The following is a 49,787-nucleotide window of genomic DNA, read 5'->3' as shown; positions in this document are numbered from 1 at the left end:
GGACGCCCAGAGCGCAGGAGCACGAGAGCGGCGAGCGGCCACACGTCGGCACAGCAACAGGGCAGGAAAGGGGCGAGACCGGGGCGCAGGTGACGCGGGATGGAACGGCAGACGCGAGGGAGAGACGCCGCACGGGCGCTGAGGACGGAGCGCACCGCTGAGCAGCGACGGGCCGAACCGGACCAACCGGTTCGGCATGGGTGAAACATCCGCGCCGACCTTGCACGTGGGAGTGGAGAGGCAATACGGTTCACAGATGGTTAATTATCTGGGGGATTGGCGTGTTCTCAACGCTGGCGAATGGGTCACGCTCTATAAAAAATCAGTGCATTACGACAAGCCTGGCGACCCTGGGCGTCCTACCGACTTCGCCGCCGGGGAAGAAGGCTATGACACTGGCCGGTGGAACGTATACATGACGCCAAAGGATCCCGATAGCGCTCTCCTTCGCCGCGGGGATGAACGCTATGTGGACCCGACGTACAAGGGCGACTATCAGATCGACGAGGACAGCATCAGCCTGACCGAATAACGAGATATCGGCTACTACAACCGAATGCCGAAGATTCCGCCATGCGGAGTCTTCGGCATTTTTACGCACTGCCTCGATCCGAAAACAATTTCCTCAAGAATGTCAATTAACTTTGCCGATATCTAGGGAATATCTCTGATATATGCTAGAATAGTATTACGGAAGGAGGTGGTAAAAATGGACTACCTAACACTATTGATAGCAGCACATGACGCTGTCCAGATAATTATTTGGTCGTGCGTCGCGTGGGCATGGTTGAGACGCCAAAAACGCCCCAGATGACTAACCCAGGGCGTTGGTGGTGTAACTAAGTTGGCGCTTTGACTATACCACCATTGCCCGCCTTGGGGGTGGGTGTCTCCTCGGAACACCCACCCCCGGTCTCCGGACCGCCTTGCACTGACAGAAGTCTCTCGTAGAGTCTCATCAGGTATTGAACGGGGAGGCTCACCGATGGCTAAAAAGGTGGCGAAGTACCAGGAAGCTCGCCTGTGGGAGGGCGCGGGAGTCGACAGGCAGTCTCGTCCGGTGAAACCGGGCGACATAGTAGATCGCCCTGCCCGGGGCGACCTGACATGCCTCTACTGCCCGGTGCCGCTGTCCTCGGTCACCGCTTCTGTCAATCAGAAGGGGACAGAGATCCCCGCGCACTTGCGTCTCTCCCGGAAGCAGACACACGCTGTCGACTGTCCGCTGAACTTCCGCACGCTCATGGAGGGTGTCCGGGCGACAGAAAGAGTCGAGATCGACGCCCGTGACAAAAAGTACTTCCTCCGGCTGCCCGGGGAACCCGTCGAGCGTGCCGTGGAACGCACCACAGACACGGTGCGGAAGCGCACGAACGCTCCGTCATGGGCTGCGACGTTCGCCAGCGCCGTGCGGATCGTCAAGTTCATGCGGCAGTTCGATGACGACGAGGCCTTCGCGAACCAGCTCCGCATCGAGTACAGAAACGGGAAGGGTGAGGTCGACCTCGTCTTCTGGCGTGACTTCTGCTTCGAGGTATCAGATGAGGCCGCTCTTCGCCGTTACTACCGTCGTCTTTCGGAAGTCACCTACCAGACGCAAATTTCGCCTGTGGCGATGATCTTTGAGGCTGAACAAGAGCCGCTCTCGACAGTGAACGGCGCAAAGCACCGTGTCACGTCACGCACGAATGTGAAGGTCCGGTGGCGCGGCCGTGGTGACGAGCGTGAACTGGTCGTGGCCGCATATTCGGCGGACAAGCTCGCTAATATCCACGCTGGCGATCGGTTCCTCGTGCTTGCCCACGGGAGGGATTGGCCACGCGACTTCGACAACCGTGTGGAGATCCGACTCGACGTCGACCAGTCCTGGCAGATCGCCAAGCTCTGAGCTGACAGCTATGCGCTGGCCTTCTCCACGATGCGGCGGGCTTCCACGACGGTCTCCCGGACGACGCGGGCGTCGAACCGACCGATGCGGTTGATTCGGTTCTTCTTGCCGTTGCGCAGTTCGCTGGCGAACGTGCGAGCAGCCCCGTTGCTCGGGCCGTTGTAGACAACGGTCCAGGTGCGGCCGTCGTTGATGACGAGGATCTCGATAACCTGCGCCTCTGTCGTGGGGCGTGCGGCGGTGACGATCGGGAGTCCGAGCTCGGCGCCGGTGGCAGTGGCGCTCGAGGTGAGGTCCTCGAGCAGCCACCCGGCGGTCTTGGCGCTGACCTTCTGCAGGTTCGGAAGCTGCCGGGCGGCCTGATCGGCGCTGATCGGCATGTAGGTGGCTGTGCGATCTGAGGCGTAGAAGTCGTCCTCGACGGCAGTGCTGTGCTGCCAGGTGCCGGTGTTGGGCAGGTAGACAAAGATCCGGTGCTCGCCGGCCGTCTCATGGGCGGCGATCCACACCAGGTTCTCGTCGCTGTCGCGGACTACGTAGAACTGGGTCATCGGTTCGTCTCCTCTGCTTCATTGTGCGCCACGGAGTACGGATTCGGGTAGGTCTTCTCCGTCAGCGGACGGCCCCCGATGCTGGTGAGCCGGTTGAGGCCGGCCGGTGTCGGGATCTCGCTCGAGCGGTCGAGCATGCGTTGGTGGGCTGCCGCTCGTTCGGCGTAGGGGTGTGTGCGGTCGCGCTCGAGCTCGTAGTCGACGTGGTTCTCGTCCTTGACGGCCTGGCTGAGCTCGGAGTGGAACTGGATCTCGACGGGGCGCTCGTCGCCGTGCTGCACGAGGACGTGGATGCCCTTGTACGCGTTGCCGGCGACGTAGGAGTGCTCAGCGGACACCACGGCGTACCCGCGCGCCTCGAGGGCGGCGATCGTGGTGGCCGCGGTGCCGGCGAGGTCATCGTGCCGCGGGGTGACGGCGGTGTAGCGGAGCAAATCGGTCAGCTTGTCCGAGACTCCCACCAGGCCACCAGCACTCTGCGCAGCTGCCGTGACGGCCGCGCGGCTGCGGATCTTCCGGGCGAGCGAGGCGGGGCTCTTCACCCGGAACTCGAGCCCGTGCGGCCGGGCGCCGGCAGGGATCGCGTCGACGACGTCAGTGGTGGTGTGCTGCTCGGCGGCACGGGTCTCGGCGAGCACGGCGATCGTCTCGGTGGCGATCGCCGGCGCGTAGTCCCGCCAGACGGCCTCTGCGCCGTCGTCTGCCGCGTTGCCTGCCCAGTCGACCACGGGGAGCGGTTTCACCTGTTCGGGCGCGAGATCGGCTGTGGTGAGCTGCTGGAGGCGTCGCCGGTCCCGGCAGCGCCGGCCTCCCTCCGCGCAGGACTGACACACGGGGTTACTCCCCCTCGAGCAGCTGCTGGGAGCGTTCGTACTTCGCCAGCAGTCGTCGGCGTGTGGGCTCGTCGAGCTGCGCGAGACGTTCGGGGTCGGTGTTGTCTTCGATGTCGGCGCCCTTGACCGCTCGGGCACCGGCTCGAGCACGCACGCGGGCGAAGTACTCCTCGGGTGACTCCCCCGCGCGCTTGGTGACGGCGTCGACGTCATCGACGACGTCGACGGGGATGCCGCGATCGAGGAGATCCGCTCGGGTGAGCTCGGTGTCCTCGAGGACGTCATGCAGGAGCGCTGCCGCGACCACACCCGCCGAGGCATCTGGGTTCCGCCGGCGGACTCTCTTGGCGACGCGGACAGGGTGCTCGATGTAGGCGCGGCCGGCCTTGTCGACCTGCCCAGCGTGCGCCTCGCGGGCGATCGTCAACGCCACCGCGATCAGCTGCTCCTGTCTCATGCGTCCAAAGTAGCACGTTCCTAACGCAACTTACAGACTCTGTATCTTCCGAACTTCGTAACTCTGTTGCTTCCGAACTCCGGGTGTAGTACATTCGTCAACGTCAGATCGAAACCGGAAGGACGCACCATGCCAACTCCACGGAAAGCTGCCGCTGCGGCAACACCAACGGCGCCCTGGATCGTCGCGATCGCGATGCAGAAGGGCGGCGTCGGCAAGACCACGACCACGATGGGACTCGCCGCAGTGCTGTCCGAGACATGCCGAGTCCTCGTCGTCGACATCGACCCTCAGGGCTCGGTCACGTTCTGGGCCGAGCGAGCCGGGGACAACCTGCCCTTCGACTTCGCCGCGGACCTCGACCCCAACAACCTCGCCCGGCTGCGGGAACTCCCGTACGACGTCATCATCGTCGACACCCCGGGCTCGCTCGAGTCGACCCACATCCTCACGCCCGTTCTGGACGAGGCCGACTTCGTCATCGCTCCGACCGAGGCCGAGGCGCTCTCGATCGATCCGCTGCGCAAGACCATCGAGACACTCATCGTCCCGCGCGGCCTGGACTACCGGGTGCTGATCAACAAGTACGACCCGAGAACACCCCAGGATCTCGAAGACATCCAGGAGCTCGTCGACCAGATCGGCCTGCGCCGGTTCCAGAACGCGGTCCGCCGATACAAGTCGCACTCCAAGGCTCCGATCGACGGGTTGGTCGTGACGCAGTACCGAGCGTCCCGCAACGACCTCAAGGCCAGCGAGGACTTCCGCCGCATCGCAATGGAGCTCCTCTCAATCCGCGCCATGTCACCCCGAACCGTGCAGGAGGACCACTGATGCCTCGGAAGAAGCTCACCGCACTGCTGGACAGCTCGGCAGCCGACGAAACAACCGAACCGCAACCGGCGGCGGATACGGCCCCGACGGACGCTCCTGCCACCGCCGCGACCACGCCTGAGACACCCGAGCCGGCGGCTGAGAAGCCGGCCGCGGCAACCGCGCTGTTCGAGGAGCTCACTCGCAAGGAGTGCCGGTTCCGGGACGAGCAGCTCGAGGACCTGTCTCGCTACGCCCGCCGGCTGCAGCGCACACGCCTGGCTCCGGGACCGCGCATCACCGACAACACGCTGATCCGCGTCGCCGTCGACCTGCTGATGTCGCGCGCCGACGAGCTGCAGGGCTCCACTGAGGCTGAGCTCCGCGCCTCCCTCGGCCTCACCGACTGACTCTGTAAGTCTGTAAGTCCGGACCTCTGTAGCTCTGGAACTCTGGAAGGAATGCGCGATGGACAACAGCTTCCGTCCCCGCGGTTGGACCCCGAAAGAGGTCCCCACGATCTGGCTCGACCACACCACCGGCCAGGGCGTCACCCGAGAAGGCACCACGGTCCGGCCGAAGGTCGGCGGTAACCGGAAGAACCCCAACCTCACGGACTTGCTCGACACCGCGGCCAGCTTCGGCGCCGAGCGGATCATGCTCACCGGCAAGCGCCCGGAGCCAGCGCCCGGTATCCGGCACTGGCTGTTCGTGCAGACCCCCAACTGGATTCCCGGCTCCCACTGGGTTGCCGGCGGACCGCCCACGGGCCGGTTCGAGCATGCGGTCACGGGCCAGAAGATCGAGGTCCGCACCGTGGAGGAGTGGTTCGGCGACGTTCCGCTCACGCCGGCGCAGGCCCGCATGGCGTGGAACACGCTCGAGGAGATCGTCGCCGGCGTCGACGACCGTGCACGGCTGATGCTCTCGCCGGCGGCGACGGGCACGAACCTCTGGGCGTGGTCGCTCCCGAAGAACGTCAACCCGATCCCGGTGTCCCCGGACATGGCGGAGGAGATCCGCGGGAGCGCGGGGCAGCACCACTACGACCACATGGTCGCCGGGCCGAGCATGAGCCAGCATGACGACTGCGTGCCGCTGATCGATCCGAAGAAGACGAAGAAGATCCAGACCTTTGCCCACGTCGACGGCCGGTTCATGTATGCCTCTCTCGGCCGCGAGCTTGGTATCGGCCCGGGCCTTCGTTTAAAGCGCTCCGCTGCATACGACCTCCTCGAGAACGACCCCTACGCTCGCGCACGGTTCTTCGTCCGCTTCACGGTGCCCAACGACTGGAACCACGTCGGGCTACTCGGCATGCAGCACCGCAAGGTCGAGGACGGCTGGTACTACCCGAACCGTCCCGGCGCGACGGGGGAGACCTGGGCCGATGCGGCCGAGGTGTTCGTTGCGCTGAACGCGGGATGGCTCGTCGAACCCCTCGAAGCGATCCAGTTCACCCGCGCCCGCCCCCTGGACACGTTCTACGAGCGGATCAAGCGCGCACGCGACCGTGTGCAGGGCAACCCAGATCTCCCGCCGCTGCTGCGTCGCGCTCTCGCCGGGGCGCTGCGCGCGATCCTGCTGCAGACCGTCGGTAACTTCAACTCCGCGGGACGTGCGCAAACCCGGGTCGCGGAGAGCGCGTTCGATGTGCCGGCGGAGTACCAATCGACGATGGTCCGGCAGGGGAAGCTGTTCCTGTACCAGATCCCCAGCACCGTCAGCGAGCGGGCGCGGATGTTCTTCCACCCCGAGTTCTCCGCGCAGATCTGGGGCCGAGGCCGCGCTGCGGTGCTCTCCAGCGCATCCGGGCTCGGGCTCAAGACCGCAGGAGCTCTCGCGGTCCCTGGCCACACACTCATCGGCATCAACGGTGACGCGATCTACACGACCGAGGTCCCCTCGTGGAGCCTCCCGACCGAGCACGGCGGCGGCGATGACGGGAAGACGGGACGCCTGCGACTGCAGGGCATGCTCTCGGGCTCATTCCTCACGCCGGAGACCCGCAACTCCCGTGACGCGCTAGCGAGGCGTGCCGACGCTGCCGGCCCCGCCGCGGCGTGGGCGAACGGTGCCGACGTCGCGGCCGAGGACGTGCCGTCATGAGCGACGCGACGTCGCGGCGGGACAGCACCGCGCAGGAGCTCGTGCAGGAGCTCCGCGGTCGCGGCCTCAGCGTGGCGGAGATCGCCGGCGAGCTGCAGCGATCGCCACGCATGATCCGCAAGGTGCTCAACGGGGAGACCAGCGGCTCGGTCTACCGCGCATCACTGCTCGAGCTCGCCCGCACCGGGCAGACCAACACGATCCCGCCACGTCGCCGTGGCCGTTCCGGGCAGCTCGTCCGCGTCCGCAACAAGGCCGGCGCCGCAGAGGCCACCGTGGTGCCCCAGGACACCGGTGGCCGGTACACCCAGGACCGGCAGGGTGGCCGACTGCGGACGACGACGTACCTCGGCGGTGGTGGCCGCCAGCATGACCTGCAGATCCCGAAGGGCCGCACCGCGAAGGGCCGCCAGCAGGCGAACACGGAGATCCTGCAGCGTGTCCGGGGCGCCGCCCGCGGTCAGGCCCGCGACACCCAGCAGATGATCAAGGCCCGCGTCACCTACGCCAACGGGCGGGTGATGGAGGTCAAGGAGTACAACGCCTCGACGATGCTCAAGCGCATCAACGAGCACGGCGGGGACGCCCTGTCCTGGCTCCGTGACGAGAACGGCAAGCGGTACACCAACCTCGACGTCTCAGAGCAGCCGATCACCGGGATCACGATGACGGTCTACGGCAAGAGCAAGACGCAGGAGTACGACCGGCAGAAGGCCCGCGGCCGACAGCGGCGCACACAGTCCGGGTGGCGCCCGAACTACTGACGACCGACGCAGAGAACGGTCCGTACGGCGATGGGGGATCGCGTACGGGCCGTTCATGCATCCGGGGTACTGGGACCCGGCGCGGCCCCGCGGCTCCACTTACCCGTCGCAGGTGCTTGAGGCCCCGGCAGCGCTCGGGATACCGGGGGTACCGGGGGTACTCGCAACAAGATTCCCGCGCATAAGACTTATTTTGTTGCGTTCACGCGTATAATTGCAGCATGTCTATCACCGCGGAGCGTCGACTGGCGAGCCTTGCCGCTGCTCAGTGGGGCATGCTCACCGCGGCGCAGGCGAACGCTGCGGGCATCGCGCGGAGCACGCTGGTCCGCCGCGTGCAGGCCGGGACGCTTCTGCGGGTCAGGCCGGGCGTCTACCGGCTGCCCGGTACCCCCGCGGAGCGTCTGGAGGACATCCGCGCGGCGTGGCTCGCCAGCGATCCCGCGACCCTCGCCCGCGACCGGCTGGCCACGCCGGATGTCGTCGTCGGTGGCGCAGCCGCAGCCTGGAGTCACGAGATCGGCGACCTCTACCCCGCCCCGTACCTGCTGTACACCAGCAAGCGCCGCCAGAGCACGCACGACGATGTCCGCTACAGCCGCCGCAGCCTCCCGGCGTCCGACGTGACGATCCTCGACGGCCTCCCCGTCACCACTCGTGAGCGCACGATCGCCGACCTCCTCAACGAGGGCGACCTGTCCCTCGTCGCCGATGCCCTCAGAGACGCCGAGCGCGCCGACAACGACCTCGACGTCCCGGCCCTCATCGACCACCTCGGCGCCCACGCGAAGCGACTCGGCTACGACGACGGCCGCGAGCTGTACGTGGCGCTGCGCAGCCTCGCCGGCGTCGATGCGGCACGCCTGAGAGACATCGTGGAGAGCACCGACCTCACGGAGCGCATCAGCGCGGTGTTCGGCGAGCAACTGCAGACGCTTCTCGCTCCGGTCTACGGCCGCATGGGCGCCGAGATCGCCGAGATGCTCAGACCTACCCGGGAGTACATGGACAAGCGGATGCGACAGATGCCGGCACTGCAACCTCCGCTGGTGACGCTTCCCGATTCGGTGCTGCCCAAGATCGGCCTCACGCCCGCCACGCAGGCGATGCTCCGGGATCTCGCGGAGCGCAGCGCCAAGCTCACCGAAAACTCGCTGCCGAACATCGGCCTCACGCCCGCCACGCAGGCGATGCTCCGGGATCTCGCGGAGCGCAGCGCCAAGCTCACCGAGCAGATTCAAGGACCGGTGGAGGCTCTGCCCGCGGCCACTGATGATCTCGCCGACACCACCCACGACGAGGACAAGGGCAACGAGTGACCAAGTCAGAGGACTACGCGACTCCCGAGGCCACCTGGCAGGCCATCGGAGCCGCGGCGAAGAGCGGTGCTGCAGCTGTCGGCATGCCGGTCGTGACGCTGCGACAGCTGCTGCTGTTCGACCGGCTTCTGTCCCGGGTGTTCGACGGCGATGAACGGTTCGTGCTCAAGGGCGGGACGCGGATGCTTGCGTTCATCCCCCGTGCCCGCGCCACAGTCGACATCGACCTCGAGACTGCCGCGGTCAGCATCGACGATGCGGTCAAGGCGCTCGACGAACTCCTAGACCGCGACATCGGCGATCGACTCCGGTTCGTCCGGGTCGCGCGTTCCGCCGGACCGGGGAGCGCCGACCAGCCGAACGTGACGATGGTGAAACTCACCTACGAGGCTGTGGGGACACGTCAGAGCGTCAAGCTCGACCTCGCCATCCACGACCGCGCCGGAGCGGCGACGGTTCGCGCTGATCCGGGGTTCCGTGTGCCCCTGGGTCGTGCAGTGCCGGCGCCCGAGTACGTGATGGTCGCGATCGAGCAGCAGATCGCTGACAAGGTCGCCGCGATGATGGAACGCAGCCACGGCGGTGACGGCCGTTCGTCCCGGGCGAAGGATCTCGTTGACCTGGCGCTCATCGCGCAGAACCTGCCGTGCGACGCCGGGCTGCTGCGTGACGCCCTCGAGGTGCAGATCACCACTCGCGGGCTCGACCCGTTCGTCGAGGTCGACGCGTCGGACTCGATCCAGCGCACCTTCGCGACGGTGGCGAAGAAAGCTCCGGATCTCCGCATCACCTGGCAGGACGCCGTGGCCCTGACGAACCGGATGGTGGGCCCGGTCCTCACCGGCGCCATCGCAGCCGGCCGGTGGGACCCGCAATGGGGCGCCTGGAGGTAGCCGGACACGAGCGGCACGACGCTCATGGATGCCTCGAGGCGACGGTGGCGATCTGAACGGATTTGGCCGGGGTGCTCTTCCCTGACTCTTCACCGTGGATAGGATTGGCCGGGCCGTGCCCCCCCCCAGGGCTAAGGGCCGGCCAACCCCTACCCCCGTCTCGACTCAGTACCTCCGGAACTTACAGACTTCCGGGGTCTGGTACTTCGGTTCTCCGGCAGTTCCGTACTGCCAGAGATCGGCACTTCGGTGGTCTGTGACTTCGGCTCTCTGGCAGTTCCGGGCCTCCGAACTCCGGGCGTCTGGAACTCCCCACCTTCGGATCTCCGGCACTTCCGATGTCCGGCATCCAGGCTGCTGCGCGTTGCACCGCTCGCTCAGCCAACGTCGGGCAGTGCCGCCCGGCGGCTCGCTCAGCGGGTGCCGGTGATGCCGGCGGGCACGTACGGCAGCGACCGGTGATGCCGGGAGCTCGGGGTGCCGGCGGAGCGGGCTGCGGTGATGGCGGCGGCGAGCTCGTCCTCGTCAGCGGCGTCGACGCGGGCCTGGGCCGCCTCGAGCTCGCGCTGCCACTCCGGCACGGCCGACGAGCGACGGCGTCGGGCCACAGCGTCGGCCGGCGTCGCGTCGTCGACATCGCCAGCGACCGGTGTGGTTGCGCCGGTCGGGGGAGTACTCGCAGCGTCCTCGGCGGCGTGGAGGGCCTGCAGCCGGACCCACCCGTCGCGGAACGTCTCATCGGTGGCCCAGAGCTGCTCGAGGTCGCGCTGCCCGTTGAACTCCGGGGGAGTGGGGGGTACCGACCCGTTCGATGTCGGACGGCGGAACGCACGAGCGAGCCGAGCCCGGAGCCACCCGAGGCCGTCACGGAACCGGTAGTGAGGTTCCCACCGCAGGACTCGTTCCAGCAGCTCGTCGACGGTGTACGAGGCGTCGATGCCGAAGTCGTCGAGGATGCGCACCAGGCCCAGCACGGAGCGTCCCTGCGTGAACCGACCGACCACGGAGCCGTCCGGGCGCACCGTAGCGGCGTCCAGGGCCGCGACGAGCCGCCGGAACGCCGGCGGGCGCTCACTCAGCGGGCGCATCGGCGCTCGTGTGCTCTTCGGCCGTGTGGGAGATCCCTGCTGTCCCGGTCGCGCAGCGGCTGTCCGCCGCGAACGCGGCTTGTTGGGTATCTCTGTAACGGGAAAAGAGCTTCTAGTTGAGGTTTCGGGATGTAGGTGGAAGGTGCCGCCCCCGCGACCAGGTCGACGAGTCGCCGCTGCAGCGGCCAGGTGCCCCGGCACGATCAGTGCCGCTTCGTTGCCCACAGCCTTCTGGTAAAGCCCACGAGCACGGAACATCGCCTGCTCACGAGTCGACAGCGGCCGACCGACCCGCACGATTGCGTAGAGGCCCAGCTCGGCGAGGATCGCGGTCACCTGCTGCACACGCTTCATCGCCGCCTGCACCCGGCGACGGCCAGCATCGGTCGACACGTCGACGTCGTCGAGCAGGCCGGCCTTCATCGCGATCGTCTGCCGTGACGCGGTCACCCCGCGCCCCGTGGCGTTGTCACCGAACGACGCCAGCGCGTGCACGATCGCCCAGAACGGCTCGTCGGCCACCCACTTGCGCACCCACGCCTTCCGCAGCGCACGACCCCGTTCGGAGTCGACTGCCGCAGCGGCTGCAGCGAGGTACTGCCGGCGGGACGACCATGCCGGCAGCGCCGCGTACGCACCCTCGGGCGCGGGCAGCGTTGACGAGCGTCGGCCCACGCGGGCGCGCTCAGTCCAGTCGGTACCCCACGACTTCGGTGCCTTGAGCGCGACCCGTCGACGATGCCCGCGGGCATCGTCGAGGAATCGCCAGGCGACCCGATCCGAGTGAACGGTGGGTGCGACGGTTGCGGGTACATCAGCAGACGACCCGCGTAGGTCCGGGGCAGCGGGGGGTACCGAAGTACCGGACCCCGGGAGTTGGGAAGTTACAGACTTCCGAACTTCCGGCGGCGAGTCGTGGCTAAACGTACTTGTAGGGCTTACGATGGGATCACCCCCGGGACCTCCATTCCGGCGGGTACGACGAAGGTCCGGCGATCAACCGGTGCTTCGAAGGAACGAACTCGGAACCTGTAAGTCGGCAAACTGGGCAGGTTCAGAGCCAAAAACGTGGGCCCCTCGCTTCGGCGGGGGGCCTTTTGGTTTAGGCCTCGTCGATAGGCAGCTCCCCGTCGTCGACCGAGACCGGGTACGGCCACCACACGGGCACGCCCCGGGAGTCCAGCTCCAAGTGCGAGATCATCTCGTCCACGAACGCGGAGTCGGCAACGCCGACTCGCTCCGCGATACTCGTGACCCGGTCCTTCGAGTCCTGCTCGATGAGCCAGCTCGAACGGACCGGGTTGAGAATCGCCTTGCGACGCTTCCGGGGCTTGGACATGAGGCAAGGCTAGACGTACATGTACGCTTCGCTGCGGCTCATCGCACGCGGCGTGTCGGCTCACGCGACGTCCTGGGGGAGGCGCATGTCGATGCGGTCGTCGCCGGGCAGGGAGATCGTGCCGGGCTCGCCGGACTCGTAGTCGCGGTAGGACAGCTCGACGTAGCCGTCCTCGGCGTCGTCGTAGCCGGCGAACTCGAGGACGCCCCAGACGCCGTCCTCGACCTCGACGAGGGCGCCCTCAGTCTGGAGGTACCCGCTGCTGTCGAGGAGCTCTTCCACGCTCGAGGTGCTGGGCTCGGTGTAGCCCTCGAACGGCTGGAGCTGCTCGTCGGGTTCCTCGGCCTCGATCTGGATCTGCTCGAGCTCCTTGGCCGCGGGGGTCTCGTAGACGCCGGCCATCTTCCGGACCGGCATCGCGTCGGCGATCGTCGCCTTCGCGATCCGCGCCTCCATGTAGTCGATGAAGTCGGCGCCGTTCTTGATGACCTTGCCGTGGTCGTCGAACTCGGGGGAGTCGTCCGGGTCGATGATCCGCTTGGTGTCCCATAGGTTCACCCGCGGCCGGAGGTTCTCGACGAGCTGGAGGTCGGTCTCGAACGCCCACTCGGAGGGCTGCTCCGGGTCGGTCTGTTCCGGGTCCGGAGTCCAGTAGGTCTGCAGCTCGACGGGGGTACCGGCCTTGTTGCGGGCCATGCCGCGGCCCTTGGCGTTCACGGGCACGGTGGTTCCGGTGACGAACGACTGCCACATCATCTTCGCGCCCTCGGGGGAGAGCTTGCCGAGGCTGACGCGGAAGCCGAAGTTGTCGCGCATGTCACCGGTGAGGAACTCCGCGTCGGGGCGCTGCAGGCCGATCAGGAGGTGGATGCGGAGCTTGCGGCCGAGGCTGACGATGTCGGAGAACTCGGTGAGGGTGGCCGGGGTACTGGCGGCTCCCTTGGGCTTCACGAACCCGGAGCGGTACCAGGCGAGGAGGGCGTTGCGGAAGGTCTTGAACTCGTCGACGACGAACAGGACCGGCTCGAAGTCGTTCAGGCGCACGCGGCGGCTCTCGTATGCCTCCATCCGTTCCTGCATCAGCTCGTAGACCGCGTGCACAACGCGGGCCTGGTGGTCGATGCGGCCGGCGATGAGTTCGACGTTGGGGTACTCGCGCAGACCGAGCAGCTCGATGCGCTTGCCGTCGATGCCCCAGATCCGCCAGCCGTGTGCGGCGAGGTACATGACGATGCCGAGGATCACGACGGTCTTGCCCTTGCCGGTCTCACCGGTGACCATCCCGTGGGCCTGGTCCTTCGGCTTCCAGACGATGACTTCGCCGTCTTCGTCCTTCCCGATCGGGACGGCCATCTGGTCGTAGCCGGCCTTTGGGTCCACGTTGTCGGGGGCGACGGACGGGTTCGGGATCAGCGACTCCAGCTTGGGCCGCAGCTCGAAGCGGACGAAGTCGCGTTGGAGATCCCAGAACGCCCGCCACCGGCCGGCGAGCACGGCACTGGTGGCGCTCTCGATGTGGGTGCGGACGCCCTCCCGAGTCAGTCGCGGGGACACCTCGAACTTGACGGTGATCTCCTTCGGGTCACCGGTCTCGTCGGTCTTCGTCGTGACCTGCGCGTCCGAGCCGAACGTCTTCGCCATCTGGGTCCGGACCCGCTCGACCTTCTCGTCCGCCTCACGGTCGGTGGCCGAGTCGTGCTCGACCAGCCAGACCAGGCCACGGCGCTCGTGGTGCTTCGCGACGCGGTAGCTAACACCGAACCGGGCGGCCGCACGCCGACGGAGCTCGCTGATGAGCTCCAGGGTGCTGCTGTCGACTGCGGAGGCGGTGTTGTAGGACAGGCGGAGCTTCCGGGGCGTGCCGACCCATGAGCCCTTCCAGGTAGCAGCGCGCACCCGGGTCCGGTCCGGTTCTGGCCAGCCGAGTACCGGGGCGACGCTGACGAGGAACAGGTCGACCAGCGCGGTTCGGCGGGCCGTCCTGATGTGCAACGCGACGGTGCCGGCGATCGCCAGTACCGCCCCGATCCCAATGCCCACGGCGTATCCCGTGGCGGACATGGCCGCTGCGATGCCCCCGCTGACGAGGGCGAGCGCGGCGATCACCACGGAGGTACCGAGCCAACCGTGCCGCCGCGGGAGCATGTCGATGCCGGCGGTGCGGCTCATGCGCGGACCCCCTGAGAGGCCGCGAGACGGCGAAGGCGAGCGCGGACGCGGGCGCGAACGTAGGCGCGGATGATGAACGCCGCGAGGGTCCCGATGAGGATGAGCGCACCGACGCCGATCACGATGCGGATCAGGTCGAGACCGGCACCGCTGCCGATCGGGATGATGACGCCCTTGGTGACGAGGATGTGCTTGCCGATGAGCCAGGCCTGCACCTTGGGAACCGTGGACGCGAGGATGCCGGGGCCGAAGAGGACGAGCGCTCCGAGACCAACCATCCACGCCACGAAGCTGTCGTCGGAGTTGTTGCTGTTCTGCATGAGTGATCCCTTCGCCAGGAGCCAGCGGCTCTCACTGGTAGAGGGGTGACCTCGCCGGACGGGACCGGGACAAATTGGTTCGAAGTCAGGGGATCTCGGGCGCGGCGTACTTCCGCGACGCCCACGTGATCGGAGTCGCGTACGTGCCGCTGACGGTCTCGTACTGCCCACCGGTCGGCGCCGACGTCGCCGCATCGCTGAACCCGTGCACACACCAGGTGACCGTGTGGCCGACAGCGATGGCGGTGTGCCCGTCGAGCCCCGAGCAGCCGGGGGAGGAGAGCGTGTTCGACGTCGGCAGCGGGTCCGAACCGGGGTGGGTCGCGATCGTGAACGGGCTGAGGTCCGAGGCGGAGACGTCCGCGGTCGCGCGCGTCGCCGTCCCGGCGTCGTCGACGATGCCGAGCACGGTCATCGACACCGGCATCGTCCACACGGTGTCGTAGCCGGCCAGAGCGCTGCGTTCCTTGAGGATGGCGGCGGACTGGTGGGCCGGCAGCTTGGTGAGCTCGTGCATGGTGACGCGGGCGTAGACGGTGTCGCCGTTCGCGGTGTCGATCGTGAGGGTGGCGGGGAGGTTGACGGAGAGTTGCGCGCCGATGGTGCTGAGACGCGTGTTGAGCAGCTGCTGCAGCTGCTGGTCATCGTCTTCGGTGGTCGCGGATGCCGCGGTGGTGGGTGTGGCGGTGGTCTGCTCGGCGGATGGCTGCCGCACGATGACGATGACGGCGATCAGGATCGCGGCGAGCAGGGCTGCAGTGATGGCGAGGGGCTTGCGCATGGTGGGGTCCTCGCTCAGGCGGCGTACGCGGTGCGGGCGGCGACACCGATCCGGTTCCGGACGCGTGCGAGCCGTTTGCGGACGCCTTCGCTCGTGATGCCGAGGTCGGTCGCGATCGCGGTGTGGCTCTCCTCGCCCAGGTAGGCGCGGTCGAGCAGCGCGACCTCGTCGGTGGTGACGACGTGGGTGTCGACGGCCCAGGTGAGTAGGTTCGCGAGCTCGGACTCGGGGGAGGGTTCGGGTTTGGTCCAGGCGCCGGCGACGTGCTCGAGGACTTCGTCGGTGACGCAGGTGGTGACGCCGGCGACGAGGCGGTCGTTGGCGGACGGCTTCGGTGCGATGACGCTGAGTGTGCCCATCGTGAGGTTCGCCATGACTCGGGCGCGCAGGTGCAGCTTGTACCGGCGGATGCTCTCCCATGCTGCGCCGATGGCGATGTCGACGCGGTCGTTCCGGCTGAGCTCGTCGAGGGCGTGCACGCGGTGCGCCATGTTGCGCGCTGCCGGGATCAGGAGCTGCAGGAGGACTCGCTCGGCGGTCTGGTCGCCGTGGTGGGCGAGGCAGAGCAGTTCGTGCAGAAGCTCGTCGCGGTCTTCGTCGACGACGCGGCGAGCCTGCTCGAGCATCGCGGCGGCGGTCATGATCCCGAAGCTGCCGAAGGCGTGTACACGGCCCGAGATCTCGTCTTCCCACTCACGGCGCAGCTTGTTGTCGAGCGAGAACGCGCGGTTGGTGATGGTGCCCATGAGAACCCCCGAGGTGAGACGAAGTGGTCTCGAACGACGGTCCTCACGCGGGAGGTACTGCCGGGGGTACCAGTTGCTCGCCGGAACGGTCGCGGTAGCGGTTCGCGGCTGGTCCCTCTCCGACCCGCATGGCTGTGCGGATCGGCGGAGGAGCGGGCGGCCAGAAATTTCCTTGACGAATTTGTCCCGGTCGGCCCGATCGGGGGCACCCCCTTACAGGTGAGAGGCCATTTCCGGTCTCGCCATCGACGAAGGGACCGTGCGATGCCCACGCACGACGACGCAGCGCCGCAGCTGCCCGACGGGTTGCTCGATGAGCTGAACCAGCACGCCCGCGTGCTCTCCACCTACGACCAGGCGCAGGACGTCGCCCTCGACCTGCACGAGAAGCCGTTCAGCCCGGAGACCCGATCGCGGGCGCTGCGGTACCTGCAGTCGCCGGAGTACCAGCGCGCCGTGCGGACGAGCCAGTACCTCAAGGCGCGGAGTGCCTGATGCGGTTCTTCACGAAGAAGACCGACACGGCGCCGACCGATCCGACGTCGCCCGACGCGATGTCGACCGACACGGCACCGGCCGCTCCGGCGCAGGCAGCGAAGTGGACCAACGGGTCCCACCTCGGCTCCAAGGGCGCCACCATCCTCGTCGTCGCGCTCATCGCATGTGGCCCGGCCGCACTCGTCGTCGGACTGCACGCCAGCAGCTCGAGCGCCGCCGCCCCGCAGACGGAACACACCACGCAGGCCTCACCGCTGCAGCAGTCCGCCGGCTCGTTCGCCGAGGGGTACGTCGGCGCGTGGCTCAGCGCCTCGCAGGACGACTCGGCTGCACTGGAGGACTACACGACGGTCAACGTGCCGCAGCTGCCCAAGAACGGGTTCGCTTACCGGGACATCGCCATCGCGTCCGTCACCACCGACGACGCCGCCAACCTCATCCAGGTCGTCGTCGCGGCGAACGTGAAGGACAGCACGGTCGACGCTGCGAAGGGCGACCAGTGGCCCCGCCGCTACTACCAGGTGGTCGTCTCCTCGACCCGCGACAAGCTCGCCGCGATCGGCCTGCCTGCTCAGGTCACCGGTCCGCAGCACAGCACCGACGCTCCGTCGACTGCGTACGGCCAGTCGATCGCCTCGAGCTCATCCGCAGGCAAGACCGTGACCGCGTTCTTCGCCGCTTACCTCACCGGCCAGGGCGAGACGGAGCCGTACACGGCGCCGTCGACGTCGATCCCGCCGATCAAACCGGCACCGTTCAGCGACCTGACGGTCGGGTCCATCGAAGGAGTGGCTCAACCCGACGAGCACCCGGCCGACGGCGCCACCGTCCAGGTCTACGTCACACTCACCGCCTCGACCTCGCTCGAGCAGACCTCCACGTCGACCTACACACTCACCCTCCGCGCCCGCGCGGACCGGTGGGAGGTCGCCGCGATCGGCGCCCCACCCGCCCTGACCGGCTCCACCGAGCCGACCTCGCACCCCACCAGCACACCTTCGAAGGGAAACTGACATGTCTGTTCTGCCCACCGTGATCTCCGCGGTCCACACCCCCCTCATCAACGCCTCCGCGCGGATCTCCGTCGCAGCAAGCTCCGCGGACACGCACGTGCTCGCCAGCGGCCTGATCCCGACGCTCAACAGCCAGGGCGACCAGATCCAGACCCTGATCAGCACCGTGGCGGGTCTGGCCGTCACGATCATGCTGCTCATGCGCTCGCACAAGGCGGGCTGGAGCTTCGCCGCCGTCCTCGGATCGATCGCGGTCGGCGCGTTCGTCCTGTTCGCCGTCCACGGCGGAATGTCCTGGGCAGCCGACCAGACCAACCAGCAGCTCACCGGCGGCAATAGCTGATGAGCACCGCGGACCAGGAGCACCGGACCGTCGTCCGGTTCTTCACCCGCGTCCGCCGAGTCCCGATCCTGCTCGGCAAGCTCAACGGTTGGAAGATCCCCGGCGGCCCCTACACGCTCACGCAGATGGGCATCGGCAGCGTCGTGCTCGTCGTGGGGTGGAACTCCAAGCCGCTCTGGGGTCCCCTCACCGGGTTGACGCCGCTCCTGCAGCTCGGATTCCTCCTCGCCTTCTCGGCCGGCGCTACATGGGCCGCCGGGAAGATCCCGCAGAGCAACCGGAAACTGCCCGACCTGGTGCAGGACGCGTACGGAGCGTTCACCGTGCCCGCATCTGGCCGGTACAAGGGCGCACTGATCCGGCTTCCCCGACCCCAACAAGTCGAGGGCGTCGTCCTCATGCAGTGGGACGACGAACCGGTCACGGCCGCCGCTCTGACCGCCCCCGCCGAGGCACCTGCTCGGACCGTCAGACAGCGCACGATCGCCCCGGCCCCGGCCGAAGTTCCTGCGCCGGAACCTGAGCAGCAGTTCCCCGACAACGTCATCCCGATCCGCCGCCGCCGCTACGCGACCGGCGTCGAGCGCCTGCTCGAGCAGGCCCGGAAGGAAACGCACTCATGACCACGAACCACACGACTCGGTCACAGACGCCGGACTCGCTCGGTGAGATCGGACTGGGAAAAGGCACCAGCGTGAAGGTCGTCTACCGGCACGCCCCCCGCGACCTTCCGCTGTTCACCGTTCAGCCGGCACCATGCGGCGGCTACGCGGCGCTGCGTGGCACGCCTCTCGACCTCAACCCCACACCCGTCTACGTCGACCTCGAAACAACCCAGAACGGGGAGGTGCGCTGATGGCGCTGCGCCTGCCCGCGGTCGCGATGACCCAGCACCTGATGTGGACCCGCTCGGGAACGGTGTGGGCGACCTGGCGGCTCAACGGGCTCCCCAAGGGCCTCGGCAACACCGAGACGTACCAGCTGTCCCGGCTGCGCCACCAGGATCTCTTCCAGTCGATCCTCGGTGAGTCACTGCTGCTCGGCTTCACCGCCGACCTCGACCCGGAGATCGTGGTCAACAGCATGCTCGCTGGCGTCGCGGTCGAGCAGCACCCGCTCTGGGCGCAGGAGGCACTCCTGACCCTGGACTACCTCGAGGAGCGCCCACTCGGCCGGCGCGAGTTCTGGCTCTGCGTCCCGCTCCGGTTCGCCGGCATCAAGCAGCGCAGCGCCCAGGCATGGCGCAGTTTTGAGACCAGCACCCGCGACACCCTGTCCATGCCGCAGCGACCGCCGTCGCCGGCGGAGATCGAGGCGGCCCTCCAGGCTGCCGGTCACATCGAAGAGCAGATCCCGGTGGCGTTCGAACCGCACCGAGCGAGCGTGGCGGAGCAGGTGTGGATCGCTGTGCACGCGCAGAGCCGAGGACTTGCGGTCGACCAGCCAGCTCCGGTCGCGTCCGGCCGGAGCCTCGGCGGCGTCGCCGAGCGCTACGGCAACGGCGCCGGCAGCGGCTTCGTCCCGCCGGCGGTGTTCCCGAACCCCATCCTCGACGAGGGCGGTCAGACCGAGCTGCCGAACAAGCTCGCGAAGTTCGACCCGCTCAAGCGCCGCTTCCTCAAGGTGCAGAACCCCCGCGAGGACACCACCTCGTACCAGGTGTTGATGGCACTGGCCGGCACCCCGAAGGGTGGCTGGGAAGTGCCCGCTGTCGACTACATCGGCCGCATCGACGAGCTCGGCGTCGACGCCGACTGGGCCATTCGACTCAACGTCGTCTCCGCAGGCACCGCGCTGCACCGCAACAAGCGCGCCGAAGCGAACCTCGACGACCAGATGGACCAGCAGGAGGGCACCGCGGCGATCACCGGTTCCGGTGGCGCACTCGACCTCATCGCGTCGGACCTGCAGGCGTACCACCAGGAGCTCAACCGGTCGGACAAGGAGGTCGAGGTGCAGGCTTCGATGATCCTCGCCGTCGGTGCGCCCACGCCGGAGGAAGCCCGCGACCGTGCCGAGTTCCTCCGCCGCGACTTCAAGCGGATCGACTTCATCTTCGACATCCCGCTCGGCGCGCAGGAGGCGCTCTGGTGGGGGATGCAGCCGGGTACCCCGACCACCCGGCAGGTCCGGGAGTTCACGGAGATCGCCCCTGGTGCGCACTTCGGCGCGCTCGCACCTTTGCTGTCGACCGACCTCGGTGACGACAAGGGCATCCTCATCGCCGAGAACATCACCGGCGGCATGGGCCGGCCGGTGCTCCTCGACCTGGAGGGGCAGATCCTCGCCGACTCGGCCGCGTCGATCGGCTGCGTCGGTGAGCCCGGCGCAGGAAAGAGCACGTTCATCAAGCTGGTCCTCGGCGCTACCCACGACCGGGGCGGCAAGATCCTCGCGATCGACCGCACCGAGGAACGGGAGTACGCGCTCTTCGCCGCGTCACTCGACCCCGAGCACACCGTCCTGGTCGACCTGACCGAACCGGAGGTGTCGCTCGACCCGCTGCGCCTGCTGGGCGTTCGCGAGGGCAGCGCCACCGTGCAGACGCTGCTCTCGGCACTGCTCGGCTACTCGGCACAGTCCGACGAGGGCGCCACGATCGCGTCCGTTCTCGACCCCGACTACGCCGAGAAGAACAACCTCACCTCGATGCGGCAGGTGCACGCGCACCTCGAGCTGCTCGGCAAGGACGACGAGAGCGCCCGCACCATCGCCAAGCGCATGAAGCTCTACGCCGGCAAGCAGATGGGCCGGGTCCTGTTCGACGACTCCATGCCGCCGCTGGATCTCGGCAAACGAGCCATCATGTTCCTCACCCACGGCGTCGCGCTGCCCACCGAGAGCGAACTCGCCAACAAGCACCTCTTCGACCGGGTGCCACTGGAGAAGCTGTTCGGCCGCGCCATGTACGCGATGATCACCTCCCTCAGCCGCCGGATCTGCTTCGCGAGCAAGACCGAGCTCACCCTCTTCGCAACGGACGAGGCACACCACATCACCAACTCGCCCGAGGGTGACCAGGAAATGGACCTCTGGTACCGAGAAGGCCGCCGCAACAAGGCTCCCGTGCTCGTCGCGAGCCAGGACGCCGTCTCGCTCGGCAGCGGCCGCGGCTTCATCAAGAACCGCTTCCAGTTCCGTCAGACCGACGAAGACCTCGCTCGAGCGAACCTGGAGTGGTTCCACAAAGCGATCGCTAGCGACCCCGAACTCGTCCGGATGGTCACCGAGGAGCTCTCCCCGCGCGACGCGTCCGGGAAGGTGCCCGACGACCGCAGAGGCGAGGCGCTCTACCGCGACACCCGCCCCCGCATGGGCAAGGTGCGGGTGATCCTGCCCCGCCGGCCCGAGCGCCGGACCGCGGTGCTCTCCACGCCCGAAGCGGCATCGCTGGAGCTGGCGGTGACGTCGTGATCGCCCACGCCGCTGCGGCCCACCGCACCCTCCGCTACGCCGCCCGTCAGACCTGGCGGTGGGTGCGCCGTCACCCGCGCTGGACCTCGTTCCTCATGCTGTTCGCCGTGTGGGCTGTCTCAGCAGCGATCGCCATGCCAGCTGCGTACGCCGACGGCGCATCCCAGAACGCCAGCAACACGCTGCCCTTCCTTCCGCCGCTCACCGCGAAGGACTCCAACGGCGTGCCCCTCGTGAACTACGCCGTCCTCCCGCTCAACCGAGGCGACGTCTGGCACCCGCAGCAGATCTGGATCTCCGGGCTGATCGACAGCGTCTGGAGCACGCACCTCACCACATTCCTGTGGGTGCTCTGGCTGCTGCAGTTCCTCCTCGCGTTCACGTGGATCGACTGGATCGCTACCCCCCTCAACGACATCGCCACAGTCCTGCACGCAACCCTCGGCGACCTCACCTGGCCCGCCCTCGCACTCTCCGCCGCAGGGCTCGTCGGCGGCATCCTCATCATGCGCGGGAAGGTCGCACAGGGCTCCGCTGACATCGCCGTCTCCGTGCTCTGCGCCGCGCTGGCCGTCGGCGTCCTCGCCAACCCAGTCGAGACCATCACCGGAGACCACGGCGCGCTCGCCTGGTCCGAGGCAAACGGCGCCAACCTCTCCGCCAGCGTGCTCTCACCGGACAACACCGCCCCAACCGGTGAGCCGGACAAGAAGCAGGCCGCGGACCTCGTCTCCGACTCCTTGTCAGGTGGCCTGATCGATGTGTTCGTGCGCGCCCCCGCGCAAGAGATTGCGTTCGGTCACGCGCTCAGCGGCGACTGCGACACCACCTTCACTCAACAGATGAAGAAGCAGAGTCCCTACGACACCTCGTCGACGAGCGTCCGCGACGCGGTCGGCAAGTGCGACGAGGCTGCGAAGGACTACGTCACCCATACCAGCATCGGCCAGGTGATCACTGCGGTCACGATCGCCTCCGGGTCCGGCGCGCTGTTCGGGCTCGCAGCGGGGCTAGCGTTCGCGTACCTCCTCAGCGTGATGTGGACGCTGTGGAAGGCCATCAAGACCGGCATCGCCGTCAACCTCGCGATCGCGCCGGGCACCGCCCGACAGATGTTGTGGCGGTCGTTCATCGGCATGTGGGTGGGAGCCCTTTTCGTCGGCGGCATCGCCGTGATTCTCGCCGGGTACCTCCGCATTCTCACCAGCGTCATGGGCTTTGCCTCCAAGGCAGGCCTGACGATCGTCGCGCAAACCGGAATCATCAACTTCGTCGTCATCGCCTTCGTCATCAGCCTTATCTGGTTCTTCGTCCACTCGCGGAAGACCGGCCACGAGCTCGCCGACCGGCTCGCCAAGCTCGGCCTCGGTGGCGAAGGCTCGCAGATGTCACCGCTCACCTCAGAGACCCTCCGCCAGGTGCCCCGCTACGCCTACGACGCCTGGAAACGTCGCTCCCCGAAGCCGAAGCCCGCCGTCGGACAGTCCCCGGAGCCCGAGCCGGTGGACGCCGGCCACCTCACGTCGACACCCAGCACCCGCCGACCCGATGGCCGACCCGGTGCCCGTCCCGCCGGAGCCCTCCCCGCCGTCGCCAAGGCCGCTCTGACCGTCGGGAAGGTTGCCGCAGCGGGAGCGTCCGGCGGCACCTCGGCAGTCGTCATGAAGACCGCCTCGCTCGCCGGCAAGAAGGTGCTGCAGCAGCACGCGCTCCCCGCCCTGAACCGCAACGTGCTCAACCGGAAGGTCGGCTCCGGCCCGACCCGTCCGTCCCTCCCGTCCGGCACCCCGGCTGGCAAGCCCACTGGAGTTGCCGGAGCGCCGGCCACCCCGTTCGGACGACGCATCGTCGTCGGTACCGACGGAACCGGCCGCGTCGAACCGCGCCGACCCAACAGCGCCGGCGTCTACCGCGTCACTCAGATGCCGAAGCCACCGCGTCGAGTCTCCCCGTCCCCGGTACGCGCCGCCCTTGAGCGGGCCGCCGCCCAGCAGGCAGGACCCACACCATGAGCAACAAGACGGTCATCGCGATCATCGCCGGTTGCGTCGTGGTAATCCTCATCCCGGTCGTTGGCATCGCCGGAGTGTTCCTGTCATCGATGCAGCTGCTCTCCGGCTCCCCGGCGGCGCTGAATTGCTCCCCACTCGGCGGGGGCGGGCGCACCGCATCCGGCACCACCGCCTCCGACACCACCGCCTCCGACACCACCACCGTCGACGCCGGCAACGGCAAGACGCTGAGCTTCACCCGCGAACAGCGAGCCAACGCTGGCACGATCATCGCCGTCGGCCGTGGCCTCAACGTGCCCTCCCGGGGTGTCCAGGTCGCTCTGATGACGGCGCTGCAGGAGTCCGGTCTGCGCAACCTCGACCATGGCGACCGGGACTCCGTCGGGATCTTCCAGCAGCGCGCCAACTGGGGCTCGCTCGAGGAGCGGCAGGACCCTACCTACGAAGCGAAGGCGTTCTACGGCGGCCCCCTCGGCCCCAACCGAGGCACCCCGAAGGGCCTGCTCGACGTCGCGAACTGGCAGGATCTCAGCCTCAACGACGCCGCCCAAGCGGTCCAGATCTCCGGGTTCCCGAAGGCGTACGCGAAGTGGGAGAGCTCGGCTGCGTCCCTCATGACCGAGCGAGGCGTCAACGTCACCGCCGACACCGCCTCCCAGACCATCAGCAACGGTGGCGGCTGTTCGAGCGGCGGCGGCAGCAACGGCGGCGGCAGCGGCGGGAAAGGCAGCGACACAGAGAACGCGTCCTGGTCCTCACCGAACGGCAAGACCGGCGCCGACATGGTCGCGTACGCCGAGCAGTACGTCGGCAAGGTGCCGTACTCAGGTGCATGCGGTTCCGCCGGCAGCCCCACGGCCGGCTGGTGCTGCACCGGATTCGTGTACTACATGTACCACCAGGTGCTCGACGTCGATCTCCCCAGCACCGTCGTTTCTGGCCAGCTCGCTCAGGCGCACCAGATCCCAGCATCGAAGGCGCAGGCCGGCGATCTGGTCGCGTGGGTCGGGCACCATATCGGGATCTACGACGGCAAAGGCGGACTCATCCACTCGCCCGACTGGGGCCGCAAGCTCACCCATGCGAAGAGCTACCAGTTCACCATCGGCGGCACCGGCCCCACCTTTTGGCGCGTCAACGCGATCGGCGACGGAACGTGGTGAGTGCAGGCCGCCGCCGCGGACGAAAGGGGCGCGGGAACCGGCTCACTCCTGGGCAACGCCGCCGGATGCGGAACAATAACCCCATGGCCCCGAACCACGACGCGCGCGCCGACGAGCGCACCGCCGCCGCGCGGGCCATCGGCTTCTCCGAGATGCGCGCACGCATCCTCGCGATCGCGTTCCGAGACGGCTTTTGCACCGCGGCTGGCCTGATGCGGGAACTCGGTATCAGCCGCAGCAACGTCAACGCGCACATTCGCCCGCTGGTCGAAGCGCACATCCTCGACCCGCGTCCGGACCCCGACTTTCAGCACGGTCCGAAGGGTGGGACCCCACCGCTGCGCTGGTACGTCAACGCATCGGCGTTCGACGCAGCACTCGATGAGTACCGCAGCCGCATCCGCGGAACCCACTGAAGCTCTCAGCACCCCGCCCCCTCCGGCTATTGCACATTTTGTTGCACGAGCTAGACTGACCGTTGCACCCAGCAATTTCGGGTGCCGTGGGGTACCTCGGGGGCGCGGTTCAGGCGGATTTGTCCCGGTTACACCTCCCGAATGCACCTCCTATAGGTAGAGGCAGTCGTCGGAAGGACAGACACGTGGTTACAGCGACCGGAACCGCCGGAGATCTCCCCGTTCGGGGTGAAGCCGGCGCAATCGCACCCGTGCGCACCCGCCGCTCATGGGTGTACGCGGCCGGCGCGGCCGCGCTCATCATCGTCGGCGGTGTCGCCAGCGTCTTCATCTACTCGACGTCCTCGCACACCCAGCAGGTGTTCGTCATCGCGAAGAGCATCGACCGCGGCGACACCATCACCAAGGACGACCTGACGACCATCGACGTCGCCGCGGGCCAGCGCACCGACGGCGTCGCAGCCGCGGACTCCAGCAGCCTCATCGGCAAGGTGGCCACCGTCGACCTGCCAAAGGGCAGTCTGCTCACCCGTTCCGCCGTCGCATCCGCGCTCCCGGTTCCTGACGGGCAGGCCCTCGTCGGGCTCTCCCTCAAGCCAGCACAGCTGCCGTCGCAGCAGCTGGTCGCCGGGGACCGCATAGAGATCGTCCCGATCGCCGCAACCGACGGGGCCGCCGCCGCGAGGAGCAACTCCGCGCCCGTCCAGGGCACCGTGTCTGCCTCACGTACGAGCCAGGCGTCTGGAACCACCGTCGTCGACGTCTACATCAACGCCCGGAACGCCGCCGACGTCACCAGCCGCGCCGCGGCCGGACAGGTCGCCGTCTATCTCGCCGCAGCGGAGGACTGACATGGCCGTCCACGCATTCGCCTCCCTCGCCGGTTCACCCGGCGTCACCACCGCAGCGTTCGCATTCGCGGTGCATTGGCCCCGCCCGGTCGTCGTCTTCGAAGCTGAAACCGCCAACGCGACCTCGGCGATGACGGGCTTCTTCCGCTCGAATCTGCACCCCAGCGCCGGCGGCCTCGACAAGGTCGCAGTCGCCTACTCCCGGAACGTGCTCACCTGGCAGGACCTCATCACTCCCGAGCGCGGCCTGTCGATCGCCGTCCACGACCTTCCCGCCCTGCCGCAACCGATCCCCACGCTGCCCAACGGGCATCGGATGTGGGTCGTCCCAGGCTTCCACAAGCTCAGCATCGTCGATGGTGTCCGCCGCATGTGGGCACGGTTCCCGAACCTCTTCCGCGCCATCAGCGAAGCCAATATCGACGTGATCGTGGACCTCGGCCGCATCGCACACGAGGACATCCGGCTGCCGCTGCTCGACGGCGCGGACCGCGTCACGATCTTCTCCGAGAGCACGATGGTCGACCTCAACCGCATCTACCGCCGAGCCGAGCTGCCGGACTTCGCCGAGCGCCTGCAGGGCGTGGGCCGCGCGGAGAAGTACCGACTCGTCCTGACCGAGTCCCGCTACGAAGCGATCCCCGCTGGCGACTTCGGTCGCAATGTCCTCCCGGTGCTCGCTGAGCTGCCCTGGGACCCTGACGGCGCCGCCGTGTTCTCGCTCGGCCGGCCTGATGCCAAGCCGCAGCGGAACGCCTACCGTCAGGCGGTCCGCCGCGCCGTCGCCGAACTCGACGCACAGACAACTGCAGATCTCGACCGGAAGGTGGTGGGCTGATGGCCGACGACAGCACCCCGCAGATCAGCATCAGCGAGCGGCCCTTCCTGGCCGACCTCGCTGCTGACACCAACCTCGCACCCGGCAGCCCTGACGAACCCACTACGGCCCGAGCCGACGGTCGCGCGCACCTATTCGCCGCCGCGAACGGTGCGCGCCTGCACCTGGTCGACCCCGTTCCAGCGTCTCCGGAACAGCCCGAACTCCCTGCCGAGACGACCGCTCCGGTGCCGCGCCGCGACCGCGCCCGCGTCGAGGTCGTCGAGGTCCACGACGAGCACCCCACCGACGTCGACTGGCGGCTCGTCGACGAGCACATCAAGGAGCTCAACCTCCTCGACTCGGTCACCCGATCCCGCGCCGAGTTCGACGTCGCGATCGCGTCCGCCGGCCCGGAGACGGAGTTCGAGGAAGACGCCCTCGCTGAGATGCGCCGCCGCACCGAGCGGCACCTGCAGTACGAAGTCATCAACCGCGGACCGGACCGTGGCTGGGACAGCGGCCGCATCGAACGGCACGTCCAGGCCATGTTCGACAGCGCGTTCCGGTACGGCCGGTTCCAGCAGTACCTGCGCGAGCCCGACGTTGAGGACATCACCGTCGTCGGCTACGACAACGTCATGGTCACCAAGACTGACGGCCGCCGTGAGCGCCGCCGGCCGATGGCGGAGAACAACGACGATCTGCTGCGCATGGTCGCGGATCTCGCCGCCGCCCGTGGACGCGTGTTCGCTCGCCCCAATGGGCACATCGACCTCGACATCGGCGGCGTCCGGTTCTCGGGGACCGGCCCGGCGATCACCACCGCCCCCGATCTGACCTTCCGCAAGCACAACCTCGTCGACATCGACCTGCCCGGCATGGTGCGGCTCGGGTCACTGCCCAAGCCCGGCGCCGGCATCCTCAGCGCAGCCGTCGCAGCGAACCAGTGCATCCTCGTCGCTGGGTACCCGGCAGCCGGCAAGACGACCTTCCTCCGCGCGCTGATGTCCGCCGTCGACCCCGACGAGAAGATCGCGACGATCGAGACCGAGCGCGAGCTCTACCTCGGCAAGAACCCCGAGCGGCACCGGCAGGTCACCGACCTGCAGTACCTGCCGTCCGCCGTGGGCACCGGCGACCTCGCCGTCCCCTACAGCCTTGAGGACGCGTTCCTCCAGGCGCTGCGCGTCTCCGCCCAGCGCATCCTCTTCGGCGAGATCCGTGGCCCAGAAGGGCCGGTCGCGATCAAGGCGATGCTCGCCGGCAAGGGCTCGCTCTCCACCATCCACGCCCGCAACGCCAACGACGCCCTTCACCGCTTCGCGGACGTGCTCATGAGCGAGCAGAGCCTCAGCAGCGACATCGTCCCGTTGCGACAGATCCTGCGCACGATCCAGATCGTCGTGTACCTCGACACCATCCCGAACGGCGACGGCACCCGCCGCCGCATCGTCTCCGAGATCGCCGAGGTCATCCCGCGTCCGGGGAGCGACGACGGCCAGACCCCGATCGCGTCCCCGCTGATCAAATGGAACTACGACCGGGAGACCTACGAGAAGCACCGCCCCTCGCCGGAGCTCGAGCAGACCTTCCGCCGCAACGGGCTCAACCCCGAGATTCTCTGGGAGGAATGATGGCGCTCCTCGCAGCACTCGCCGGCGCAGCGGTCGTCGCCGGCATCATCCTGCTCGTCCGCGCCTTCCAGCCCGCTCCGCCGAAGCCGGTCGCGAAGAAGCCGACCGGACCCACGCTCGCGCAGCGTTGGAAGGCGGTGTCGCGGCGAACCAAGAACCTCATCGTCGTCGGCCTGGTCGCTGGCGTCATCACGTCCGCGATCTCGGGGATCATCCTGCTGGTGGTCGTGGTCCCCGCCGCGGTCGTCGGTCTGCCGCTGCTCCTCGGTAAGCAGGACACCCGGGAACGGGATCTCCTCTCCGCGCTCGAATCGTGGACACGTTCGTTGGCCTCGACCGCTGAGACCGGTGAGTTCACGCTCCGCGAGGTCATCGACGTCACCCGCGCCTCCACGCCCGCCATCATCCGCGTCCCGGTCGACCGGCTCGCAGCACGCATGAACGGCTCTTGGTCCAGCTCGGCAGCACTGCGTGCGTTCGCCGACGAGCTCGACAGCCCCTGGGTCGACGAAGTCACCATCTACCTCATCCAGGCCGCCGAGTTCAGCTCCGGCGGTCTCGCGAAGGCGCTCGAGGGCGTCGCCGACAACCTCGCGGTGCAGACCACCATGCGAATCGAGATCTACAACGAACGTGACAAGCCCCGACGCACCATGCGCACGATGACACTCATCATCGGTGCTGTGCTCGTCGGCATCGTGCTGTTCTCCCACACCCAGCAGATCTCGATGTACCGGACGCCCCTGGGGCAGGTCATTTTGGCGATCATCCTGGCTGGGTTCGTTGCGTTGCTGGTCTGGGCCAAGTCCCTCACCCGCACCCGCCCGGAACCCCGCATCATCCTCACCGAATCGGAGGGGCGTCGATGAACCCCGCACTCCTCGCGTTCGTCCCCGGCGCGATCGTCGGGACCGGCCTCGCGATGGTGCTCCTCACCCGAGCGCCCCGAGTGATCCGCGTCGACGACGCCCTCGCCCGGCTCGGCGACGTCAACACCGTCCCAACCGGCGACCCGAAGAAGGCAGCCGCGTTTGAACGGGCCGGGGGCTGGCTCCACCAGCACCTCCCGAACGTGCCCGGGCTGACCGCGCCGACGAAGCAGCTCGACCTCCTCGACCGGTCCGTCGCCCGCTTCTACGGTGACAAGCTCCAGTTCGCCATCTTCGGATTCGTCGCACCCCTGGTGATCCCGCTGCTCTACCAGATCCTGTTCCACAGGTTCTTCGCGCTCCCGCTGCTGCTCTCACCCGTCACCGCAGCCGTCATGTGGACCTACCCGGACGCCGCCGTGCGAGCCCAAGCCCGAGCAGCACAGCGTGAGTTCACGAGGTTCGTCACCATCTACCTCGAGCTCGTGGCGGTCGCGCTCTTGGGCGAGGTCAACGCCGACAACGCGCTCAAGTCCGCCGCCAGCGTCTCGGACTCTTGGGTGTTCAAGCGCATTCGTCGGGAGTACCAGGTCGCCGAGCTCAGCCGAGTGTCGAAGTGGGACGCCCTGGCCCGACTCGGCAACGACGTCGACGTCCCCGCGCTGGTCGAGATGGCCCGCATGATGCGACTCGCCGAGGCGCGAGTCGGCCTGCGAAGCCAACTCCGCGCCGCCTGCAACAAGCTCCGGGCACAGGTCGCAGCCGACGACAAGGACGCCGCCGAGCGCGTCACCTCGAGCATGGGGTGGCCTGTCGCGGTGTCGCTGTTCCCCATCCTCCTGATCACGATGGCTCCCGCCGTCCTCCAGCTCATCACGACCACCTCCTGACCCAGCACACCGAAAGGAACCCACCATGAACCGTCTCCGTACCGCCGTCCTGCGGCGCATCGTCCTGCTCCAGAGCCTGCTCAACGACCGCATGAGGAAGCTCACCGCCACCCCCGAGGCGGGCGTCGAGGACAGCCCGTGGAAGGCCATCTGGATGGTCGGCGGCGCTGTTCTCGCGCTCTCGATCATCGCGCTCGTCACGGCCTGGGTGAACGGCTACATCGGCAAGCTCCCGGGTTGATCCAACGCAGAACCCACACGAGTAACCAGGAAGGGAGAGACCATGCAGCGCATCATCGCGATCGCCCGACGGCTGCGGAGCGACGAACGTGGCTTCGCGTCGTCGGCGATCATCGCGCCCACGATCTTCCTGGTGCTCTTCGCGGCCCTGCAATTCGCGCTCTGGTACCAGGCTACCAACGTCGCCCAGAACGCGGCCGTAGCTGCGTACAACGACGCTCGAGCCTACGAATCCACCAGCGGCGCCGGGCATTACTCAGCACGTCAGGTGCTCCAACAGTCCGGTGGGTTCCTGCAGGGCAGCGGCGTCGACGTCAACCGCAACGGTGACACGGTCACCGTGGATGTCACCGGCCAGGCCGTGTCGATGATCCCCGGCGTGCAGCTGCCGCCCGTGCACCGGACCATTACCGGACCCGTCGAGCGATGGGTGCCAGCACCATGATGAGGACCATCCGACGCATCCTGCGCGACGAACGCGGCGACGTCGAAGACCTGCCGCCGGTGACGATCATCATCATCGGCGCGATGGTCCCGATCGTCGCGTTCGGGATCTTCCTCGGCCGGTACGGGCTCACCGACAACAGCGTCCAGTCCGCTGCCTTCGCCGCAGCGCGTGACGCGTCGATGTCGAGAGGCACTGACGCCGTCGCCCATGCCACAGAGGCCGCGCAGCTCGCCCTCGGCGACAACGCCCACTGCGCCTCGCTCGACGTCACGATCGGCGGCAACGGACTCAGCACCAGCCTTGGTCAGACCGGGACCGTCACCGCGACGATCACCTGCCGCATCAACACCGCGGACCTCTCCGTCCCGTTCATCCCAGGCTCGATGACGATCACGAAGACCGCATCAAGCCCCGTCGACCCCTACCGAGAGCGGTGACGAGATGAAGTTCATCCCGATGATGGTGATCCTCTGCATCGCCATGATGATCGTCGCCGGATCCGTCGTCGACGGCGACGGGAAGACGCAGACCTTGCAGCAAGCCCTCACGATCGCGCAAGGTGCCGCCCGCGCTGGTACCAACGCCGCCACCGGCAACTCCGTCAACGGGGATGCTTTCAACCTCAGTCCCGACGCCGCCGTCACCGCGGCGGAGAACTACATCAGCGCCGTCGGCGTCCGCGGCAGCGCCAGCATCATCAACAACCAGGTGTACGTCACCGTTGAGCAGACCTATTCGCCGAAGATCCTCGGCGGTTTCGGTGTTGGCCCAATGCCCGTCCACGCCACCGCGTCCGCTCGCCTCGTCGACCACTAACGAACAGGAACACGACATGACCATCAACCCAAGGCTCGCCCCCGTTGCCGCGGCCGCGCTCGGTGCGCTCGTCTTCCTCGCCGGCTGCACCAGCACCCCCGCAGCGGACCCGACCGCGAGCTCGAGCAAGACCACCACGCCCACCCCGACCCGGACTCCATACGCACCGATCAGCAAGCCGGGTTCGGTCGAAGCGCCCAAGGACGAGAACGCTGCCTGGAAGGGTGCGTCTGCAGCGGTGAAGGACTTCATCGCCGTCCAGTACGAGATCCAGCACGATGGGGGTGCGGACCCCGAGCGCATCGACAAGTTCGCCATCAGCACCGCCCGCGACTCCGTGCACACGATTGCCAAGCAGATCCGCGAACAGAAGTTCAAGGTTTACGGTGCGCCAAAGTGGGCTGCCGACGCAGAGGCGTCCTCATACGGGGCGCTCATCGATCACGACGGAACGCAGATTCCAAACGGCACCGTCTATGTCGTGGGGTGCTTCGATACCTCGGACCAGGTGTCGAAGAAGGCTGACGGCACGGTCGTGCCGAAGTCCAAGACGGTCCGATTCCCGGTGCAGCTTAAGACGCAGTACATACCGGAGGACAAGGCCTGGGAAGTGGCGGAAACGAAGTCCATCAGTGGTCAGGGAGCCCCGCAATGCTGAGGCGGGGTAGGGCGTTAGGGCTCCTCGCCGCGCTCGGCATGGTGGTTTCGATCTTGACGGCGACGCCGGCGTTCGCCGATAGCAGTGGCAGCGGCGGTTGCTCGGGCGACATCCTCAATCCGACCTGCAGCGTCGGAGTGACCATTCCCGGTACCGGGGGAGGCGGCGGGGGTGGGACGACTGAGCCTGCACCCGGTAACAGCGGGGATGGCGATGCGTCTCCGGGGAAGTTCACTCCCGGGCCCAAGAAGTGCTCCTACGACGGCAAGGACGTTCCTTGCTCGAGCAGTGACGGCTCGTGGTCGAACAACGACAACTGCACCGGCTACGTCAAGCTGAGCAACCCGCAGCCGGCCGCGCCGGGCGGCGAGTCCGCCGCTTCGGGAGCCTGGTACACCTGCACCTGCCCGGGCCTCGACGATGCTGGCCGTGACTGCTTCGGCGGGACGTTCTGGTCCAACACCCCACCGGCCGGCATCAACCGGTATACCCCGGCCCAGGCCGCCGCAGCACTGGTGAAGACCTTCCAGCTCAAGGGCGTCGACATCGGCATGGCTCCGGCCAGCAAGACCCACACCGACGACCCTGCCGGCACCGCGCCCTACCGCCGCACCTGGGTCGGCATCCCCGTCTGGCTCTGGGTCGAGAACCCCCAACCCCTGACGTACGGGCCGTACTCCAAGACCGCAACCCTCGGCGGCGTCACCGTCACCGCAACCGCGTCCGTCTCCGGCGTCACGTGGTCCAGCGGCGACGGCCAGACCGTCAACTGCGGGGCCGGCACAGCGTTCAACCAGGCCACGATGGGCAACCAGGTCGCCACCGACTCGCCGACCTGCGGTTTCCGCTACACCCACACCTCCAAGGGCGGCACGTTCCCCGTCACGGCGACAAGCCACTGGACGGTGAACTGGACCGGTGGCGGGACCAACGGCACCATCGCAGTACGTGACACGCAGAGCTCCACGACGGTTCGCGTCGGCGAGCTCCAAAGCGTGAACACTGTGCCCGACGGCGGGACGTACGGCGGATGAGCAAGCAGTGGAAGTGGTCCGACGATTCGACGATTGAGGCGTTCTTGCCCACCGGCGTCAAGCACGAGGTGCAGGCATCCGACGCGAACCGGTTTCTCGCTGCGGGCAGCGAAACGCAGTTCGAGGTGATGCTGGTTCTCCGGGAGCAAGCTCGCGGACACGACCGGCTGATCCCGTCGCTGAGCTTCATCTTCTCCGCGATCGCGGTGCTCCTATCGGGGTTCAACGTTTTGAGTACACGCGATCTCGGAGCGAGCGTTGTCATCGTCCTCTTCCTGCTCATCTGCATGGTCGGGGTAGCGGTGATCGGCAGAGACGTCCGGAAACGCAGCACGGCTGCGAAGTGGCACGACGCCTACGCGTACGCGTTGCAGCATGCGCCGACGAAGCAAGCCCGGCGATGGTTCTCCCGGGCGCGCTGAACCGATGTCGACGCACCCTCGCGGCAGCGATCTCGCCGGATCCGGCAACGAAAAGTCCGCGCTCCCGCCGTTTCGGGCCGGTCCCGGTGTGTCGAACCGCCCATTTCCTACACTGATGCCACCCGTACGGGGGACAGAAAGGCAGCACCATGCGTAGGTTCATCACCGGTCTCGGCGCACTCGTCGCGATCGTCGCCGTCCTCGTGGGCGTCCCGATCGTGCTCGTCGTCGCGGCAGGCAACCCGCTCCTCACCGGCACCGAGCTGCACAGCATCGTCACGCTCACCCCGGACTACGGCAACACGATCCTCCTCACCAAGCTGCTGCCCAGCGCCGGCTGGATCGCCTGGGCACTCTTCGCCGTCCCGTTCCTCATCGAGCTCGGCGCCACGATCACAGGTCGTCCGACCAAGAAGCGCCTCCCGATCTTCCGCGGCCAGCAGCACGTCGCCGCCGCCCTCATCGCCGCCGTGCTCGTCATGTTCGCCGGCGGCACGATGATCGGCACCGCCCAAATCGCGAACGCCGCTCCCGCGCCGACGCATACCGTCGCCGCGCAGCCGGTCGAAGCGCCGGCCGCCGCACCAGCAGCTCCACGCGCGCCGCCGGCTGCCGAGACCGCCAAGCCCGCCGCCGCAACCGTCACGACCAAGACCGTGCATCACACCGTCGCGCCCGGCGACAACCTCTGGAACATCGCCGAGCACTACTACGGCGACGGCACCCGCGATCTCGACATCTTCAACGCCTCGACCGCCACCGTGCAGCCTGATGGGCAGCACCTGACCAACCCGAACCTCCTCCGCCCAGGGTGGAACCTCACCGTCCCGAACATCACCGTCATCCAGACGCCGGCAGCCGCACCGAAGCCCGCCGCCCCCGCGCCGACACCGTCGACAAGCAGCTCCTCGAGCACTCATGCGGCCACCGACGCCGGCGGCTCCACGACCGCAGCGAACGAGGCTGCCCCGACGACGCCCACCCCATCTGCATCCGCGAGCGCGGCACCCACCGCGCTCGCCCCGGCCTCCGCCGCGGCGAGCGCACCACCCGTCGCCGGGCAGACCGTCGACAGCCCCTCGAGTGCCGCCGACCACGCGGGCTCGTCCTCCGCATTCGACGACGATGACGTGACGATCCCGCTGGCAACCGCCGGCGGCATCGCCAGCGTGCTCGCGGCGGGCCTGCTCAGCGCGCTCGGCGCCCGGCGGCTCAAGCAGCGCCGCAAGCGCCGTCCCGGCACCCGCATCGCGATGCCGGAACCCGAGGCTGCGAACCTCGAGCTCGAGCTGCGGATGATCGAGAACCCGCTCGGTCTGCAGGACATCGACAATGCGCTCCGCAGCCTGCAGATCTGGGCCGAGGACACTGGCACCGTGCTGCCGGAGCTGTTCGCGCTCCGACTCGAGGAACAGGAGATCGCGCTCTACCTCAGTGAGCCCGCCGACCTCCCCGCTCCCTTCGTCGCCGCATCCGAGGACCGCACCGCCTGGGTCGTCCTGCCCGGTACGGCGACCCCGCCGGCACGAGAGTCCGTGTCCCCGTATCCCGCGCTCGCGACGATCGGCGTTGACGACCACGGGGGAGTGCTCATGCTCGACCTCGAGCAGGTTGGCTCCCTCAACGTCATCGGTGACGAGGACACCGCCCGTGGTGTGCTCAACGCCATCGCTGTCGAGCTCGCCGAGAACCCGTGGTCCGAGCAGATCGAAGTCACGCTGGTCGGCATGCCGCACGGTCTCGCCCGCGACCTCGACCGGTTCCGGGTGCAGCACGTCGAGGACACCGTTGCCCTGGTCCGGAACCTCCGGACGAGCCTGGAGGGCCGCGAGGCGTCGTTCAACAGCTACGGCGTCGACGGCGTCCACAGTGCCCGCGCCCACGCTACCGATGCTGAGTCCTGGGCGCCCCACGTGGTGGTCCTCGGCCAGCTGCCCGACGAGGCGGTGCAGCGCGAGCTGCAGCAGCTCGTCGAGCGTGTGCCGCGTCTCGGGATCGCAACCATCGCCAACGGCGAGACTGTCGGCACCGGGTCCATCGTCCGGATCTCCTCCGCGACCAGCGCGGAGCTGGTCTCGCCCGGCGAGGTCATGCCGCCGCTGCCGTTCACGCCGCAGGTCCTCCAGGGCCGCGAGCTCGAACTCGTCCAGGAGCTCTTCGCCACAACGGAGCAGGACTGCGTCGCCGCCCCCGCAACCGCCCCGGTCAGCACCATCACCGCACCCGCCGACGAGGAAGCCCCTGCGTCTGCTGCGGAGGCCGCTCTCACGGTCAATGAAGCGCCGGCTGCAGCAGCACACCCGGACGACTCCCTGAGCGCGCAGACGGCCGCTGAGCGCGTCCCCGAGGCGAATGCGCACGATGAGGCTGAGGATGCTGTTCCGGCGGTCGAGGATGTCACCGAACCGGCGCCGGATGTCGCGATCGCGCCCGCAGATGTCCCAGCCGACGTCGAATCTGTCCCAGTGGCTGCCGATGAGGTCACCGCGCCCGACTGGCCCGCCCCGTACGTGCGGATGCTCGGCGCCGTCGACGTGCTGCACCTGGCCGCCCCCGACCGGCTGCCCGGCCGCGGCGCGGAACTGCTGAGCTACCTCAACCTCACCGCACCCGTGAACGGCACGATGCTCCAGCAGGCGTTCTGGCCCGACACCGTCAACGCGAAGGACAGCCAGCGCAAGCTGGTCCGCCTGGTGCGCCAGGCCCTCGGCGCCGACCCCACCGGCACGCCGCTGTTCCCCGAGAACAAGAGCCAGGAGGGCTACCAACTCCACCCCGCCATCCGATCCGACTGGGACGACTTCCGCAGCCTCATCGGCGACGACCTCACCCAGACCACCAACGAGGACCTCGTCGCAGCGATCAAGCTCGTGCGCGGCACCCCGTTCGCCGGCATCAGCACCCGTCGCGGATGGTGGGCATGGATCTCCGTCCGCCAGGAGGAGATGATCGCCGCGGTCATGGACGCAGCCGACGAGCTCGCCCGCCGCGCCCTCGAGATCCGCGACGTCAACCAAGCCCGCTACGCCGCCAACGTCGCCAAGGCCGTCGAACCCCTCAACGAGGCCGGCTGGCGCACCGAGCTCCGCGCCGCCATGCAGGACCGAGACGCAGCCGAGATCAACCGCATCGTCGACGAGATGTACGCCCGCGTGGGCGGCAGCGACCCGGACTACGAACTCGACGAGGAGACCGCCGAACTCGTCGACGCCGCGACCCGATGACCGACGCGGCGCCGGCCACCCGTCCCGTCCGGATCTCGACGACCCTGACGGCGAGCATCGCGGCCGCCGCCGGCAGCGCGCTACTCGCCCTGGCAGCGCACCCCATCGCCGGCACCGCCGCGTACGCCTGGCTCCTCACCGCGCTCCTCGCCGGCGCCGCGGCCGCGCCCATCACGATCGACCTCCGATCCCGGAAGCTGCCGAACCGATGGGTGGCCCCGATCGCCTCCGGCGCCGCGGTGCAGACGATCTCGATCGCGTACGCCACCGCCGACCCCTGGCGGGTGCTCTGGCCAGCCATCACCGCCGCGGTGGTCTTCGGCATCTACGTCGCCCTCGGCCTCGCCGGCATGTTCGGCTTCGGCGACGCCAAGTTCGCCGCAGCCATGACCATCATCCCGGCGATCTACGCCGGCCCCCTCGCCCTGTACGTGGTCCCGATCGCCGTGCTCCTCGCCGGCCTCTGGCGCGCTGTCCTCACCGCCGCCGGCCACGGCAAGCGGCCTCGAGCACACGGTCCAGCGATCGCGATCGCCACGCTCGTCATCCTGGCCACGACGATCGCCCTGCAGCAGGCCGCAGGCGTCCTTCAGTGATCGACCCCAACAGCGGCGCCGAGACGCCCGAAGACCGCGACCGAACCAGCGAGAGCGAGACGACCATGCCCCCCCGGAAACGACGCTGCAGCCGACCTTTCCTCCGTGACCATCCGCCCGGCCACACCCGCAGACGCCGCAGGATGCCTGGCACTGCAACGCGAGTACTTCCCCGACTACGTGCGCACCACCGGCGTCTCGAACCTCGACACGCTCCGCCTCGCAACCGTGATCCGCGAAGCACCCGCCGACCGGAGCGCATGGTTCGTCGCCACACACAACGACGAGGTCGTCGGGTATGCGTTCGGGCAGCCGTGGACACCGCGCAGAGAGAGCCCCTTCTCCAGCAATTGCATGGCCGCGCTCCCTCAGGTGGCCGTGCGGGACGGCTTCCAAGGCCACGGCATCGGCTCCGCACTCGTCACCGAGGTGATCGGCGCGATGGCTCACCTCGGGTTCGAGATGATCCACGCACACATCCCCGCGCACTTGGTGCGCTGGTACGCCGCCGGGGGCATGAACGTCCTCCAGTCCGGCGCCGGCCTCGCCTGGGTGGAGATGCCCGGCCCCGGCTCAGAGCACCTTGCTCCTACCGATTGGACCGCTGAGGAACGCGCTGCGGACACTCCCCGCTTGGGCATCAGACCGGACGGAAACGGCTACGACCACATCTGCTTCGCCCAGCTCGCTCCGCTGCAGAAACTGATCTGGGCGACCCCGTACTCGACAGACGGGAACCTCGTGCGCAACGCCGCACGCACGATGCTGCGCCTCAGCCTGGAAGTACCGACGGAGCTGTTCGTCGCAAGGCTCTCGCAGGCGCTCGCGACGGTCTGCTGACCGACGGCCTCACCCCCTCGAGCTCCGCGACCACCCACGCGCGCTGCAGGATCTGCGAGAGACGCCACTCGAGACGCTCATCATCGCCGGCCCCGCCACAACGGTCATGGAGCGGCAGGAGGGAGGTGCCCTCGCATGACCGAACGCGTGAACGTCGGAACCGCAGTACTGCACGACTACAGCGGCGACGTCTTCGACGCCGGCACCGACGTGTTCGTGAACCCCTGGAACCGTAACTTCGTCCCCCGCTGGCTGATGCAGCCAGGCGGGATCTCTGGAGCGCTGCTCACCCGGACGGGTCCGGAACCCTGGAAAGAGCTGGCCCAGCGGCGTCTCCTCGTGCTCGGCGAAGCGGTCCTGACAGGCAGCGGGCAGTGGGACGGAGCTGCGGCGATCGTTCATGTCGCCGGCATCAACGCCGCATGGCGAGCATCCGAGTGCAGCGTGCGAACCGCCGCGCGGAACGCCGTCGATGCCACGGCAGCTGCCGGGTTCAGCAGCATGCTGCTGCCGCTGATTGGATCCGGGCACGGCGGCCTTGACCCCGTCACAGTCCGCGCGGCCATCATCGACGAACTGTCCGAAGCCGGCCACGCAGGTGCGCGAGCTGTCGACGTCTACGTGCCGGTCGTCGTGAACTGAGCCAACGCGATGCGCGGCACGACCGCGCGCTTCAGCGGGAGATGTCCGCGGTGCCGTCCCACTGCCCCACGACAGTGCCGAACGCCATCGCCGCCCACCCGCCCTGCAAGGCGTAGATCGCCGCCCCGCGGAGCCGGTAGGTCACGCTGACGAGGTTACAGACCAGCGCGATCATGTCGCCGGCGTTCGTCGTGGTGAACTCCTCTCCCGTCCGGTTCAGCCGCATGAGCTCCCAGTCCTTCGAGAAGAGATCTTCTCGAAGCAGGTCGTGCACGAAACGGTTGCGGCGCCTGTAGACGGCGCGAGCGGCGTCGAGAGTTGCCCGGATGAGCGGGCGCTCGTCGTCCGACAGCCGACCGGTGGCGGCCACCTTCACCTCGCACTCGTCGACGTTCACCTGGAAGCGGTCCAGTGCGTATCGGAACGAATCGCTCTCAGTCCTGCCGTCCAGGGATGCGTTGAGGAACCGCAGCGCGATGTCCATGCGGGTCGTCTCCGTGGCCAGTCGCCCCAGCAGGAACGTCCGTTGGTCCGCCGGGGGCAGCGCGTACAGCGCGTCGAGTTCCATGACGGCATCGTGCCAGCTGAGCAACTCGCGCAGCCTCGCGCCATGAACTCGATCGGTGGCGCCGCCTCGTCGCCTGCGAGCGCAGCGAACGCGGCACCTGTCGGTGGTGCCTAGGAGAATCTTGCTATGGCGACGGTGACGCAGACGATCAAGATCCAGCAGCAGTTCAAGACCCCGGACGCGTTGCGCAGCGCGCTCGAGGAGGCCTGCGATGTGATCGCCGACGCCTTCCCCGCGGGTGGCGCTCGTTTCGCCCAAGTCACCAGCGGCAACTTGACGTCCAAGAGCGAAGACATGCGCGACGCCTGGAGCGCCCTCGACGGCGCTGCGACCGCCGGTCGCATCGACTACTTCGTGATGCCTGGCATCGACGACTTCCGCGCCATTCTCCGGTTCCCGGGCCGACCGACGGCGCTCGACGTTCAGGGTGAGGTCAAGGGCATCGACCACAAGCAGGTGCGGGAGCTCGCCGACCGCATCACGGAAGTCCTCACGCGCCACGCCGCCTGACTCGGCATGTGAGAGGGGGTCGCTGCACTTCGGCAGCGGCCCCCTCTCGCGTCCCGCGATCGTGTCAGCTCTTGGCGCGAGCCTTCTTCGTCGCGCCCTGCGTCTTCATCAGGCCGGTCTCGGTCATCTTGAGGATCGTTGCGGCCTCTCGCCACGTGATCCCCGCCGCTCGAGCGGCCTCGACGATGTCGTACCGCTGGGAGATCGCGTCATCGAGCTCGCTCCGGAGCCGCTCGATGTCGGCGGCGACCTGCTGCAGCTGGTCGCGGGCCTCGTCCTGGGAAGTCATGCCAGCACTCTAGGCGCACTGGGTTACCCAACCAGGTGACACGCCAAACTAACAACCGAGTTACATAACTGGGTTGACAATGTCAACCCGGTTACTTAACGTGGTTGACATGAGGATAGGATTCGAGCCGGGCCAACGAGTCGCCGGCATGTACATGAACGAGCGCGGTGCGACCGTGCTCGACTACACCGGCGTCGTCGTCTCGGTGACGCCCGCCGAGCTGTGGCCGCGTCTGGAGATCCGCTACAGCGACGGGCGGGCCCGCACCACCTCGGCCCACCCGGACTTCGTCATCCCGATGGCCGCCCCGATCGACTGGGCTCGACGCGTGCACGCCACCGCCCCGGCCACCCCTGCCGTCCCGGCAGCCGTCGCCGCAGTCCTGTGCGAGCAGGGGCACTCCCTCTCGATGCACGAGCTCATCCGTGTCGTGTGGGTCCTCCGCTTCGATCGCGACGCCCTCGCCGGCGCCGAGGACGGATTTGTCCCGGTCCCGCCCGTTCGCGGCACCTCTATCAGGTAGAGGCAACGAAGGGAGTCACCATGCAGATCGAACCCACCGACCTGGTGCCGATCGAGATCCACGTGCGCGCCGCGACCCTCGTCCAGCTGACAGTCATGGGTCGGCAGCTGCGAACCCCCGCCGCGCCGAACGTGCTGATCGAAACCCTCATCGACAAGGCCATCCACGCGCCGCGTCGCACCCCGGTCGGGCCGACCGTGCATCGCACCGCCAGCAGCCTGACCGGTGGCGACTCGATGCAGATGCTCGCCTACCGCAGCAAGACCCGCCGGCAGCGCCGGAACCGACAGGAGGCCATCGCATGAACCACCCCGACGACGTGGACTTCGGCTTCGACGTCCCCGTCCGCACCGATCTCCCGCGCACCCACTGGATGGCGCTCGACGCCTACGCCACCGCGAACGGCACCACCGTCGCCGCACTCCTGCGCGCCACCGCCGTGCACATCCTCAACATCGCCGGCGCCGCCGCGATCGACACCCCCACCCCCGCGCCGGTCCGCCCGGCGCCGCCGGCACCGATCCGGATCCCCGCCCCGGCTGTCCCCGAAGACGAGCCGGCGGAAGCCCCGACCCGCGTGGTCGCCATCCTCGAGCGCGTCGACGACGAGGTGCGCCGACTCCACGGAGACGGGTTCAACGACCCCGAGATCGCCAACGCACTCCGCTGCAGCGAGCACACCGCCTTCCGCATCCGCACGACCAAGCTCGGTCTCCCCAGAAACCTCACCGGGCGCCCCTCCAAGCAGCAGAGGACCGCGTGAACGCCATGACCCACTTCGTCTCCCACTACCGTCGCGCGATCTTCTGGGCCACCAGCCACGGCGCCGACACCGCACTCGCCGATCAGTTCGCAGAGGCGTACGCGGCCCTCCTCGAGGACGCACCCGCCAACCACTACCCGGACCTCGCCAGCCCGACACCGGCGGAGTTCGCCGACGAGAACGTGCTCGAGTACGGCCAGCTCGTCGACACCACACCGATCGGCACCGTCGTGCCCATCGGCAGCCTGTGGGTCGCCCGCTGCACCAGCTGCAAGTGGAACCCCACCAGGGAGGACGCCACCAGCTACGAGGCGGCCGAGCGTGCCGCTGCGCTGCACAACTCCGACATCCACTGCCCGTCCCGCCGACCCCAGTGGGGCGACGTCGCCGCCTGGGCAGCCGAGCGGGCAGGAGCGCGCTCGTGAGCCGCCGCCGGAACCTCTGGAGCGGTCTCGCAGCCGTCGGCATCGCCGTCGCCCTCGTCGCCGGCGTTCACTATGCCCCCGGCCACGCACCCGCCGGCAGCCTCTCCGTCAGCGCCGCCCCCACCGTCACCGACCAACTGCAGGACGCCGGCCTCGTCGACGGCAGCGCCATCAACACCGCCGCAGTCCGCAAACTGCACGCAGCGACCGCCCGCGGCTACGACCGCGACTCCTTCGGCCACCCTCGGGTTCCCTGGGCCCCGGCCCGTGCCCGGCGGGACTGCTCACCACCCGCATCCACCCCGACGGCCGCTTGCAGGCGCTGTACGTGTTCACGTGGTCGAACTACGCCGTCGCAGCAGCCGACGGCACCCCCCCCGGATGCAACCTGTGCCTCCGCGTCAGCCTCAACCTCGACCGGACGCTCTTCAGCGCTGCCGACGACGTACTCGCCCGGACGGCAGCGCATGGCGTGCACACCGTGGTGTGGTTCGAACGCGAATCGTGGCCCGAGGTCGCACCGACCTGCTGGAACGCTGGCGGCTCGTGCTGGACGCCCCCACGCTGACGCGGAGCCCGCCCTCGCGGAACTCGCTGACGTCACCGTCCCGTCGCTCACCACACCGCGAGGAGCCGCATGAGCACCGTCGCTGACAGCCACCCGGCCGCCGAGGTCGAACCGATCGTCGAGTTCGAACCGGTCACCCTTAGACGCGGCCACACGATCGAACTCGTGCGCTGGTGGCACGGCGCAGACGGTTGGGGCTATGACCTCGTCCAAGGCCGATACCGGCGCCGTGACCGGACGACCCTCACCGTCGACGTCGACGGGCAGCTTCGAGACTTCCCCCGCGACCAGTGGCACGTCTGCGCCTCGTGAAGCACGAAAGAACACCCGAGTGAGCAAGCACTACGAGTCCATCCACACCGTCGTCCCACATGACAACTCCGCCAGCAACGACTACTCCCGCACCCGCAAGCTCGGCCAACGGCTCGAAGACCTCAACAGCTGGGCCAAGCGCGGCTACACGGTGCGCCACACCCGCGTCTTCACCCACGATCACAGCGAAATCTACATTGACGACCTCGTCAATGACAACGCGTGAACCGCACGCCATCGCTACCGTCAATCACCCCACCGATGCGAGCTTGACGACCACTTCGGCAAGACCCTCCCCAAGGATGACCCGGGAGCCGCCTCCGGAACGCGCACGGACACCCAGCACACCGCCGCCTCGAGCACTCACACAGCACCCAACCGCCGACGCAAGGGAGACACCGCATGAAGTTCGCACTCGAAGCCAGCCAACTGACGCCGAAGATCTGGATCGGAGAACCGGACAGCGCCGGCACAGCGTTCCGCGCCGCAAGGAGGACGCGACAGACCTCGCGATCCACACCGTCGCCGAGTACACGCAGCAGCACTTCGGCGGCCACCTCCGCGCCGACTACAGCGACATGATCGGCGAGGTGCGCGTCTCCGACCCGGACACCCCGCCTACACCGCAGACGATCAACTCCGAGGAGGAGCTGGAACAGCTTCCGGCCGGAGTCGTCGTCCGCTCCGCCGCCGGCACCATCGCATGCCGTCACGAAACCGGCATCGGCACGACCTTCGGCGACGAGCGAACCTTCGCACCATGGAACCGCCTCGAACTCCCCGTCACCGTGCTCTGGCACCCCACCAACGCCGAAGTCCCCCCAACCACCTGACTACCCACGGCACGTTCCGCCTCTGCCGATAGCCCGCGCGACGCGCAACCCGCATACGACGTCGAGCCACTCCCGGGTACATTCGTACTAACGAGAGGAGCCGCCGTGTCGAACCTGGTCAACTACGCCGACATCGCCGAGGCCCTCCACGTCTCGATCGAAACCGTCCGCGCCTACGCCGTGCGCGACAGCGACTTCCCCACACGCGTCAACCCCGAAACGGAGCGCTCGCCGCTCTTCCTCAAGGAACACGTTGACGTCTACCGGAAGCGGAAGCAGGAGCGCGCTCGCGGCCGGGCCGGCCACCCGCCCCGCGTCGAGGACGCCTCCGAGCGCGTCTCAACGGGCCGAACGGCCGGTGACCGCATCAGAGGACTTCTGAGTGCTCCCGACGCGCCAGTGAGCGACGTCCGGGCGCTGGCGGGCCTTCTCGGTCTCGAGGTGCCGGCGCTTCGATACCGCTTGCGCGGTCAGACACGATGGAAGCCGGCGGAGCTGGAGACGATCGCCCGTGTGTTCCGCGTCTCGGTCGGCGAGCTCACCAGCACGCTCGAGCTCGTCTAAGACGCCAGTCGCTCAACACTCGCCGCTAGAGAGAGCAGAACCCGCATGGACGCCCTACGTCTCCTCGAACGCCTCTCCCGCCGGATCGTCGCTGAGCACCTCGACGTGCAGGTCGAACGCTCCGACGACGGCACAGCCCCACGGCAACCCGACACCCTGATCCAGCTTGCCGACGGCACCACGGTCTCACTTGAGGTCGTCAGCGACTACGATGTCACCTACAACAAGCTCAGCGACGCACTCGAACGCCAAGGCGAAAGCACCGCACTCGGCCCCGATGAACCGAGCTGGTACATCTCGCTAGGCTCATCACCCGCGGAGATCGACTGCACGTACGCTGCCAGGGCGGCGTCGCAGTTCGGTCCGGGTGCTTCGTGCGGCTGGCTCTCCGTCGACCGGGCTACGGCGCGGACGATGATGTTTCCGGCCGCGGTCGAGCTCAGCGTGTTCGTCTGCACGACGTCGTACCCAGTGCGGTCCAGGCCGTCGGCAGCGCGGTCTAGGGCGGTGCTCTGGTCGTCTGAGTGGGCGTCGGCGCTAAAAAATCTCAACCCTGAGGTTTAGGTAGGTAACTGTCGCTGAGGAACCAATTTCGGACCCTCGTATTGATCGGGCCGTGACCACCGACGCCAGCGAACGGCCATGGGCAAGAGGGCTGTACATACGTCGTACCGCAGACGCTGCCACACTTCGGTTTCGCGGAGGCTAATTCATCTATAGATATTTGGATGTGAGAATCCCGCGAGGACAAGCTCGGGCTCTCCGTCTTCGGAGTCGAGGTCGAGGTCGTGGAGGTTGGTGGGGAGGTCGATTCTCTGCGCGTTGAGGGATTGTGATTCCCCAGGTTGTGTGATTCGTTGGACGGTCTGGACGTATCGATTCACGTTCGAATAGGGTGACCGTGACCGTGACCGTGACCGTGACCGTGACCGTGACCGTGACCGTGACCGTGACCGTGACCGTGCCTGAAGCCTGCAAGCTGCGCGGATGGCAACATCATCCGGCGGCCGCCGGTCATCTCTTGCAGGATCCGGTAAACCTGGCGGCTGTAGCCGGACTCGTTGTCGTACCAGACGTACAGGACCACGTGTTCGGAACCGTCTGCGATCGTCGCCAGCCCATCGACGACACCGGCGCGGTGGCTGCCGAGGATGTCGGTGGAGACGATCTCCGGAGATTCGACGTAGTCGATCTGCCGCCGGAGCGGCGAGGTGAGCGAGGCGTCGCGGAGGAGCTCGTTGACCTCGTCGCGCGTCACCGGACCGTCGAGCGTGAGGTGCAGGACCGCCAGTGAAACGTTGGGCGTGGGAACCCGGACCGCGTTGCCCGTGAGTCTGCCACCTAGTTCCGGGAGGGCTTTTTCCGCCGCGCGGGCGGCCCCGGTCGCGGTGATGACCATGTTGAGCCCCGCGGCGCGACCGCGGCGATCGGCGGGGTGGTAGTTGTCCACGAGGTTCTGATCGTTCGTGGAGGAGTGCACCGTCTCGACGTGCCCGTGCACAATGCCGAACGCGCTCGACACAGCCCTGAGCACCGGGACGATCGCGTTCGTGGTGCAGGACGCGGCACTGATGACGGGATCCTCGCCGATGTCGTGGTGGTTGATCCCGTGCACGATGTTCTTTACGTCGCCCTTGCCGGGCGCGGTGAGCAGGACGCGGGATGTTCCCGGGGCGAGCAAATGCTGTCCAAGTCCCTCGGCGTCGCGCCACCGCCCGGTGGTGTCGACGACGATGGCGTCGTCGATGCCGTACGCCCTGTAGTCGACCGTGGCGGGGGCATCCGACGAGATGAACTGGATCAGCGTGCCGTTCGCAGTGATCGTGTCGTGTTGCTCGTCGACCGAGATCGTGCCGGCGAAGGGACCGTGGATCGAGTCCCGTCGCAGCAGGCTGGCACGTTTGGTCAGGTCGTCGGGGCCGCGACCACGGACGACCACCGCGCGAAGGGCGAGTGGGGCGTGGGAGCTGGCACGTTCGAGCAGGATCCTGGCAAGCATGCGTCCGATGCGACCGAAGCCGTAGAGAACGACATCGCGCGGCACGTCGCGCCCGGCGTCGGGGCTCGTGTTGCCGCGGGCAAGGAAGAGCTCGTCGTCGAGGAATTCACGCAGTGTGACGCCGAGCCGGTCGGTCCGGTACCGCGCGGCCAGGGCGGCGATGTCCACGGACGCGGACGACAGCGACATGGTGTCGAGTTCGGTGAGGATCGCCTGAGTTTCCTCGACGGACAGTTCCGCGTCGTCCACTCGGCGCGTCGACCGGTGCGCCTTGAGGATCCCGATGGGGGACTGTCCGACGAGGGGCCGGCCGTGCACGGAGGGCGCGATGTCGTCGCGTCGGTAGAGCCGACCGATGAGCGGCACCATCGCTTCGGCCGCGGCAAGCTTGTCGGCCCAGTCACGCTGCATGCGGTCGCGGGTCTCGGCCTGGTGTCGTGTGGGCAGGGTCTGTGCGTTGGCCTGATGGTCCTGGTCCGCCTCGGTGCGCATCAGACGGCCTGCCGCGTGGAGGCCGCGGTTCGGAGCGATGCGCGGCGCTCGTCGAGGATCGCAGTGAACACCGGGGGCGTTCGTTCGTCGAACGTTGCGAGGAACTCCTCGGTGAGGTCGCACTCGGCAAGCCAGGATGCCGGGTCGACAGCGAACAGTGCGTTGAGCTGCGCGGGCGGCAGCGCGAGCCCCTGCACGTCGAGGTCGTCGACGTCGGGGACCAGGCCGATCGGCGTCTCAATGGCGGGGACGCGCCCCTCGATGCGTCGTGCGATCCACTCGAGCACACGGGCGTTCTCACCGAAGCCCGGCCACAGGTAACGGCCGTCGTCGCCCTTCCGGAACCAGTTCACCTGGAACACGGCCGGGGCGTTGCTTCCGAGCTGGTCGCCGATCTCGAGCCAGTGCGCCCAGTGCTTCGCCATGTCGTACCCGCAGAACGGCAGCATCGCGAACGGGTCGCGGCGGAGTTCCCCGATCGCGCCCTCGGCGGCGGCGGTCTGCTCGGACGACATGGTCGCGCCCATGAACACGCCCTCGGACCACGTCGACGCCTGGGCCACGAGCGGGACGTTCGTCGAGCGCCGGCCCCCGAACACGACGGCGTCGATCGGGACGCTCTGCTCCCAGTCGTCCGCGAGCGACGGGCAACGGCCCAGCCCGACGGTGAAGCGGGCGTTCGGGTGTGCTGCCGGGGTCCCTCGCTCCGGTGTCCAGTCCGCTCCGGTCCAGTCGACCAGGTGAGCGGGCGGCTCTGGGGTGAGTCCTTCCCACCAGACGTCGCCGTCATCGGTCAGTGCGACGTTGGTGAAGATCGTGTCCGCCGCGATCGTCTGGACCGCGACCGGGTTCGTGCCGGTCCCGGTTCCGGGCGCAACGCCGAAGAGGCCGGCCTCCGGGTTGATGGCGTGCAGCCGTCCGTCGGGACCTGGCCGGAGCCAGGCGATGTCGTCGCCGATTGTGTCTACTGACCATCCGGGCAAAGTGGGCTGGAGCATCGCGAGGTTGGTCTTCCCGCACGCCGACGGGAACGCTGCGGCGATGTGGAACGACCGCCCCTCGGGGGAGTTCAGGCGGATGAGCAGCATGTGCTCGGCGAGCCATCCCTCGTCACGTCCTATGACCGAGGCGATGCGCAGCGCGAAGCACTTCTTCGCGAGCAGGGCGTTGCCGCCGTAGCCGGAACCGTAGGACCAGACCTCGCGTGTCTCCGGGAACTGCACGATGTACTTCGTCTCGTTGCACGGCCAGGCGACGTCGTCCCGCAGTGCACCGTCGTGGCCGCGCAGGGGGTGCCCGACGCTGTGCACGGTGGCCACCCACGGGGTCCCCGCAGAGATCGACCGGAGGACGTCGGGCCCGAGCCGTGTCGTCTTGCCCATGCTTAGGACGACGTACGCCGAATCGGTGATCTCCACGCCGAGCTGCGAGATCGGCCCGTCAACCGGGCCCATCGAGAACGGCACGACGTACATCGTCCGACCCCGCATGCTCCCAGCGAACAGCTCACGCAGCTCGGAGCGCATCGTCGTCGGGTCGCGCCACAGGTTCGTCGGCCCGGCATCCTCTGGCGTGCGTGAGCAGGTGAACGTGCGACCCTCGACGCGGGCGACATCCGAGGGCGCGGAGCGCGCGAGATAGCTGTTGGGCCGTCGTTCCGGGTCGAGTGCGATGAGCTTGCCCTCGTCGACCAACATCTGTGTGAGCCGTGCGGTCTCGTCAGGTGAACCGTCGCACCAGACGATGGTGTCGGGGCGGGTGAGGGACGCGACCTCAGCGACCCACGCCTCCAGGGCGACCCGCGGCGAGCCGGGGACGGTGGCGGGCGCTGGCGTCGTGTGGTTGGGGTTGGTGATCATCGGCGATCTCCTTGCAGCGGGTGGTCGGGGAGGGGTCAGCGGCGCTCGGCCGGGGCCGTCGAACCTTCGGGATTGACGATGGTGCGGACGGCCTCGGTCGAGATGCGTTCCTCCTGCGCGACCGAGGGGCGGCTCATGCCGTGGTCGTCGGCGGACATCGTGCGCTCGTCGAACGGCGACGCACCGGAGAGCACGCGGTCGACTTGGACTTTATCGATCTGCCGGGTCCACGTGCCGACGAGCACGGTCGCGACCGCGTTGCCGGTGAAGTTCGTTAGCGCCCGGGCCTCGGACATGAAGCGGTCGATGCCCACGATCAGGCCGACGCCGTTGACGAGGTCGGGGCGGTGCGCCTGCAGGCCACCGGCGAGGGTCGCCAGGCCGGCACCGGTCACACCGGCTGCACCCTTCGATGCGATGATCATGAACACCAGGAGCGAGATCTGCTCGGGGATGTTCAGCGGCGTGCCGAGGGCGTTGGCGATGAACAGCGAAGACATCGTCAGGTAGATCGCGGTGCCGTCGAGGTTGAACGAGTAGCCGGTCGGCACCGTGACACCGACCACGGGCTTCGAAACGCCGAGGTGCTCCATCTTCGCGATGAGGCGCGGCAGGCTCACCTCGCTCGAGGACGTCGACACGATCAGCAGGTACTCGCGGCCCAGGTACTTCATGAGCCGGAAGATGTTCACCCCGGCGGCGAAACGCAGCATGACGCCGAGGACCCCGACGACGAACACGATGCAGGTGATGTAGAAGGCGCCCATGAGCGTGCCGAGGGCGACGAGTGCCGAAACGCCGGTCGCACCGACGACGGCCGCGATCGCCCCGAATGCACCGATCGGAGCGGCCCACATCACCATCGCGAGGATGCGGAACACGAGCGCCTGGAGGTGCCGGATCCCGGTCAAGATCGGCGCACCCTTCTCACCCATCGCCTGGAGCGCGAATCCGACGAGCAGCGAGACGAACAGCGTCTGCAGAATGCTGCCGCTCGTCAGCGACGACACGAGCGTCGCGGGTATGATTCCGAGCAGGAACCCGGACGTCGTCGACGCGTCCTCGCTCGAGCCGGCGGGCAGCTCGTACGTAGCCTTCGACATGTCGAGGTGGTCCCCGGGGTGGATCAGGTTGCCGACGACCAACCCGATCGCCAGCGCGAACGTCGA

General features: G+C 68.0%; 57 protein-coding genes. 43 read left to right on the top strand and 14 right to left on the bottom strand.

From position 1 onward, the window contains the following. The first annotated feature begins 256 nt into the window (after nucleotides 1–256). A complete protein-coding gene (locus KK097_RS15245) occupies nucleotides 257–532 on the top strand; it encodes a hypothetical protein (RefSeq protein ID WP_128781795.1) in 276 nt (91 codons plus the stop codon). A gap of 465 nt (nucleotides 533–997) precedes the next feature. Beyond that, the gene (locus KK097_RS15240) at nucleotides 998–1,888 is read left to right on the top strand and encodes a hypothetical protein (protein ID WP_128781794.1); all 891 of its coding nucleotides are present in this window, start codon (nucleotides 998–1,000) and stop codon (nucleotides 1,886–1,888) included. Between the two features lie 8 nt (nucleotides 1,889–1,896). Here the strand turns inward: KK097_RS15240 and KK097_RS15235 are convergent, their stop codons facing one another. The 3 genes from KK097_RS15235 to KK097_RS15225 all read right to left on the bottom strand — a co-directional run bounded on the left by KK097_RS15235 (nucleotide 1,897) and on the right by KK097_RS15225 (nucleotide 3,729). Continuing rightward, a complete protein-coding gene (locus KK097_RS15235) occupies nucleotides 1,897–2,397 on the bottom strand; it encodes a hypothetical protein (RefSeq protein WP_213201872.1) in 501 nt (166 codons plus the stop codon). 38 nt (nucleotides 2,398–2,435) lie between these two features. Further along, the gene (locus tag KK097_RS15230) at nucleotides 2,436–3,167 is read right to left on the bottom strand and encodes a nucleotidyltransferase family protein (RefSeq protein ID WP_217499629.1); all 732 of its coding nucleotides are present in this window, start codon (nucleotides 3,165–3,167) and stop codon (nucleotides 2,436–2,438) included. 109 nt (nucleotides 3,168–3,276) lie between these two features. Further along, nucleotides 3,277–3,729, bottom strand: coding sequence for an HD domain-containing protein (locus KK097_RS15225; protein WP_128781791.1), 453 nt, complete (start codon nucleotides 3,727–3,729; stop codon nucleotides 3,277–3,279). A gap of 129 nt (nucleotides 3,730–3,858) precedes the next feature. Here KK097_RS15225 and KK097_RS15220 point away from each other — a divergent pair, with 129 nt between their 5' ends. The 6 genes from KK097_RS15220 (at nucleotide 3,859) to KK097_RS15195 (ending at nucleotide 9,627) form a co-directional block, all read left to right on the top strand. Next, entirely contained in the window at nucleotides 3,859–4,563 is a 705-nt protein-coding gene (locus KK097_RS15220) for a ParA family protein (RefSeq protein ID WP_152378283.1), read from the top strand. Beyond that, complete coding sequence (locus KK097_RS15215) at nucleotides 4,563–4,952, top strand: hypothetical protein (RefSeq protein WP_206647642.1); 390 nt, start codon at nucleotides 4,563–4,565, stop codon at nucleotides 4,950–4,952. The genes KK097_RS15220 and KK097_RS15215 overlap by 1 nt, the downstream gene beginning before the upstream one ends. A 58-nt stretch (nucleotides 4,953–5,010) precedes the next feature. Then, complete coding sequence (locus tag KK097_RS15210; protein WP_128781789.1) at nucleotides 5,011–6,651, top strand: hypothetical protein; 1,641 nt, start codon at nucleotides 5,011–5,013, stop codon at nucleotides 6,649–6,651. After that, nucleotides 6,648–7,415 (top strand): hypothetical protein, encoded by a 768-nt coding sequence (locus tag KK097_RS15205; RefSeq protein WP_128781788.1) that lies wholly within the window; start codon nucleotides 6,648–6,650, stop codon nucleotides 7,413–7,415. The genes KK097_RS15210 and KK097_RS15205 overlap by 4 nt, the downstream gene beginning before the upstream one ends. Before the next feature lie 221 nt (nucleotides 7,416–7,636). Then, the gene (locus KK097_RS15200) at nucleotides 7,637–8,734 is read left to right on the top strand and encodes a type IV toxin-antitoxin system AbiEi family antitoxin domain-containing protein (RefSeq protein WP_175330757.1); all 1,098 of its coding nucleotides are present in this window, start codon (nucleotides 7,637–7,639) and stop codon (nucleotides 8,732–8,734) included. Continuing rightward, nucleotides 8,731–9,627: a nucleotidyl transferase AbiEii/AbiGii toxin family protein gene (locus tag KK097_RS15195; protein ID WP_128781744.1), complete on the top strand. Its 897-nt coding sequence runs from the start codon at nucleotides 8,731–8,733 to the stop codon at nucleotides 9,625–9,627. The genes KK097_RS15200 and KK097_RS15195 overlap by 4 nt, the downstream gene beginning before the upstream one ends. A gap of 413 nt (nucleotides 9,628–10,040) precedes the next feature. On the opposite strand, the gene KK097_RS15190 is transcribed toward KK097_RS15195, so the two are convergent. The 6 genes from KK097_RS15190 to KK097_RS15165 form a co-directional block, all read right to left on the bottom strand. Then, a complete protein-coding gene (locus tag KK097_RS15190; protein ID WP_128781743.1) occupies nucleotides 10,041–11,390 on the bottom strand; it encodes a hypothetical protein in 1,350 nt (449 codons plus the stop codon). A 427-nt stretch (nucleotides 11,391–11,817) separates the two neighbouring features. Beyond that, entirely contained in the window at nucleotides 11,818–12,054 is a 237-nt protein-coding gene (locus KK097_RS15185) for a hypothetical protein (protein ID WP_128781742.1), read from the bottom strand. Between the two features lie 60 nt (nucleotides 12,055–12,114). Next, a complete protein-coding gene (locus KK097_RS15180) occupies nucleotides 12,115–14,223 on the bottom strand; it encodes an FtsK/SpoIIIE domain-containing protein (RefSeq protein WP_128781741.1) in 2,109 nt (702 codons plus the stop codon). After that, nucleotides 14,220–14,543, bottom strand: coding sequence for a hypothetical protein (locus KK097_RS15175; protein WP_128781740.1), 324 nt, complete (start codon nucleotides 14,541–14,543; stop codon nucleotides 14,220–14,222). The genes KK097_RS15180 and KK097_RS15175 overlap by 4 nt, the downstream gene beginning before the upstream one ends. An 85-nt stretch (nucleotides 14,544–14,628) precedes the next feature. After that, entirely contained in the window at nucleotides 14,629–15,324 is a 696-nt protein-coding gene (locus KK097_RS15170) for a hypothetical protein (RefSeq protein WP_128781739.1), read from the bottom strand. Nucleotides 15,325–15,338: 14 nt separating this feature from the next. Further along, nucleotides 15,339–16,070 carry a hypothetical protein gene (locus tag KK097_RS15165; RefSeq protein WP_128781738.1) on the bottom strand — a complete coding sequence of 244 codons (732 nt, stop codon included), beginning with the start codon at nucleotides 16,068–16,070 and terminating at the stop codon, nucleotides 15,339–15,341. Nucleotides 16,071–16,334: 264 nt separating this feature from the next. Here KK097_RS15165 and KK097_RS15160 point away from each other — a divergent pair, with 264 nt between their 5' ends. The 25 genes from KK097_RS15160 to KK097_RS15040 all read left to right on the top strand — a co-directional run bounded on the left by KK097_RS15160 (nucleotide 16,335) and on the right by KK097_RS15040 (nucleotide 38,913). Then, nucleotides 16,335–16,565 carry a hypothetical protein gene (locus tag KK097_RS15160; RefSeq protein WP_128781737.1) on the top strand — a complete coding sequence of 77 codons (231 nt, stop codon included), beginning with the start codon at nucleotides 16,335–16,337 and terminating at the stop codon, nucleotides 16,563–16,565. Continuing rightward, nucleotides 16,565–17,581: a conjugal transfer protein gene (locus KK097_RS15155; protein WP_128781736.1), complete on the top strand. Its 1,017-nt coding sequence runs from the start codon at nucleotides 16,565–16,567 to the stop codon at nucleotides 17,579–17,581. Before KK097_RS15160 ends, KK097_RS15155 begins: the two co-directional genes overlap by 1 nt. A gap of 1 nt (nucleotide 17,582) precedes the next feature. Beyond that, nucleotides 17,583–17,924: a hypothetical protein gene (locus KK097_RS15150; RefSeq protein WP_128781735.1), complete on the top strand. Its 342-nt coding sequence runs from the start codon at nucleotides 17,583–17,585 to the stop codon at nucleotides 17,922–17,924. Then, nucleotides 17,924–18,547, top strand: coding sequence for a hypothetical protein (locus KK097_RS15145; protein WP_214545322.1), 624 nt, complete (start codon nucleotides 17,924–17,926; stop codon nucleotides 18,545–18,547). Before KK097_RS15150 ends, KK097_RS15145 begins: the two co-directional genes overlap by 1 nt. Beyond that, nucleotides 18,544–18,780 (top strand): hypothetical protein, encoded by a 237-nt coding sequence (locus KK097_RS15140; RefSeq protein ID WP_128781733.1) that lies wholly within the window; start codon nucleotides 18,544–18,546, stop codon nucleotides 18,778–18,780. Before KK097_RS15145 ends, KK097_RS15140 begins: the two co-directional genes overlap by 4 nt. Continuing rightward, nucleotides 18,780–21,338: an ATP-binding protein gene (locus KK097_RS18215; protein ID WP_232536691.1), complete on the top strand. Its 2,559-nt coding sequence runs from the start codon at nucleotides 18,780–18,782 to the stop codon at nucleotides 21,336–21,338. Before KK097_RS15140 ends, KK097_RS18215 begins: the two co-directional genes overlap by 1 nt. After that, nucleotides 21,335–23,350, top strand: a complete 2,016-nt coding sequence (locus tag KK097_RS15130; protein WP_128781732.1) for a hypothetical protein — start codon at nucleotides 21,335–21,337, stop codon at nucleotides 23,348–23,350. The genes KK097_RS18215 and KK097_RS15130 overlap by 4 nt, the downstream gene beginning before the upstream one ends. Beyond that, a complete protein-coding gene (locus tag KK097_RS15125; protein WP_232536690.1) occupies nucleotides 23,347–24,513 on the top strand; it encodes a C40 family peptidase in 1,167 nt (388 codons plus the stop codon). The genes KK097_RS15130 and KK097_RS15125 overlap by 4 nt, the downstream gene beginning before the upstream one ends. 83 nt (nucleotides 24,514–24,596) lie before the next feature. Continuing rightward, the gene (locus tag KK097_RS15120; protein ID WP_128781731.1) at nucleotides 24,597–24,929 is read left to right on the top strand and encodes an ArsR/SmtB family transcription factor; all 333 of its coding nucleotides are present in this window, start codon (nucleotides 24,597–24,599) and stop codon (nucleotides 24,927–24,929) included. Between the two features lie 251 nt (nucleotides 24,930–25,180). Further along, nucleotides 25,181–25,780, top strand: coding sequence for an SAF domain-containing protein (locus KK097_RS15115; protein ID WP_163343943.1), 600 nt, complete (start codon nucleotides 25,181–25,183; stop codon nucleotides 25,778–25,780). 1 nt (nucleotide 25,781) lies between these two features. Continuing rightward, a complete protein-coding gene (locus KK097_RS15110) occupies nucleotides 25,782–26,618 on the top strand; it encodes a hypothetical protein (RefSeq protein WP_128781729.1) in 837 nt (278 codons plus the stop codon). Beyond that, nucleotides 26,618–28,234: an ATPase, T2SS/T4P/T4SS family gene (locus KK097_RS15105; RefSeq protein WP_128781728.1), complete on the top strand. Its 1,617-nt coding sequence runs from the start codon at nucleotides 26,618–26,620 to the stop codon at nucleotides 28,232–28,234. The genes KK097_RS15110 and KK097_RS15105 overlap by 1 nt, the downstream gene beginning before the upstream one ends. Next, nucleotides 28,234–29,103, top strand: a complete 870-nt coding sequence (locus KK097_RS15100; RefSeq protein WP_128781727.1) for a type II secretion system F family protein — start codon at nucleotides 28,234–28,236, stop codon at nucleotides 29,101–29,103. The genes KK097_RS15105 and KK097_RS15100 overlap by 1 nt, the downstream gene beginning before the upstream one ends. After that, a complete protein-coding gene (locus tag KK097_RS15095; protein ID WP_128781726.1) occupies nucleotides 29,100–29,993 on the top strand; it encodes a hypothetical protein in 894 nt (297 codons plus the stop codon). The genes KK097_RS15100 and KK097_RS15095 overlap by 4 nt, the downstream gene beginning before the upstream one ends. Before the next feature lie 25 nt (nucleotides 29,994–30,018). Next, nucleotides 30,019–30,234 carry a hypothetical protein gene (locus KK097_RS15090; protein ID WP_128781725.1) on the top strand — a complete coding sequence of 72 codons (216 nt, stop codon included), beginning with the start codon at nucleotides 30,019–30,021 and terminating at the stop codon, nucleotides 30,232–30,234. A 42-nt stretch (nucleotides 30,235–30,276) separates the two neighbouring features. Beyond that, entirely contained in the window at nucleotides 30,277–30,678 is a 402-nt protein-coding gene (locus tag KK097_RS15085) for a TadE/TadG family type IV pilus assembly protein (protein WP_128781724.1), read from the top strand. Further along, a complete protein-coding gene (locus KK097_RS15080; protein ID WP_232536689.1) occupies nucleotides 30,675–31,118 on the top strand; it encodes a hypothetical protein in 444 nt (147 codons plus the stop codon). The genes KK097_RS15085 and KK097_RS15080 overlap by 4 nt, the downstream gene beginning before the upstream one ends. Before the next feature lie 4 nt (nucleotides 31,119–31,122). Continuing rightward, on the top strand, nucleotides 31,123–31,497 hold the full coding sequence (locus tag KK097_RS15075; protein WP_128781723.1) for a hypothetical protein: 375 nt from the start codon (nucleotides 31,123–31,125) through the stop codon (nucleotides 31,495–31,497). 16 nt (nucleotides 31,498–31,513) lie between these two features. Then, nucleotides 31,514–32,155, top strand: a complete 642-nt coding sequence (locus KK097_RS15070; RefSeq protein ID WP_128781722.1) for a hypothetical protein — start codon at nucleotides 31,514–31,516, stop codon at nucleotides 32,153–32,155. Next, nucleotides 32,149–33,189: a hypothetical protein gene (locus KK097_RS18210; RefSeq protein WP_247738061.1), complete on the top strand. Its 1,041-nt coding sequence runs from the start codon at nucleotides 32,149–32,151 to the stop codon at nucleotides 33,187–33,189. Before KK097_RS15070 ends, KK097_RS18210 begins: the two co-directional genes overlap by 7 nt. Continuing rightward, nucleotides 33,186–33,611 (top strand): hypothetical protein, encoded by a 426-nt coding sequence (locus KK097_RS15060; protein ID WP_128781721.1) that lies wholly within the window; start codon nucleotides 33,186–33,188, stop codon nucleotides 33,609–33,611. The genes KK097_RS18210 and KK097_RS15060 overlap by 4 nt, the downstream gene beginning before the upstream one ends. A 149-nt stretch (nucleotides 33,612–33,760) precedes the next feature. Further along, nucleotides 33,761–36,835 (top strand): LysM peptidoglycan-binding domain-containing protein, encoded by a 3,075-nt coding sequence (locus KK097_RS15055; RefSeq protein ID WP_128781720.1) that lies wholly within the window; start codon nucleotides 33,761–33,763, stop codon nucleotides 36,833–36,835. After that, nucleotides 36,832–37,431: a prepilin peptidase gene (locus KK097_RS15050; protein WP_128781719.1), complete on the top strand. Its 600-nt coding sequence runs from the start codon at nucleotides 36,832–36,834 to the stop codon at nucleotides 37,429–37,431. The genes KK097_RS15055 and KK097_RS15050 overlap by 4 nt, the downstream gene beginning before the upstream one ends. Before the next feature lie 105 nt (nucleotides 37,432–37,536). Further along, a complete protein-coding gene (locus KK097_RS15045) occupies nucleotides 37,537–38,271 on the top strand; it encodes a GNAT family N-acetyltransferase (RefSeq protein ID WP_128781718.1) in 735 nt (244 codons plus the stop codon). A gap of 135 nt (nucleotides 38,272–38,406) precedes the next feature. Next, nucleotides 38,407–38,913, top strand: a complete 507-nt coding sequence (locus KK097_RS15040; RefSeq protein WP_128781717.1) for a macro domain-containing protein — start codon at nucleotides 38,407–38,409, stop codon at nucleotides 38,911–38,913. Nucleotides 38,914–38,944: 31 nt separating this feature from the next. Here KK097_RS15040 and KK097_RS15035 read toward each other — a convergent pair whose 3' ends face one another. Then, nucleotides 38,945–39,481 (bottom strand): hypothetical protein, encoded by a 537-nt coding sequence (locus tag KK097_RS15035; protein ID WP_128781716.1) that lies wholly within the window; start codon nucleotides 39,479–39,481, stop codon nucleotides 38,945–38,947. 126 nt (nucleotides 39,482–39,607) lie between these two features. On the opposite strand from KK097_RS15035, the gene KK097_RS15030 reads away from it, so the two are divergent. Then, nucleotides 39,608–39,991, top strand: a complete 384-nt coding sequence (locus tag KK097_RS15030) for a hypothetical protein (protein WP_128781715.1) — start codon at nucleotides 39,608–39,610, stop codon at nucleotides 39,989–39,991. Between the two features lie 64 nt (nucleotides 39,992–40,055). Here KK097_RS15030 and KK097_RS15025 read toward each other — a convergent pair whose 3' ends face one another. Then, nucleotides 40,056–40,280, bottom strand: a complete 225-nt coding sequence (locus KK097_RS15025; RefSeq protein ID WP_128781714.1) for a hypothetical protein — start codon at nucleotides 40,278–40,280, stop codon at nucleotides 40,056–40,058. Nucleotides 40,281–40,389: 109 nt separating this feature from the next. On the opposite strand from KK097_RS15025, the gene KK097_RS15020 reads away from it, so the two are divergent. The 9 genes from KK097_RS15020 to KK097_RS14980 all read left to right on the top strand — a co-directional run bounded on the left by KK097_RS15020 (nucleotide 40,390) and on the right by KK097_RS14980 (nucleotide 44,832). Beyond that, nucleotides 40,390–40,803 carry a hypothetical protein gene (locus KK097_RS15020; RefSeq protein WP_128781713.1) on the top strand — a complete coding sequence of 138 codons (414 nt, stop codon included), beginning with the start codon at nucleotides 40,390–40,392 and terminating at the stop codon, nucleotides 40,801–40,803. Between the two features lie 20 nt (nucleotides 40,804–40,823). Beyond that, nucleotides 40,824–41,108 (top strand): hypothetical protein, encoded by a 285-nt coding sequence (locus KK097_RS15015; protein WP_128781712.1) that lies wholly within the window; start codon nucleotides 40,824–40,826, stop codon nucleotides 41,106–41,108. Next, nucleotides 41,105–41,566, top strand: a complete 462-nt coding sequence (locus KK097_RS15010) for a hypothetical protein (protein ID WP_128781711.1) — start codon at nucleotides 41,105–41,107, stop codon at nucleotides 41,564–41,566. Before KK097_RS15015 ends, KK097_RS15010 begins: the two co-directional genes overlap by 4 nt. Continuing rightward, nucleotides 41,563–41,991, top strand: a complete 429-nt coding sequence (locus KK097_RS15005; RefSeq protein WP_128781710.1) for a hypothetical protein — start codon at nucleotides 41,563–41,565, stop codon at nucleotides 41,989–41,991. The genes KK097_RS15010 and KK097_RS15005 overlap by 4 nt, the downstream gene beginning before the upstream one ends. A gap of 637 nt (nucleotides 41,992–42,628) precedes the next feature. After that, nucleotides 42,629–42,871: a hypothetical protein gene (locus KK097_RS15000; RefSeq protein WP_128781709.1), complete on the top strand. Its 243-nt coding sequence runs from the start codon at nucleotides 42,629–42,631 to the stop codon at nucleotides 42,869–42,871. Between the two features lie 19 nt (nucleotides 42,872–42,890). Further along, nucleotides 42,891–43,097 (top strand): hypothetical protein, encoded by a 207-nt coding sequence (locus tag KK097_RS14995; RefSeq protein ID WP_128781708.1) that lies wholly within the window; start codon nucleotides 42,891–42,893, stop codon nucleotides 43,095–43,097. A 76-nt stretch (nucleotides 43,098–43,173) separates the two neighbouring features. Beyond that, nucleotides 43,174–43,704, top strand: a complete 531-nt coding sequence (locus tag KK097_RS14990) for a hypothetical protein (protein ID WP_128781707.1) — start codon at nucleotides 43,174–43,176, stop codon at nucleotides 43,702–43,704. Between the two features lie 105 nt (nucleotides 43,705–43,809). Continuing rightward, nucleotides 43,810–44,268 (top strand): hypothetical protein, encoded by a 459-nt coding sequence (locus tag KK097_RS14985; protein WP_128781706.1) that lies wholly within the window; start codon nucleotides 43,810–43,812, stop codon nucleotides 44,266–44,268. Nucleotides 44,269–44,313: 45 nt separating this feature from the next. Next, nucleotides 44,314–44,832 (top strand): hypothetical protein, encoded by a 519-nt coding sequence (locus KK097_RS14980; protein WP_128781705.1) that lies wholly within the window; start codon nucleotides 44,314–44,316, stop codon nucleotides 44,830–44,832. Between the two features lie 316 nt (nucleotides 44,833–45,148). On the opposite strand, the gene KK097_RS14975 is transcribed toward KK097_RS14980, so the two are convergent. From KK097_RS14975 to KK097_RS14965, 3 genes are all read right to left on the bottom strand, one after another. After that, entirely contained in the window at nucleotides 45,149–46,759 is a 1,611-nt protein-coding gene (locus KK097_RS14975; RefSeq protein WP_266063164.1) for a glyceraldehyde-3-phosphate dehydrogenase, read from the bottom strand. Continuing rightward, on the bottom strand, nucleotides 46,759–48,618 hold the full coding sequence (locus KK097_RS14970) for a phosphoenolpyruvate carboxykinase (GTP) (protein ID WP_128781704.1): 1,860 nt from the start codon (nucleotides 48,616–48,618) through the stop codon (nucleotides 46,759–46,761). The genes KK097_RS14975 and KK097_RS14970 overlap by 1 nt, the downstream gene beginning before the upstream one ends. 35 nt (nucleotides 48,619–48,653) lie before the next feature. Then, nucleotides 48,654–49,787 (bottom strand): cation:dicarboxylate symporter family transporter (locus KK097_RS14965; protein WP_214530934.1); only part of this gene is annotated, 1,134 nt, incomplete at its 5' end.

It is taken from the genome of Curtobacterium flaccumfaciens (genome assembly GCF_018598405.1).
GTDB lineage: Bacteria > Actinomycetota > Actinomycetes > Actinomycetales > Microbacteriaceae > Curtobacterium > Curtobacterium aurantiacum.
Note: the sequence above shows the minus strand (reverse complement) of the source record. Positions and strands in the feature narration are given on the sequence as shown.

Excerpts from the sequence above, each read along its gene's own strand:
- KK097_RS15245 (WP_128781795.1), top strand. The coding sequence starts at position 257 with ATGGTTAATTATCTGGGGGATTGGCGTGTTCTCAACGCTGGCGAATGG.
- KK097_RS15225 (WP_128781791.1), bottom strand. The coding sequence starts at position 3,729 with ATGAGACAGGAGCAGCTGATCGCGGTGGCGTTGACGATCGCCCGCGAG.
- KK097_RS15220 (WP_152378283.1), top strand. The coding sequence starts at position 3,859 with ATGCCAACTCCACGGAAAGCTGCCGCTGCGGCAACACCAACGGCGCCC.
- KK097_RS15215 (WP_206647642.1), top strand. The coding sequence starts at position 4,563 with ATGCCTCGGAAGAAGCTCACCGCACTGCTGGACAGCTCGGCAGCCGAC.
- KK097_RS15210 (WP_128781789.1), top strand. The coding sequence starts at position 5,011 with ATGGACAACAGCTTCCGTCCCCGCGGTTGGACCCCGAAAGAGGTCCCC.
- KK097_RS15205 (WP_128781788.1), top strand. The coding sequence starts at position 6,648 with ATGAGCGACGCGACGTCGCGGCGGGACAGCACCGCGCAGGAGCTCGTG.
- KK097_RS15200 (WP_175330757.1), top strand. The coding sequence starts at position 7,637 with ATGTCTATCACCGCGGAGCGTCGACTGGCGAGCCTTGCCGCTGCTCAG.
- KK097_RS15185 (WP_128781742.1), bottom strand. The coding sequence starts at position 12,054 with ATGTCCAAGCCCCGGAAGCGTCGCAAGGCGATTCTCAACCCGGTCCGT.
- KK097_RS15180 (WP_128781741.1), bottom strand. The coding sequence starts at position 14,223 with ATGAGCCGCACCGCCGGCATCGACATGCTCCCGCGGCGGCACGGTTGG.
- KK097_RS15175 (WP_128781740.1), bottom strand. The coding sequence starts at position 14,543 with ATGCAGAACAGCAACAACTCCGACGACAGCTTCGTGGCGTGGATGGTT.
- KK097_RS15170 (WP_128781739.1), bottom strand. The coding sequence starts at position 15,324 with ATGCGCAAGCCCCTCGCCATCACTGCAGCCCTGCTCGCCGCGATCCTG.
- KK097_RS15165 (WP_128781738.1), bottom strand. The coding sequence starts at position 16,070 with ATGGGCACCATCACCAACCGCGCGTTCTCGCTCGACAACAAGCTGCGC.
- KK097_RS15160 (WP_128781737.1), top strand. The coding sequence starts at position 16,335 with ATGCCCACGCACGACGACGCAGCGCCGCAGCTGCCCGACGGGTTGCTC.
- KK097_RS15155 (WP_128781736.1), top strand. The coding sequence starts at position 16,565 with ATGCGGTTCTTCACGAAGAAGACCGACACGGCGCCGACCGATCCGACG.
- KK097_RS15150 (WP_128781735.1), top strand. The coding sequence starts at position 17,583 with ATGTCTGTTCTGCCCACCGTGATCTCCGCGGTCCACACCCCCCTCATC.
- KK097_RS15145 (WP_214545322.1), top strand. The coding sequence starts at position 17,924 with ATGAGCACCGCGGACCAGGAGCACCGGACCGTCGTCCGGTTCTTCACC.
- KK097_RS15140 (WP_128781733.1), top strand. The coding sequence starts at position 18,544 with ATGACCACGAACCACACGACTCGGTCACAGACGCCGGACTCGCTCGGT.
- KK097_RS18215 (WP_232536691.1), top strand. The coding sequence starts at position 18,780 with ATGGCGCTGCGCCTGCCCGCGGTCGCGATGACCCAGCACCTGATGTGG.
- KK097_RS15125 (WP_232536690.1), top strand. The coding sequence starts at position 23,347 with ATGAGCAACAAGACGGTCATCGCGATCATCGCCGGTTGCGTCGTGGTA.
- KK097_RS15120 (WP_128781731.1), top strand. The coding sequence starts at position 24,597 with ATGGCCCCGAACCACGACGCGCGCGCCGACGAGCGCACCGCCGCCGCG.
- KK097_RS15110 (WP_128781729.1), top strand. The coding sequence starts at position 25,782 with ATGGCCGTCCACGCATTCGCCTCCCTCGCCGGTTCACCCGGCGTCACC.
- KK097_RS15105 (WP_128781728.1), top strand. The coding sequence starts at position 26,618 with ATGGCCGACGACAGCACCCCGCAGATCAGCATCAGCGAGCGGCCCTTC.
- KK097_RS15100 (WP_128781727.1), top strand. The coding sequence starts at position 28,234 with ATGGCGCTCCTCGCAGCACTCGCCGGCGCAGCGGTCGTCGCCGGCATC.
- KK097_RS15095 (WP_128781726.1), top strand. The coding sequence starts at position 29,100 with ATGAACCCCGCACTCCTCGCGTTCGTCCCCGGCGCGATCGTCGGGACC.
- KK097_RS15090 (WP_128781725.1), top strand. The coding sequence starts at position 30,019 with ATGAACCGTCTCCGTACCGCCGTCCTGCGGCGCATCGTCCTGCTCCAG.
- KK097_RS15085 (WP_128781724.1), top strand. The coding sequence starts at position 30,277 with ATGCAGCGCATCATCGCGATCGCCCGACGGCTGCGGAGCGACGAACGT.
- KK097_RS15080 (WP_232536689.1), top strand. The coding sequence starts at position 30,675 with ATGATGAGGACCATCCGACGCATCCTGCGCGACGAACGCGGCGACGTC.
- KK097_RS15075 (WP_128781723.1), top strand. The coding sequence starts at position 31,123 with ATGAAGTTCATCCCGATGATGGTGATCCTCTGCATCGCCATGATGATC.
- KK097_RS15070 (WP_128781722.1), top strand. The coding sequence starts at position 31,514 with ATGACCATCAACCCAAGGCTCGCCCCCGTTGCCGCGGCCGCGCTCGGT.
- KK097_RS18210 (WP_247738061.1), top strand. The coding sequence starts at position 32,149 with ATGCTGAGGCGGGGTAGGGCGTTAGGGCTCCTCGCCGCGCTCGGCATG.
- KK097_RS15060 (WP_128781721.1), top strand. The coding sequence starts at position 33,186 with ATGAGCAAGCAGTGGAAGTGGTCCGACGATTCGACGATTGAGGCGTTC.
- KK097_RS15055 (WP_128781720.1), top strand. The coding sequence starts at position 33,761 with ATGCGTAGGTTCATCACCGGTCTCGGCGCACTCGTCGCGATCGTCGCC.
- KK097_RS15050 (WP_128781719.1), top strand. The coding sequence starts at position 36,832 with ATGACCGACGCGGCGCCGGCCACCCGTCCCGTCCGGATCTCGACGACC.
- KK097_RS15040 (WP_128781717.1), top strand. The coding sequence starts at position 38,407 with ATGACCGAACGCGTGAACGTCGGAACCGCAGTACTGCACGACTACAGC.
- KK097_RS15035 (WP_128781716.1), bottom strand. The coding sequence starts at position 39,481 with ATGGAACTCGACGCGCTGTACGCGCTGCCCCCGGCGGACCAACGGACG.
- KK097_RS15030 (WP_128781715.1), top strand. The coding sequence starts at position 39,608 with ATGGCGACGGTGACGCAGACGATCAAGATCCAGCAGCAGTTCAAGACC.
- KK097_RS15025 (WP_128781714.1), bottom strand. The coding sequence starts at position 40,280 with ATGACTTCCCAGGACGAGGCCCGCGACCAGCTGCAGCAGGTCGCCGCC.
- KK097_RS15020 (WP_128781713.1), top strand. The coding sequence starts at position 40,390 with ATGAGGATAGGATTCGAGCCGGGCCAACGAGTCGCCGGCATGTACATG.
- KK097_RS15015 (WP_128781712.1), top strand. The coding sequence starts at position 40,824 with ATGCAGATCGAACCCACCGACCTGGTGCCGATCGAGATCCACGTGCGC.
- KK097_RS15010 (WP_128781711.1), top strand. The coding sequence starts at position 41,105 with ATGAACCACCCCGACGACGTGGACTTCGGCTTCGACGTCCCCGTCCGC.
- KK097_RS15000 (WP_128781709.1), top strand. The coding sequence starts at position 42,629 with ATGAGCACCGTCGCTGACAGCCACCCGGCCGCCGAGGTCGAACCGATC.
- KK097_RS14990 (WP_128781707.1), top strand. The coding sequence starts at position 43,174 with ATGACCCGGGAGCCGCCTCCGGAACGCGCACGGACACCCAGCACACCG.
- KK097_RS14980 (WP_128781705.1), top strand. The coding sequence starts at position 44,314 with ATGGACGCCCTACGTCTCCTCGAACGCCTCTCCCGCCGGATCGTCGCT.
- KK097_RS14975 (WP_266063164.1), bottom strand. The coding sequence starts at position 46,759 with ATGCGCACCGAGGCGGACCAGGACCATCAGGCCAACGCACAGACCCTG.
- KK097_RS14970 (WP_128781704.1), bottom strand. The coding sequence starts at position 48,618 with ATGATCACCAACCCCAACCACACGACGCCAGCGCCCGCCACCGTCCCC.